Genomic DNA, 57,671 nt, shown 5'->3' with positions numbered 1-57,671 from the left:
TGAAAGAGGTGGATCTGTAATGAGTGACCAAGAGCGGGGGCAAGCATCGAAACCCGGATCAAAAGCAAAGCTGGTTGCTTTCTCCCTGATGCTGGCGGTTCCTGCCGTGTTATCCGGTTGTGGTAGCAACAATGATGAATGTGACCCGGAGTATGATACCGGATGTGAATATGATTCCAGCAGTGGGCACTATTACTACGGTGGGTCGTCGTATCGAAGCAATAAGGACAGTAACAGCTCCTATAGCAAATCCAAGTCCAAATCAAGCGGCTTCGGTAGCTTCTTCCGTAGCTCGGGAGGATAACCGGATGAGGCAAGTGGTTCAACTGCCGTTAAGTCACGAGGAGGTATTTCAGGGTGAAACGGAACAACAGATTCCATATCATCGAATGTACGGGAAGCAATATTGTGTGCCAGCATTAACGGTCTACTCTCCCTCGGAGGTGCTGGAACTGCATACCGCAGCCGAGGCGGTAGACGGAATTTACTGTAAAGTGATGCGATTTATCCAGCAATACATGCCGGATTCTTTTTTGGAGCATCAGCTGGGTATCCATCCGGGGCTTATTCCGGCAGCACGTATGGAGATGGTAACTGGAGGCATTACCCGTCAGGACTGGATTATCGGAGAAGCTGGGCCCAAGTGTATTGAAAATAATACGGACACTCCTACGGGTATACCGGAGGCTGCTGCATTGGAAAATATCCTGGTCGGTCTTGCTGAGGATGCCGCGTTGACTGAACCATCTGCCGAGATGGATACACGTATTCGGGAGTGTTTCAGGATATGGCTGGAATTCTATGCAGAGCAGGGATTAAAGGGTCCGGTGACGTTTACTTCTTTTGGTGAACATGTCGAAGATCGAACAAATACGGAATACTTGATGAAACGTTGTCAGGAAGCCGGATACGAAGTCTTCTATGCTCCACTTGAGGAACTGGAGATTGTTCCTGGGGAGGCGCTTTACCATCAGGGGCGGGAGATTAACTTGCTGTACCGTCTCTATCCACTGGAGTATCTGATCGATGATCGGGATGAGACGACAGGGGTGGACATTGGTGCTGCACTGCTTGAACTTGTACGTGAAGGGCGACTGGGCCTGATGAATCCCGTTCAGCATGTACTGATGCAGAGCAAAGGTTTCATGGCGGCAATCTGGTCGCTCTACGAGCGGAACGAGCAAACCCCGGAATATTGCGGGTTTACCCTCTTTGATGAAGCAGAAATGGACGTGATTTCCCGATATCTGCTGCCCACCTATTTTTCATCTGAGCCCTTCGAGCTGAACGCCATATCATATGTAGCCAAAAGCTATTGGGGGCGCGAAGGCAGAGGAACTCTTTTGCTGGATGAAGGAACGGACAATGCCTTTGGAAAGCAGGATATGGAGCATCCTCTTAACGAGGCGCTGGAATCCAATCTTGCATCTGGGGCAACAGACGAGGATGAAGAGATCACAGCTTATTACGAAAATCAGCCCAAAATCTATCAGCAGCTGGTTCCGATGGAACAGGTTGTGATCGAGACGGAAGCTGGAGCATACAGCGGCTATCTGCTTACAGGGGTGTTTGTTATCGGTGGGCGTTTGGCTGGGATACTACCACGGGTCGGGGAGAAAGTAACCGGAGATATGGCCTATTATTGCGCGGCTACGGTTCGTGAACGGATGAATGATGAGGAGGAGAAGGAATGGAAAACTTGGGATTAAACCTCGTGAATGTGGCGGTGGGTGTAGGCATTCTGCTGGTGGTATTGGTATGTGGATATTTCGCTTTTAGCAAATTGACCCGGTATAACGATAGTGAGGAAATCGCCAAAGGTAACGAGGCGGCAGGCATGTACATGGGCAGCAAATTGCTGGGACTGTGTATTATTGTGGGCATGGTATCTTTCTCGACGCATTCGTGGTTGGATATGCTGCTGTGGTCGGCGTTTGGAATTATTGTGCTGTGCCTGGTCTATATTATATTTGATTTCCTGATTCCAAAAATGCGGGTGTGTGACGAAATTGCACGAGGCAATATGGCGGTAGCCCAGCTGCTGCGTTCGATTATCATCGGCGTTTCCATCGTCATCGGTACGTTTTTGATGTAAAATAAGACATAGTGTTTTATAGAGTTTACTATCAAATGGAAGAAGGAGCGCGGCATCATGAGAAGAGTCATCATCGATACAGATACAGCAGGAGACGATACGATTGCGATCCTGACGGCATTGCATCACTTTCAGGTGGAAGGCATCACCATTACGGGTGGTAACGTACAATTCGACCAAGAGGTTGAAAATGCCCTGTACACGGTACAGGTTGCTGGACATGGCGGCAAGGTACCTGTGTATAAAGGTTGCGAGCGTCCGCTAATGGCCTACGGAAAGGCTCAGCACCGGACAGTGGAAGATGTGCATGGCGATGATGGTATGGGCGGCGCGCATTTCCCGAAGGCAGATCAGCGTCCCGAGAGCGGGCATGCGGTTGATTTTATCATTGAGAAGGTGCATGCACATCCAGGTGAAATTGAACTTCTGGCGATTGCCCCGCTGACCAATATTGCGATGGCGATCCAGAAAGACCCTACGATTATTCCGGAGATTGCTCACCTGTACATCATGGGCGGAACGAATAATGCACTGGGCAATATCACACCGGCGGCGGAGTATAACTTCTACGTAGACCCAGAAGCAGCGAAAATTGTACTGCATGCAGGTATTCCGATTACGATGGTTGGCTGGGAGATGTGCACGCAATATTCAGTGATGGACGATGACGATCATGCAGAGATTGCGGCTCTAGGTACATCGGGTGCCGATTTCTTCACTGTAATCAACAAAGTGGTTATGGAGTTCAACAAGTCGGTACATAAACTCAATGGCACCACTCATCCGGATACATTGTTGATGGCTGTAGCGGCAGATGAATCCATCATGACCAAGTCGGGTCAATATTATGTGGATGTGGAAGCGGCAGGAGAACTGACACGTGGATACAGTGTGGTTGATATCAACGGACGTTTTGGCAAAGAGCCGAATGTACGTGTCTGTGAAGCCATTGATCGGCCCAAATTCAAATCCATGCTGCTGGACGTTCTCTCAGCGATCCAATAAACGCAGGAATTTAACTACAGGAAAAAGAAGAAAATCCGTGCCTATCCCAGGTACGGATTTTTTATTGCCCATTTTAATCTAACTCTGCTGCAACAAAAAAGAGCGGATTCCTGTCGTGACCAGATCATGGTCTTCTTCATCAGGCAAACCTGATACTGTAATGGTGCCGACTTGTCCCTCATTTTCCAGAATAAGCGGGAAAGCGCCACCAGCCAGGACATAGTCCGATGAAGGCAGATTGAAGTCTTGCTCAAGTGTTTGATTTTCGCTTCTCAACCGCAGAGCCGTGTGCCAAGAGCTGGAGGAGAAATGATTCACCACGTTGTTCTTGCGTCGAATCCAGTCTTCGTTGTCGGGATGAGTGCCTTCCATCGCATGCAAAAAGAGACGATGTCCCTTCAGGGTTATGTCGATGGTCACGGCTTGGGAACGACGCTTCGCTTCTTCAACCAGATGCAGGCCAAGGTTAAGTGCCATTTCAGAATTAAATGTGCCAAATACCAAGTCCTTTTCTTCCTGTTGCATTTCCTTTAATTTCTCTGTCATGGTCAGGTTCAAATTACAGACATCCCCTTTACGTATATGATTGATGTCTACATTCGACATGGATTGGTGTAGTCCCTTCTGGATGCAGTCTGAACGATGTTAGTGGACGTTATTTGCGTGGTTAAAGACCGTTCATTTGGAGACCGTACATCGGCTGTGTTAAAGTGAAGGGAACCTAATATACATAACTCTTAAAGTTAAAATAAGTTATTGCTACGTAGGCAGGAGGAGAAGCACGATGCTGTTTTATTTTGTAGCACTGCTGGTGACTTTGGTGGACCAGGGAACCAAGATTGCAGTGAGGATGTATATGGAAGTTGGCGACGTCATGAGACTGGGTAACTCGGGCATGCAGTTACAGCATTACGAGAACAGTGGAATGGCTGGCAGCATGTTTCAGGGAAATGCGCGTCTGTTCGGTGTGATTGCTGTTCTGTTCATAGCAGGTATGTTGTATTACCGGAGTAAGGGTGAGATTCGCGGTTTCTGGATGCAAGCTGGCGCGGGTTTTATGGTCGGTGGGGCTTTAGGAAATGCGATCGATCGATTTATCTATGCCCGGGTAACGGATTTCCTCGTATTTCCGTCAGGACGCGGGATTTTGAATCTCGCTGATGTCGCAATTAACATCGGTGTGGTCATGATTATCATTGGCATGTTGATTCGTGCATATCAGAGTTATCGGGCCAAGCGTTTACGTAATGCTTTGCCGAAAGCAGAACGTTCGTAATAGGTTGGATAAAAGCGTTACAGTGGCTGAATATAAGCTTATTAAATGAGGGACATTGGATATCATCCAGTGTCCTTTTTGTTATGCCGCGTGCCCAGAGGCACGCATGATCTTGTTGGTGAAAGTCCAACCCAAGGAGGGGCCAAGCCACCTTGGTAGCTAGGATGCTTGCATATGGCGAAATCTGTGTGCAAAAGCGCATCGACAAAAGTACCTGTCAGAAACAGGGCGAGCAACAAGCCAGGCCGTAACATGAAGTGAATCCTGCCGCGTCGTCAAAAAGGCCCTGCAAGGGGGAAAAGAAGGTGCCGAGTCTCGGTCATATAGATGAAGGCCAAGGAAGCTGTGCAGAACTTGGAACAACAGTGAAGAACCTTCCGGCGTAAAGGGAGCGGCATGGCTTGAAAGATCATGCAGTGAACTGGGGAGACCCTCCCCCACACGGATTTTTTTTTTAGGAATTCGTAAAGAGATGCTCTATAAGTCCAAAAGACGAAGTGAAACGTCTGTGGGAAGGGAGTCCGAGGGGCTCATAGTACCGAAGAACCCAAGGACAACATAACCTTGGGGAGGGAAGGAGCCCTGCTTTGTTTATGCTTTTGGAGGAGGTACGAGTGAGTGAATGCCAATCGGCTAACAACACCAAAGGAAAAAGTTCAACAACTCCAAGAAAAGCTAGGTCATGTGGCCAAGGAGAACAGCAAGCGTAAATTCCATGCCTTGTACGACAAAGTCTACCGGGGAGATGTTTTGTGCGAAGCCTGGAGACGAGTGAAAGCGAACAAGGGAGCAGCAGGAGTAGATGCCATGACGCTGGCAGATGTGGAGGAACAAGGAGAAATGAACTTCCTTAAGGACTGCGAACGAGCGTTGAAAGAAGGCAACTACCATCCGCAGCCTGTACGGCGGCACTATATCCCCAAGAAAGATGGGAAGCAAAGGCCGCTGGGCATACCCACCGTGCGCGACCGAGTCATACAGATGGCAACGAAACTGGTGATTGAACCCATCTTTGAAGTGGATTTTGAGGACGTATCCTTCGGATTTCGCCCAAAACGAAGTGCGAAAGGAGCGCTGGAACGAATTCGGAAAGCCTGCAACCGCAAAGGGAATTGGGTAGTCGACGTCGATATCCAAGGTTACTTCGATAACATTAATCAAGAGAAGCTTATGAAATTGGTGCAGATGCGCATCAACGACAGGCGGATACTGAAATTAATACGGAAGTGGCTTCAGGCGGGAGTGATGGAAGAAGGAAACGTAAGGCGCTCCGATTTAGGAACGCCGCAAGGTGGTGTGATCTCACCGCTTCTGGCGAATATCTATCTGAACTATTTTGACCGACTATGGGAGAAACATGGAAGAGGTCTGGGAGAACTGACAAGGTATGCAGACGACTTTGTAGTCATCTGTAAAACCAAAAAGGACGCCGAGCATGCGTATGAACACATAGGCAAAATTATGGAACGTCTGGAGCTAACCCTGCACCCGACCAAAACTCGCATTGTAGGTCTATGGACAGGAAACGAGGGATTCGACTTCTTAGGAATGCACCACCGAAAAACGAAAGCAGAAACGTCGCAAGGGAAGGTATATTACACCACACAGCAATGGCTAACCAAAAAGGCGGAAGAACGAATTCGTGGAGTCATTAAAGAGCGATTATCCCCACCGAGTATGCGATCTAGATCGTTTGCGGAACATGTGAAATGGCTCAATCCGAAAATTCAAGGGTGGAGAAACTATTACTACACGAGTTACAGCCAAAAGAGACTAGCTAAGCTGGATTGGTATATGTTGCAACGGTTAACACGGTGGTACGCGAAGAAGAGACAACGCAGAAAATGGATGGGTTCAATAGCTGAGGTTAAGTACATCGCCAGTCAATATGAATTAAAAACGCTATTGTAATCTGCATGCCCATGAATGACAAACATCGGAAAGCCGTATGAGGGAAAACCTCACGTACGGTTTGATGAGGAGAGGCTGGGTTTTGCCCAGCCTTTTACTCTAGTGATTCAGGTCATGGGAAGAACTGCCGTGATTCATTTTTACCGAAACCGTTTTAGAAATAATAAAGACGTATATTATCCATTCAGATTGAAGTCGGTTTGGAAGGATTAACCAAATGGTTATTTCACCATTTGGATGGGTAAATCTTTACGTATATAAAGTGAAACTAAGATATACACGAACACGGAGAGTGCAGAACCAATCTGAAGAAGCGCAGCTAAAAGCTTTCTGAAAGAAAGCTGCTTCGAAAGCATACGCTAAAATCGGATTTTCCCTTTGAGGAAGGGAATCAAAAAAATCTGGGGATAACAACGATCGGAAGATGGTACTGCAATCGGAGTGACACTGTGTAAATCACATTAGTTCAATTTATTAAGCTGAGGGAGGTACAACATGAGAACAACGCTTACCAAGGCTCTCGGGACAATGTTGCTGTGTGGAATGATGGCTGTACTTTTATCTTCCTGTACCAGTGGAGATAGCGCGAATGGCAAAGTGCAGATTGAATTTTTCCAGAACAAGCCTGAAGCCAAAACAACCTTTGATGAATTGATCAAGACGTTCAACGCGGAGCATAACGATATTCAGGTGACCCAGGTGAATCCGCCAGATGCGGAGACGGTCTTAAAAACGCGTGTAGTCAAAAATGATATACCGGATATTATGGCCATGGGTGCAACCGACACCTATTCCATTCTGGCTCAGAGTGATATTTTCACCGATCTGACGGACAGCTCATTACTCCAGACGATTGATCCGAACTACATACAAATGCTGAAGGATCTCACAGGTATGGACGAAGTGACAGGTATTCCTTACGCGACTAATGCAAACGGCATCATGTACAACAAAACGTTGTTTAAGGAAATGGGATTGGATGTGCCCAAGACGTGGGATGAACTCATTGCGACCGCCCAGAAGATTAAAGATGCAGGTGAGATTCCATTTTATTTCACATACAAGGATGACTGGCAGACGAGTCTGCCCTTCAATGCACTGGCCTCCAATCTGGTCGGTATTGATTTCTATCAGGAGCGGCGCGATAACAAAGTGACGTTCAAAGAGAAGTACCGCGAGGTAGCCGAGAAGCAGCTGGAACTCATGAAGTACGGTCACGGCGATAACTTTGGTAAAGCTTATTCGGACGGTAACCGTGCTTTTGCTAACGGTGAAGCCTTTATGTACATCCAGGGAACCTGGGCCATCTCGGAGATTCGCAAAGCGAACCCAAATGTTGACATTGGTTTCTTCCCATTCCCAACAGGCAACGATGCAAGCGAGATCAAGCTGGTGAACGGGATCGACTCCCTGTTTACCATTGCGGCGGACACGCCTAATCGCGAGCAGGCAGAGACGTTTATTGCGTTCCTGTTAGAGCCTGAAAATATCGGAAGATACATTGACGAACAGACGCTGTTCTCTGCGGTAGAAGGCGTGAAGCAGGATGATCCTGCGGTACAGGAATTGATGCCTTATATCGAGCAGGGCAAGGTTATTGACTTTCCCGATCACTATATTCCGGCTGCGGTGCAGCTGAATTCCATCGTTCAGTCCTTTTTGCAGAACCAAAACATCGACAACTATCTAGATACACTCGACAAAGAATGGGACAAGGTTGCTAATCGGCGTTAAGCCTTGTCAGAAGGAGGATGGAGTATGAACAAGCGTATCGCACCTTATTACTGGATGACGGTTCCGGCGGTTGTATTGTTCTTTGTATTTATGACGCTGCCGGCCCTCCAGGGCATCTATTATTCATTTACGAATTATAACGGATTCGGGAAAGAGTATGATTTTGTTGGTTTCAAAAACTATTTCAACTTGTTCCAGGATGACAATGTAGGTAATGCCTACTGGTTTACGTTCAAATTTGCGATCGTGGTGACGATCCTGACCAATATTCTGAGCCTGCTCATTGCACTCGGGCTGAATGCCAAGATTAAGTTCCGTAACTTTTTCCGCGGCATCTACTTCCTGCCCAATATTCTGAGTGTGCTGATCGTAGGTTACATATTTAACTACCTGTTCTCCAACGTATTCCCGATCTGGGGACAAAATCTGGGCATCAATGCGCTATCCACCAACATTCTCGGCAGCGAGAGTCTGGCTTGGATCGGTATCGTCATTGTTGCAGTATGGCAATCGGTGGCCCTGAATACAATTCTGTATTTGGCTGGTCTGCAAACGATACCAACGACATTATACGAGGCATCCAACCTCGACGGTGCAGGCAAATGGCGTGAATTCTGGAGTATTACCTTCCCGCTCATTGCTCCATTCTTCACCATTAATATGGTGCTGGCGATGAAAAACTCACTTATGGTCTTCGACCAAATCGTAGCCTTGACCAACGGTGGTCCCGGACGGGCGACGCAGTCCATCTCCCATCTGATCTACACCGGTGGATTTGAAGGCGGCGAATATGCATATCAATCTGCGAACTCGGTTATTTACTTCATCGTTATTGCGGTGATTTCAATTCTGCAAATCCGGTTCCTGCAAAGAAGGGAGATGGATCTGTAATGAGAAGCCGTACACGAATTAATTGGCTCGTTATGCTGCTTGTTGTGCTGGGTACCCTGTTTATCCTGTTCCCATTGTATATGACCGTTACAATAGCTTTGAAAAATCCGGAACAGATGGCCCAATCGGTCTTTGCCATTCCGACGACACTTCACTGGGAGAATTTTGCGAGAGCCATCGACATGACAAACTTCTTCCAATCGTTCCGTAACAGTGCGATCGTTACCGCATCCACCGTGCTTTTGACGTTGCTCAGTAACTCGATGGTAGCCTATGCGATTGCACGGAATATGGAGAAACGCAAGTTTTTCAAAGGACTGTATTATTACTTCGTCAGCGCGATGTTCATTCCATTCCCAATCATCATGCTGCCGATTGTTAAGCTGACCGCATCGCTGGAGATGACGAACTTGGTAGGTCTGATCCTGCTGCACACGGTATATGGCCTGGCATTTAACGTTTTTGTGTACGTTGGATACATCCGGTCCATTCCGGTAGCGCTGGAGGAAGCAGCGTTTGTGGATGGGGCGACAACCTGGGGCACGTTCTGGAAAATTATTTTCCCGCTCATGGCACCCATCAGTGCCACGGTTGGTATTCTGACTTGCCTGTCCACGTACAACGACTTCTTGCTGCCACTCATTATTATCAGTGATCCGGGACAGTACACGCTGCCGCTGGTACAGTATGTATTCCAAGGACAGTTCAATACCGAGTTTAACCTTGCGTTTGCATCCTACCTGCTCGCATTGCTGCCGATGATTATCATCTACCTGTTTGCACAGAAGTGGATCATCAACGGGGTTACCCAAGGGTCCGTGAAATAACTGAAGATGTGTCACAGAGAAGGATATGTGTGAAGGGATATGAACAAAGAGAGGTGGACTTTAAAAGTCCCCTCTCTTTTTTTTGATCCTTGTCATTTAACGTTTGGGAACTCCTGGGAGGATTGATTAACCTGTAAAACTATGCTATTTTTTAGTCGTTAGTTTAATCGGTAAACAAAGACTAAGAGAGAAGAAGAGTAAGGTTCATTTCTGCAAGCGCTTTAACTATATAAATGAACTAAACATTTACACGAGAACGGAGAGGGCAGAAATAACCTGAAAAAGCGGAGCTAATAGCTTTCTGAAAGAAAGCTGCATCGGAAGCATATGCTTCGCCTTTATCACCGGATTTTCCCCTTTAAAAAGGGAATCAAAAAATCTGGGGATAACAGCGATTGGAAGGTTATTCTGTCATCGTAGTGGCTAATGTAAATATTCTTTTGTTCATTTTATATAGAAAAACTGAATACGTAGATAAATCCGGCATCGTTTGTACCCAGTCTTCAAGAGCACGGGCGTAAGGTGGTGGGTTCTTTTACATGCCAAAAAGAGAGGAGAATGGGGAAGTTGCACGGGAAAAAAGGACATTTTAACTCACTTCGCAATCAGATCTTCATTGGTTTTGTTATGGTGATGCTTGTTGTTCTGCTGCTCGCAGGCATAACGGCTTATGATCGGGTAGCTGCCCTGCTGAAAAGCAATGCGGAGAAACATATTCACCAAACCGCCGTCCAAGCCAGTGGCAGATTGGATGCAATCATTGCACAAGTGAATTCGCTGACTGCCCAGGTGGCGGATGATGCATATGTGCAACGTCTGCTCAGCGATGAGAAACAAGGCAACCCGGCGACCTTTAATCAGCGCCAAGCTCTCTTGCAGATTGCAGGCAGTTATCAGTCTTTCATTAATGGCGCACAAAGTATGGAGATATACACTACGGGTTATAACCGCATCTTTCCGATGGATGACCGATCCCTCGATCTCAGAGTGGAGCGCAACTGGATCAACCTGGCGGATGAAGGAAAAGGCAGACTGGTATGGGCAGGCGCTGACCCTGAAGATCCGGGTGTGCTCCTGGCTATTCGGCGGATTAACCTGCTGGATCATTCTTTCGAACACGGAGGTTATGTGGTGGTGCGGATGCAGCGTAGTTTTTTTCAACTCAATGATTCGAATGGGACAGATGGTTCGCAGGACTCTATCATGCTCTTGGATGGTGCAGGCGAAGTGGTGAGTTCCGATCTGGAAATTAATCTCGATCCAAAGGCCATATTGGACAGCGGATCAGTCGTGCAGAACGGGGAGGAATCCTATATCGTCGTCAGGCAAAAATCGGAGTTAACGGGATGGACACTTGCTGTCCTGACCCCGTTGCGGGAGACAACGGAAGGTGTATCCATCCTGAGAACAGCGTTGCTCGTCTCGGGAATGATTGGTGTTGTTCTGTTCCTTATCATGTCCTTCTTCCTGTCCACCATGATTACACGTCCACTCATACGGCTGATGCGGGCCATGCGCAGTGCAGAGCCGGGAGCAATGAGACCTAATCTAATGGTTAGCTCTACGATGGAGATCAATGAACTTAACAACGTATATAACCAGATGGTCTACAGGCAGAATGAATTGACCCGTGTGGTTCATGAGAAGGAAGTCATGCAGTCCCGGGCTGAGCTGAAGGCGTTGCAGTCTCAGATTAATCCCCATTTTCTATTCAACACGCTGGAAGCGTTCTATTGGTCCCTTGAGGAAAAGGGAGACGAGGAGATGGCACGTATGGTGGTGGCGATGTCCCGATTATTTCGTTACATCATCTCCAGCTCGCAACAGGATGAATGGGTTACGATGGCCGACGAGCTGGAACACGCCGAGCGTTATCTTCAAATTATGCAGATGCGGTTGGGAGAGAGAATGCAATGGCAGATTCAGCTGAGCGATGCGGTACGTGAGGTCCACATCCCGAAACTGCTCATACAGCCCTTGGTTGAAAATGCGATTCTTCATGGGGTTGAAAGTAAACTGGGTCCGGGAACGATAAGCGTCCATGTGGATGCTTCGACCGAGAAAAATCTGGTTCGCATTGAGGTTCGGGATGATGGTCCCGGTATGGATGAATCACGGCTTCAATCTGTAATTCATGCCTTACATGGTGGCCCCGCTGTATCTAACAAGGGTACAGGCGTAGGTCTAATCAACGTACATTGGCGACTGAAGCTTTACTTTGGCAGCCAACTTGGCGAACGTTGCAAGCTTTCTATAACAAGTAAGGTTGGGGAAGGGACTGTCATTTGCTTTGAGATTCCCATGGGAACGGAGGGTGCATATGATTCATGACAAAACAATTCTTATCGTGGATGATGAGCCGCGTACAAGAGAGGGTATTCGCAAAACACTGGAGGGATGGTCGGCAGGACGAAATCACATTCAGACTGCAGAAAGTGGCGTCGAGGCTGTGGAATGGCTCAAGAAAAAGCCGGCAGATCTGTTAATAACGGATGTTCGCATGCCGGAATTCTCTGGCTTGTCTCTGATTGAAGCCATTCAACATTTTTCGAACAAGCCTGTTGTCCTGATTATGTCGGGGCATGCCGATTTTCAATACGCCCAGCAGGCCATTAAGCTGGGTGTTGTGGAGTATATGTTGAAACCGATTGATAAGGAACAATTGCTGCAGACCGTCGAAAAAGCCCTAAAGTTCAGCGAACAACAGCGACGTATTCAAACGATGCAAGAAATGGTTGACCCGAAGCTGCTGGATGTTAAGGAGCGCGGAGAACAGAGGCTCAATAGCCAGATCAGTGAAGCTTTGACCTATGTGGATGCTCATCTGGGTGAACATGTGACCATGCGTGAAATCGCTGATCTACTCCATCTCAACTCCAGTTACTTCAGCGTATTGTTCAAGGAACAGATCGGCATCAATTTTAGTGAATATCTTACCCGCAAACGGATTCAGCGCGCGAAGGAGTTGCTTGTACAGACAACGATGCCAATCTCGGAAATTGCCGAACAGGTGGGTTATCAGACGGATAAGTATTTTATCACAGTATTTAAAAGTCTTGAGGGGCTAAGTCCAAGCAAATATCGGCATTCCCTATCTGAACGAAGTAACAAATAACCTCAAAAAAGTGGAGTTTTTCCAAATTGTTCTGGTCTTATAGGTGTGATAGGCGCGTGCTACAATTTGGTTAAAGCGGTTACATTAACCGATAAAACCAAGGGGGTTGGAATAATGAGTAAAAAGACGATGGCCATTCTTCTGTCATGGACGCTGGTTCTCGCCGTAATTTTATCCGGATGTAACAGTTCAAGTTCGGATGAAGAGGGTGAAACAGGCAGCAACGGCACAGATGGGAAAGTAACCCTCAAATTTATGCACCTCTGGCCAGCAGGCAGTTCCGCACAGCAAAACAAACTGGTCAACGATATCATCAAGCAGTATCAGACGGATTATCCGAATGTAACCATTAAGCAGGAAGTGCTGGAGAATGAACAATATAAGAACAAATTGAAAATCCTGTCGGCATCCAATGAACTTCCCGATGTTGGTGTAACTTGGGCTGCTGGATTTCTGGAGCCTTATGTAAAGGGGAACCTGTTCGCACCGGTCGATGATCTGCTGAGTGACTCGCTGGGCGAGAAATTCATAGCCGGAACAACAGAAGCTTATGCCATAGACGGCAAAACATATGCGCTACCAATCGAGTTGAATATCTCCCCCATTTATTATAACAAAGCCATTTTTGCGAAATATAACTTGCAGCCGCCAGCAACGTACGATGAATTCCTGAGTGTGCTGAAGACACTGACAGAGAACGGTGAGGTTCCGATCGCACTGGGCAATAAAGACCGCTGGACCGGCTCACTCTGGTATATGTATCTGGCGAATCGGTTAGGTGGAGATGCACTGGAAAAGGCCATCAATGGCTCTGGCAAGTTTGACGATCCTGCGCTGACTCAAGCTGCTGCCGAGGTACAAAAACTGGTGGATATGAATGCTTTCAACAAAGGCTTTAACGGGTTGTCTAACGATGAGGGCAAATCCGAATTCATGAACGAAAAAGCTGCTATGTATCTGATGGGTACCTGGGAACTGCCAAACTTCACGACTAACCCGGACATCCCGCAGGAATTCAAAGACAAGATCGGATTTTTCAAATTCCCAACAATGGAAGATGGCAAGAGCGATATTAATAGCTGGGTAGGTGGTCCAGGTGTAGGGTTGTTCGTGGCCCAGAACTCCAAAGTGAAGGAAGAAGCGCAGAAGTTTGTGCAATACTTTGTGGAAAAATGGGGTGAAAGTTCGGTAACTGAAGCAGGCGTCATCCCGGCTACCAAAGTGGATACGGCTGCAGTACAGTTGCCACAGCTCTATATTGACCTGCTGAACGAATTGAATCAGGCCAGCAGCCTTACACTCTTTGCAGACGTACAGATGAAACCGGCAGCCGCTCAGGCCCATCTTGACATGATTCAGGCATTGTTTGGCAAAGCGGTAACACCGGAGGACTTTGTGAAGAATCATCAGGCTGCAATTGATAAAGGCAATTGACGTACACACGTTTGAACGCTTGAAGGGAGGATAATGTGATGGACAAAGTCATGTCCAACCGTCTCGTTGCTGCGTTGTACGTGCTTCCTGCACTGCTTCTGCTGCTGGTCTTGGTGTACATCCCGATCGTGCTCACCGGGTATTATGGGTTGATGCAATGGGACGGGATCGGTGCAATGACCTTTATTGGATTGGATAATTACGCCAGACTTCTTCAAGACGGAACATTCTGGCAGAGTGCGAATCATACCTTTTTGCTTGCTTTGTTCTCTGCGCTGAGTCTGATCGGTTATCTGATGATCGCTTTGGTGCTGTCAGGCAAGATCAAGGGGGCCAATCTGTTCCGTAAAATATATTTGATCCCGATGCTGCTGTCTTCGGTCGCGATCGCCCAGTTATGGCTGAAGATCTATCATCCCAGCAATGGTGTGCTAAACACCTTTCTGGAAGCGATCGGCTTCAGCAATCCGCCAGCCTGGCTGGCGGAGCCATCCCTGGTGTTGTATGCACTGTTCGTGCCGATTCTATGGCAGTATGCAGGCTTCTATATTTTGATCTATTATGCGGCCCTCAAAAATATTCCGGAATCTCTGGTGGAAGCAGCCCGGATTGATGGAGCAAGCCCTTGGCAGATCGCTTTTCGAATCAAGCTGCCCCTTATTACAGAAGTCATCAAGGTGACTGTGGTACTGGCTGTGGTAGGCTCACTCAAGTATTTTGATCTCATCTACGTGATGACCGATGGCGGACCGAATGGTTCCAGCGAAGTGATGGCCTCCTATATGTATCGTCAGGCGTTCCGTAGCTTCGACTTTGGTTACGGCAGTGCTGTAGGGTTCTTCCTGCTCTTGATCTGTCTGCTTGTTACCTGGCTGCTTCGAAAAGCGACAGCATCCAAAGATACGATCCAGTATTCCTGACGTAAGTGAAATGAAAGGAGGTCCATCCCGGTGAAGACGGATACGGCCGTTAGATTGCCAACTTACCCGGGGACAAGCCGAGGTTCGGCATGGTTAAGGAGATTTGGCTATATTCTGCTGTATTTCCTCTTGTCCCTGGTAGCTTTGCTGCAAATTTTACCTTTGGTATGGCTACTGTTGTTCTCGCTTAAAAATAATCAGGAAGTATTCGACATGGCGCCTTTTTCCCTTCCTGCCACTCCGCGTTGGGAAAACTATGTCAAGGTATGGACAGAGGGAAATATCAGCTTGTACTTCTTCAACAGTGTATGGATTACGGTGGTCTCGGTGGTGATCACCGTGCTGTTCGCCAGTCTGGTGACCTTTGCCATTACACGTATGCGCTGGAAAGGTCGTTCGCTGGTGCTGGGGCTGTTCATGGTGGGTCTGATGATCCCTGTACACTCCACGTTGATCCCGCTGTTCAGCTTGTTCCTGAAGCTTCATCTCACAGATCATCCTTTGTCAGTCATCCTGTCTTATATTGCCTTTAATATGCCAATTACCATTATGATTCTACTTGGATTCTACTACGCTCTCCCCCGGGAAGTGGAAGAAGCCGCAGTGATGGATGGTTGCTCCGTGCATCGGATTTTCTTTCGGATTGTGCTGCCGATGACGTCTTCGGTCATTTCCACAACGGCGATCATTAACATGATCTATAACTGGAATGAATTCATCTTTGTTAATACGTTCATCAGTACAGATGCGTACAAAACCCTGACTGTTGGGGTACAGAACTTTATTGGTCAATACACAACGGATTGGGGAGCCATTGGTGCAACGCTGATGATTAGCATTATGCCAATCCTGATTGCTTTTCTCATCTTGAGTAATCGAATTGTGGAGGGCATTGCTGCGGGTTCTGTTAAAGGTTAAAAGGTTGAGGGTCCAAGGTCCTTCCATTACTTGCTTAAAAGCGAGTTGGGAGGGGCCTTTTTTGTCTTCTGAAACCTCTGATAAGCTTACGGAAATGGGGCTTTATGAAAGTAGTGAAAATACCTATTTATGGAATTACAAAAAACTTTCAACTATTTTCGCAAAACTACTGCATTTTCAAACCACCTGTGCTAACATACCCTAAGAATTAAAGCCCACATGGGAAAGGTGAGAAAATGACAGCAATATCCTCAACCAAAGAGTCCCTTCGTTCTGATGCCAAGGATCTGAATCTGATTCGACTGACATGGCCTATTTTCCTGGAACTCTTCTTATTTATGTTGATGGGGAGCGTGGATACGCTCATGCTCAGCTCGGTGTCCGATAATGCGGTCTCCGGCGTTGGAGCAGCCAATCAGATTATTTCTATCGCTATCCTTGTATTGGAAGTCATTGGACATGGTGCTGCGATTGTAGTCGCACAATATATCGGATCCAAAAAGTTAAGTGAAGCAGCACAAGTTACGGGTAATGCGATCACACTGAATCTTATCGTAGGTCTGGTCCTGAGCGGAATCTTCCTTCTGTTCGGAGGACATTTGTTATCACTCCTGAACATTCAAGGCGAAATTTATGATTTTGCCCGTTCGTATATAAATATCGTCGGTGGCGGTATCTTCCTTCAGGCGCTCATTAATGCGCTGGCTGCGACGATTCGTACACATGGTTACACCAAAGAAACGATGTATGTTGCTGTATTCATGAACGTGATTCACGTTGTTGGTAACTATGCATTGATTTTTGGACACTTCGGCCTGCCGAAGCTTGGGGTGGAAGGGGCAGCGATCTCCACGGTGGGAAGCCGTTTTATCTGCCTTCTGATCTTCTTCTGGTTGTTGTATCGTGTGAGCGAGGTACGGGTGGATTTTGAATACTACATTAAGTTGTCTAAGAAATTCATTGGTAAAATTCTGCGGATTGGTATTCCGTCTGCGATGGAATCCATGGTATATCATTCCTGCCAGCTCGTGTTCACGCTGTATGTGACCTATCTGGGCGCAGAAGCTATGGCAACCAAGCAGTATGCGGGTAATATCTCCAGCTATATCTACTTGTTCAGCATGGCGATTGGTATGGGGACATCGATCACTGTAGGTCGGCTTGTGGGTGCGCGGCGCAAAGACGATGCGTACAAACGTGTTTTTGACAGTGTAAAATGGGCCCTTCTGGCCACGGTTATCATTGATGTAATCATCATTTTTTTCCGTGTGCCGCTGATGAGCATATTTACGGATAATCCGGAAATTATCAAGCTGGGGGCTCAAGTGATTCTACTCAGTCTGTTGCTCGAAACCGGTCGTACCTGCAATATTGTGATCATTGGTTCCCTGCGTGCGGCAGGGGATGCAAAGTTCCCGGTATACATGGGTCTGATCTCCATGGTCTGCATGAGTCTGCCGCTGGGATACCTGCTCATATTCAAGCTTCATCTGGGGCTCGCTGGTGTATGGCTTGCCATTGCAGCGGATGAGTGGACCCGCGCGGTCATTATGTACTTCCGCTGGAAGAGCAGAGCTTGGGAGAAACATGAATTGGTGGAGCATGATGACGAAGAGGTTGGTGCACAGCCGGTACCAGCTGTCTGACGAAGAATGTTGTGCAAATAGATAAAGCAAAGATATAAATGAACCTGCTGTAGATCAATGAAGTGGCTCTAGAGTAGCCACAGGACGGCGGTTTCCCAGAAGAGTCAATTACGGAAAGGATTCCATCCGTGATTGGCTCTTTTTTGCGTTATTGATAGAGGACAACAGAAATAAAGATAGCAAAAATGATCAAAACGGCGATGACATCCTTCACGTATAGTAAGGATATGGAAGGGGGCTTTACCTCAGTTGAGCCGTTACCGTGCAATGATTCAGCAAAGTTTGTTCTATATTGAGACTCATCTGCATGAGCAGATTGGGCTGGAAGAAGTGGCATCCGAGGCGTTGTTGTCGCCATATCACTACCATCGAATTTTCCGTAATGAGGTGGGCATGACCGTGGTGGATTATATCCGAAACCGTCGGATGAGTCTGGCGTCCACCACCCTCCGATCGACGGATGCGGGCATTTTGGACATCGCTCTGGCTTGTGGTTTTGAGAGTCAAGAAGCCTTCACCCGTGCATTCCGCAAATTATATGGCATGCCACCAGGACGTTTTCGCAAATTGTTCGATCTGAAATTATTCGAAGGAAGAACCAGAGGAGGAGAATTACAGATGAACCAGACGTCAACAATTACAGGTTGGATGTTAACCGGGAGTCACCCGCAGAATTATGAGATGGGCATTGATCCGGCCGAAGTGCATCAGGGAAAAGCATCAGGATATTTGAAGGCCGTTACGCCAATGGAGCCCAACGAGTTTGCAACAATGATGCAACAGTTCAGAGCGGACAAGTATGTGGGTAAGCGAATGAAATTATCGGGATTCGTGAAGACCGAGCGTGTGGATGCGTTCTGCGGATTATGGATGCGTGTGGATAATAACGTGCATGATGTACTTCAATTTGATAACATGCATGATCGGCCAATTACGGGTACGCAGCCATGGAATCAGTATAGTATTGTGCTTGATGTACCGGAGGGTAGTGCGGTCATTTCATTCGGGGTTATTTTGAACGGCAAAGGAAAAGTGTGGGTCGACAGCTTCCGCTTCGAGGAGGTTGATCTGAACACACCACTGACACATATGGAGACAGAGTACGAGATGTCGGACGAGCCGCTGAATCTGTCATTTGAGGAGTAAAGTTGTAAACCATTATTTCATAAGAAAGCGTTCAACACGCCCGTGAATCGAGTGTGTCGAACGCTTTTTTTTATGAAGATAAACAAGTTGAAACGGATCTTCTAATTTCTTAGTAGAATATAATATTACAGGTCGTTGAAGCTTCGACTTACAAGACCCGAAACACCATTTCCTTGATAACTTAAATTTTTGTAATAATATCCGGAGTGGCTGTGTTGAAATTTAACCATGCCTGTTTCATTAGTTATTCTGATACCAGGTTCCATTAAGAAACTACCTTTGGCAACAGTTTTGCCGAGTGGGAAATCGAAAGTCCATTTCCCATAACCTGTAGAAAGAGAACCTGTGTCAGTTACATCAACAGAATCCCTAGAAAAATTCCAAGATATTGATGGAAAGCCGCCTGTGAGAGATACGCTAAAATTAGAGCCTGTTTTTGTTGTAGTTGGTCCGTATGAAAGCAATCTTTGGTCTGGTACATAAGGTTCTATAGTATGTCTTGATGCAATTTGACGCGTTTGATAGCTGTTCACTGGTCTTGTTTGGGTAGAAGCCTTCATATCCCAGACAGATACATTCTTTGAATTTATCGTAGCAGTACCTTGTTTGGTATAAGTAACCGTACTATCAATGAAGCCTGCTACTACAAAATTTCCATTTGTTAGCTTTTCTTGATCGCTATAAATAATCCAATGGAATGTATCAATGTAATTTGTTCCAGAGGGCACGGCTGCAACAATAGCATTGTTAGAATATGAATTTATGGACGTATAATCTTGTTTGAAATTTTCGTTAGCATTATAATTTTTCTGTGCTACTTCGGTGGCATATTCTTTAATATCGCTAATAGGAGCATCTTTAATATTTGAGAAATAGAAGTCCGTTTGGGTTTGGCCATTTGAATTGGAGGTGCCTATGGCTACTAAGTGAGACTTATGATTATTTTCATCTTCTAAGACTTCTATTTCTCCAGTTATAAATGGGAGTAACTCTTTTTCTGATAATTGATTACCTTCTTTATGAACGAAGTTATACTGTATAGAAGAGCCTTCATTATTTAGTGTATTATCTTTAAATGAACTGTTACTGTTGTTTAAATTGATTTCTTTAAACCAAGTTGGTGTTTGCGCAGAAGCATTAGGACTCCATGAAGGCGAAGAATGACTTTGTTCATCAATTACTGGATCTGCACTAGCTGTTGTAGTCGTTGCGCCATTAAAAACTAATGTGACCAACAGAGTAGGTATCAATAAGATTTTTTTCATGAAAACCCTCCCAATCTACTATTGTTAAATTACTTGATAATACTTACACTTTGTGGTAATAATTTGAAACAATCCTTTTTATTTTAAAAAAATGTGAGTGGAGATGAAATCTATGAAAACAAGATTGTTAGAGATATTACTTGCTGTTGTTTTGGGCTTTTTTACAGGTGTTTTATTAAGTGGAGGTGGAGTGGATATAAGTGAAAGTGGTATTCATATTTTACTTGGCTGTATTTTATGGGTTCTTATATTGAACTATCTACATTCTTCCAAAAATAAAAGTGAATGATTTAATCTTTTTTTTATTGTCTAAGCAGAAGTCTATATTTTTTATCGCCCATCCAATAACAGTCGGCTTTTTATTCTCTTTTTAGCTGCATGGATACCAAAGCAAGGACTGTGGAAAGTAAACAGATCAATATCAATTTTCGCTATGCACTACCATTAATATTTTAAACTACTCCTGTCCGGATAATGAGCGGTATCACAATGTTTTTCATTTACGAGAAGATCATACAGGTATTGGTTTGACGGATGATATCGAAATACATGTGATGGAACTAACCAAATTGGATGAGTATTCTGTTCCGATGGAAAAAGGCGGACTCGTGAATTGGTTATTATTCCTTAAAGGAATAGATACATCAAACTGGGAGGTGCTGGCCATGAATGAACCGATGTTGAAAAGGGCGATGGATACGCTGGAATTTCTGAGTCAGGATGCGTCCACCAGAATGGCCTACGATGCTCGGATGAAAGCATTGAGTGACGAAAAATCAATGATTGAAGGCGCACGAGCTGAAGGAGCAGCCAAGGGTAAGTTGGAAGGCAAGAGAGAAATGGCTCGTGAGTTACTCACACTTGGCGTAGATCTCTCTGCTATAGTTAAAGCATCTGGACTCTCTGAAGATGAAATTAAGAAGTTATTGCCTAAACAGTAACATGAAACGGGAATCTATAGATTAAGGGCTGATCCAATCACGGGTTGGCTCTTTTTGTCGTCATTGGGGTATAAAGAAAGTAGAGCCAAGTCCAAGCTGAGAGGATGAAAGCTTCTCATACAAATTGCAAACTCATCCATAGCTAAATCGCAAAGACCTTGCTAACATAAATAAAAAAGAACTGAATATTTACACGAAAACGAAGAGTGCAGAACCAGTCTGAAGAAACGAAGTTCAAAGCTTTCTGTCAGAAAGCTACTTCGGAAGCATATGCTACGCCCTTTATCACCGGATTTCCCCTTTGGAAGAAGGGGATTAAAGAAATCTGGGGATAACAGCGATCAGAAGACGGTACTGCACTTGAAGTTATCTCGTGTAACGTAGAGGATGAATCCCATGAATAAAAAAGTGCTCGTGGTAGATGACGAATCAAGCATCGTCAGTGCCATTGCTTACGCGCTGCGGCGCGAAGGATATGAAGTAGATACTGCGAGTGACGGCGAAGAGGCCTTGGTTAAGGTCGCATCGTTTCACCCACAGGTCCTGATTCTGGACGTGATGATGCCAAGGCTTGATGGATACGGCGTATGCCGCAGGTTGGAGGACCGCGAGGATATCGGCATTATTTTGCTGACTGTCAAAAATGATATCGTGGACAAAATCGTTGGCCTGGAAATGGGCGCCGATGATTACATGACCAAACCATTCGAGATCCGTGAACTGCTCGCAAGGGTGAAAGCGCTCATGCGCCGTGTCGAGAAAAGCAGTCCACCACCTGACGATTCGAAGAATCAGGCCATCGTGAATGGCACACTGCGTATTCATGTTGCTCACCGCACAGTGACCGTGAATGAGGAGAAGCTGGATCTGACACCAAAAGAGTTCGACCTGCTGACCATTCTCATGTCCAATCCCGAGCGGGTGTACACACGAGACGATCTACTAGATCGAGTGTGGGGCATGGAGTATGCGGGTGGTACACGAACCGTAGACATTCACATCCAGCGTTTGCGTAAAAAAATTGGAGATACGGATCAGCAAAAATTACAGACTGTATACGGGATTGGCTACAAAGCATCTGCACCTGAAACAGGCGGGGCCATATGAGAGTCAGCATCAAGCTGAAGTTCAGTGTTTTTCTGGCTGCATTGCTTATCCTTACCGTGGTGGTGCTTAGTTCACTGGTCCTGCGCGGTATTGAACGCAATCAGCAGTCACAGATTGAAGGTATTTTATCACAGCAGACACGGCTGGTGAATCTGAATGTGCGACAGTCCTACTACACGGAGTCTGTTCATCTTGAACAGGAAGTCTTTTTACAACAAAACGGCCGCAGGCTTGCACAGGAACTGGCCAACTCTACCGGATTGCCAATTGCTCTCTATGATATGAAAGGCCAGCAAGTTGGCTCATCGATCAGTTCCGGGGAGAGTGCGATTGTTCAGGATACGCTCAACTATGCACTGCAAAATAAAATTGCCTATCATGAACAAGGGGATACCTTGCTCTACGCCGCACCACTGGACGGTCCGGATGGACAGATGGGGGCTGTATGGATGCAATATCCGGTCCAAAGCTACCATGAATTCTATACTCGCATCCTTCAATTGTTCATATGGGCAGGAATTACCGTTGTTGCGCTGAGCTTCATATTAGGTTATCTGTTCTACAATCGGTTTGCCGTTGCGATTACTCGACTGAAGAGGTCCGCAGATTCCATTCGCGAAGGGAATTACATTACGGAGTCTCCTTTAAAGCGCAAGGATGAGTTGGGGGAGCTGGGGCAGGGCATCTATTATATGAGTACATCCATTCAGCAAAATATCACAGCCATGCATGCAGAGCAGCAGAAGCTGCAACTGGCGATTGAGAAGCTTCAGGCGCTGGAACAGCAGCAGAAACAATATATCGGTAACATCAGCCACGAATTCAAGACACCGCTGACGTCGATCAAAGCTTATGTGGAGCTGCTCGACATGTATAAGGATGATCCACAACTGCTTGATGATGCCACGAGTAACATTGGCAAAGAAACGGAGCGGCTGTACGAGATGGTCGAGAAAGTCTTACATTTATCTGCTCTGGAGAAGTATGACTTCGAGAACCAGGCCGAAGATGTAGAGGTCAGCGCTCTGCTGGAGGATGCCTGTGGCCGGATGCGGGGGAAAGCCGAGAAATTTGGGCTGAACATGGAACTGGATCTTGAACCGGCGGTGATCCGCAGCGATCGGGAGAGTCTTATGCATATTTTCATCAACATGCTGGATAATGCCATCAAATATAACGTTCCGGATGGTGTGATCCGGGTGAAGAATGAACTCCGGATGCAGGAGCGTCAAGCGGTTATTCGGATCTATAACTCGGGTACGCCAATTCCGGCAGAGGCGCGGGAGAAGATTTTTGAACCCTTTTACACGGTGAACAAAGACAGAGCCAGAAAAACCGGCGGAACCGGACTGGGGCTATCTCTCGTGAAGCAGTTTGTTGAAAAACAGGGCGGTACAATCACCCTGCTGTCGAGTGATCCAGAAGATGGGGAAGGTGTGACGTTCCAGCTCATGTTCCCTTTGGCTGATTCAAGTTTACAAGTTCGAAACAAGTCTGAATAACTTTGGAAGTATGCGATGTGTATGCTTGGTCTATAGCAAGAGAAACCAGGGGGGACCATCATGAATTGGAAACAAGCAGCTATGGGCACGTTCGGAGCCATTGCCCTGTTAACGACAGCGGCATGTGGGGGAACAACGGAGCCGGGGGGCAACGCACAAGGCGGGAAAACGGGCACGGATATTACGGTAAAAGATAATACCAACACGTCCGTGTACCAGAGCTTCAAGCTGGAGAAGATTGATAAATTGCCGAATATGCGCGGAATTGCATGGCTTAGTGATGACTGGATTGTATCCGACAAGGAGAACAAGTCCCTGAAACCCGTCACGGTTGAAGGTCAGGAAAGATACCCGCACAACTTATATATGTATGATCTGACGAAAGGCACCGACACGCCGCTCAAGGAAAGTGAAGCCAGTCTGGGTGCACCGCTGGTGTCACCGGATGGTCAGTATCTGTTTTACCGGGAACCGGAGGAAAATACGGGTAAAGGCTACTTCTTGAACCTGCATAACGGGGAGACAACCCCTGCGGGTAAGGAGGATGGATTTATCCAAGAGGGCGCGTGGCTGGATAATGAACATGTCGTTTTCCCCAATATGAAGGGTGATCTGATCTCGGCAAGTGTGGATGGCACAACGAAAGTGCTGGTGGAAACAGGTAATTTCAATGTACGGAGTATCAAGGTGTCAGGCGATATGCTCTATTATATTACGGGCGAAGATGGCCAGTTGAATGCATACGATGCGAAGACGGGTGACGTGAAACAGGTGCTGAAAAGTGTGGAGTGGGTCATCCCTTCTAATGATGGAACAAGGCTTGCGATTGTGAAAAGAACAGCGGATACCAAACGGGCGCTGGTGCTCACCGATCTGGAAGGCAATGAGAAGGCCACTCTCGCCAGAGGTACACAGGTTTTCGGCACAAGCTGGTCGGGTGATGATTCCAAGATTGCATACACCATCAATTCTGAGAATGATAATGAGAAAGGGCTATTTGTCTCCAACACGGAGTCGGCAGAACAGTTCCAGATCTCGGCCGATATGGACAACGCTTCTGACCCACTCGCCTGGAGCCCGAAAGGAAATAAAATCCTGTTATCGCAGGCGGTATTGGAGAATGAATCGTATCACTTTGTAACCTCGGTCATTACGATCTCGGAATAGGGGAATGATGCAGAAAGATATGTTCCATATCTTTCATGCCTTTCTATACATTTATATTGACTAAGCTGTTCCGCTTCCGATAAACTAGAATGCAGGAATAAAAGTCGAATGTCAGGCAGCAGTTCGAGACGATGTTTCGGGCGGCTGTTTATTTTCTTTTTAACAGTAAGGGTGCAACGTAGTCGTCTTGCCGGATGATCCGGCTAATAACAACATGGAATAGGAACAGGTGATATACATGTGTAACAGCGCGTACCGCGTGCTTTTATATTATAAGTTCGTGAAGATTGAAGACCCAGAGACGTTTACACAAGAGCATCTGCAATACTGTAAGGACCTGGGTGTGAAAGGCCGTATTCTGATCGCATCCGAAGGCATTAACGGTACGGTATCCGGAACGCCAGAACAGACGGAACAGTACATGAAAGATATGCTGGCTAATCCGCTGTTCAGCGACATGGTGTTCAAGATTGATGATGTCGAGGAGCATGCGTTCAAAAAAATCTTTGTTCGTCACAAAGCAGAGCTGGTAACCTTCCGTGTGGAAGATGAACTTGACCCAAATGTGACTAGCGGCAAACGCCTTTCGCCGAAAGAGTTCCATGAACATCTACAACGTGATGACGTTATCGTTATCGATGGTCGCAATGATTATGAATACGAAATTGGTCATTTCCGCGGGGCCATCCGTCCAGATGTGGAGTCGTTCCGTGAGTTTCCGGAGTGGATTCGGGAGAACCTGGGTGACATGAAGGACAAAACGATTATTACCTACTGTACTGGCGGCATTCGCTGCGAGAAGCTGACCGGGTTCATGATCAATGAAGGATTCCAGGATGTGGCTCAATTGGACGGCGGTATTGTCACGTACGGTAAAGATCCGGAAGTACAAGGCCATCTGTTCGATGGCAAGTGTTACGTGTTTGACGAGCGCATCTCTGTACCGATTAACCGGACAGAAGAGGATATTGTCATTGCTAGCTGTTATCACTGTGGAACGACACATGACCGATATATTAATTGTCCAACCTGCAACCTGCAGCATGTAAGCTGTGAGGATTGCGAAGAGACGCATAACCGCTTTTGCTCGGATGCCTGCCGGGAGGCAGCACCGGTACACGCATAAGCAGGAGAGCAGGTGCTGATCGTGAAGCGCGAAGAGGAACGAACGACGCGTGAACGGATTTTGTTCATGCTGAAGCAGCAAGGTACATTGACCGCCAGGGAAATGACAGCTGATCTGGGTCTGACTGGCATGGCCATTCGCCGTCATCTGACGGCACTGGAGCAGGACGGCTGGATCGAGGTTCGGGAGGCCCGGGCTACGGCCGGACGTCCGTCCTCGGTGTACCAATTGACGGTACGCGGGGACAGCTTTTTTCCAAAATCCTATTCGTCCCTTACACTGGAACTTCTTGAAGAATTGTCTGACTCTGCCGGTAGCGGTGTGGTGGATGCATTGTTCGAGAGTCGCAGGGACAAACTGCTTCGTAGCGGATTGCCACAGATGGAAGGCCAGGATCTGGCCGGACGGGTGGAGGAACTCGCGCGAATCCAGAATGCCAACGGATATATGGCGGATGCGTCCAGAGAAGACGATGGAACTTACGTCATTACGGAAATGAACTGCCCGATTGTACAAGTCGCGAGTGTCTACAAGCAGGCTTGCCGCTGTGAACTCGATCTGTTTCGCTCGCTACTTCAAGCTGAGGTGGAGCGTACCGAATGTTACGCCGATGGCGGCAAAAGGTGCAAGTATGAGATTCGCGAAGCGTCGGGGAATTAATTGGTTTATACACAAGAGATTGTTTCGATTCGTCGAAATAGTCTCTTTTTTTGGTAATGAATTACGTATAAACGCTATTTACGTATGGCGATGCGTGTTATAATGGAACGAACATCCAGTGCATGTTCGCATCCTTATATTTGCTTATACTTCAGCAGATATATCCTGTCCATTTTGCGCGTAGGAGTGAATAATAATGACAGAGTTGCTTGATCCCAAGAACGATTATGTGTTTAAACGAATCTTTGGAAGTGAAGAGAATAAGGATGTTCTTTTGGCTTTTCTGAATCATACCTTCAAAAATGCAGGTGAATCTTTACTGACCGAGATTGTGTTAATCAACCCTTATCTGGACAAGGATACACCGAGAGATAAACAGTCCATACTGGACATACGGGCCAAAACAGATCAAGGTGAGCTAATTAATGTTGAAATGCAGTTGTTTAATCAGTATGATTTAGAGAAGAGGACTTTGTTCTATTGGGGTAAACAATATTCCGGACAATTACTTGAAGGACAGAGATATAGTCAACTCAAAAAATGCGTAGCGATCAACATTGTTAATTTCAAAATGCTCGCTAATGATCAGTACCACAACGTATTTCATTTAAGAGAAGACCATACTGATATTCCGTTGACGGATGTTATAGAGATTCATTTTATGGAAATACCAAAGCTGAATGATGAAAATATTCAAATAAAGGATGGATTGGTGCGTTGGCTGTTATTTCTGAAAGGAATGACTAAATCAAGCTGGGAGGCGTTAATGATGCACGAACCCGAACCGGCTTTGAAAAAAGCCATGAGTGTATTGGAGTTTCTGAGCCAGGATGAGCAAGCACGTCAACGATATATCGACCGTCAGAAATTTCTATGGGACGAAGCTTCCATGATTGAGGGCGCACGAGAAGAGGGTCTCAAGAAAGGCATGGAGGAAGGAATTCAAAAAGGAATCGAAGAAGGGATCAAAGAAGGTGAAGCTGAGAGCAAGCGAAAAATCGCAATGAATATGCTCACTTTAGGTCTTGATCAGGCTACGATTATTAAGGCTACCGGGCTAACTCCATCTGAACTAGAGGAACTGCAAAAAGAAAAGGAATAAGCACTCTGGAGCTATCCTTTGATTGATATAAGGCGACCATACCCAAAGTACATTGGGAGGGAGGCCTCTTTTTTTGAAAATTTTAAATTTGAAAAATCTCATGATGAAGCACAATACTTGTCTGGAGCGGAGAAAGCTGCCGTGATTGCCCAGTTGGATCAATTACCCAACGCCATACTGCCCCCGCATCTGCCACATGAAGCGACGGTTGTTCTTGATGTTACCAGAGCGTCCAGCATTCGCATCTTTATGAAGGAGTATGAGAAGTTGTCCGGTATTGGCTTTGCAGATATCGAACCCTGGATTAAGCTTGTTGCGGTCGCAAATTGATCGCGGATGCCATATCAGAAGCGGAGAAAACAATACTTGTGGACGAGATTAGAAGAAGACTTCATACTCCACTTTCATGAGTAGGACCTTATTTTGCTGTACCCATGGCGACCATCTACAGAACAATGTAGGTGGTTTTTATGTTTTATGTAATGTTTTCTATCACAACCATACGATGAAAGTAAATTGGAAGCGGTTCAACCATTGACGGATATCGGGACGCCCCTTAATATTAGGGGAACAATAAAACACCAACACGGGTCATGGACTTCAGTCGCATGAGAAAAGTCTATATTTGTCTGCTTTTGTCGATCAAAGCAACAATGCGTTGAAGCGTTTGTTTTGTCCCGCCCTATCGTGTCAATGGAATCTCGATAAGGGTAACCACATTTTATAAGATGGAGAGGGGTTCTCACACATGAAAAAGAAATTTTGGATGTCACTGATGATGGTTGCTTCAATGATCGTTGCAGCAGGTTGCGGAAATAACAGCGGTACAGGCTCGGAATCCGAAGGATCAGGGACTACAACAGGTGGAGGCAGCGAGGAAAAATCATATCAGATTGCCATCTCGCAGATTGTTGAACATCCATCTCTGGATGCTACACGTGAAGGATTCATCGCGGCCCTGAAGGAAGCGGGCATTGAAGAGAACAAGAACCTCAAAATCGATTACAATAACGCGCAAGGTGATTCGACGAACAACCTGTCCATTGCACAGAAAATCTCAGGTGATTCCAAAAATGATCTCGTACTCGGCATCGCAACACCATCTGCGCTGGCTCTGGCTCAACAAGTGAAGGACAAGCCATTGCTGTTCGCAGCGGTAACGGACCCGTTGGGTGCCAAACTGGTGACCGATATGGACAAGCCGGGCGGCAATGTTACAGGTGCATCGGATACGAATCCGGAGGCTATTGTACAATTGGCTGACTTTATCGCTAAAAATCTACCGGATGTGAAAACGGTGGGCTTGGTCATTAACGAAGGTGAACCAAATGCGGTGGTTATGGCAGATAACGCTGAAAAAGCGCTGGCAACACATAATATCAAGCTGGTGAAAGCACCAGTTACGAATACATCTGAAGTAAAACAGGCTACGGATTCTCTTGTTGGCAAAGTAGACGCCTTCTACATCACGCTTGATAACTCTGTCGTGAGTGCGGTGGATACGATCATCCAAACGGCAAACAGTAATAAAATTCCGTTCTTCTCCAGTGATCGGGATACTGTTGAAAAAGGAGCTTTTGCAACCGTTGGCTTCAAATATTATGACCATGGATATCAGGTTGGTGAGATGGCCGCGGACATTCTGAAAAATGGTACAAAACCTGGTGATATGAAAGTCACCGTTCCGGACAAACTGGATCTGATCCTGAACCTGAAAGCGGCTGAAGCCCAAGGTATCACGGTTACGGATGAGATGAAAGCGGAAGTTAAAGACCAGGAAAACAACATTATTCAATAGAATCAATTCATCAAATTTAATGAGTTATGATATGGATTCAATAATCTGACCGGAGTGTAATCCGGCAGTATGGATGCGAGGCGAACATGCAACGGGTTCGCCTCATTCTTTTCGATAGACAGGGAGGAAGTAGTGTGAGTATAAGCTGGAATTCAATTGAAGGGGCGATCGAGCTGGGGCTTCTATACGCACTGATGGCACTTGGTGTTTATATTACGTTCCGCATACTCGATTTTCCTGACCTTACCGTAGACGGAAGTTTTACAACAGGAGGCGCAATCGCGGCGGTTATGATCTCCAATGACTTCTCTCCTTGGCTAGCCTGTTTGGCGGCAATGGCTGGCGGCATGGTGGCTGGGGCTTGTACAGGTCTGCTTCATACCAAAGGCAAAATCAACGGATTATTATCCGGGATTTTGATGATGATCGCGCTCTACTCCATTAATATGCGTATTCTTGGCGCACCGAATAAATCCATTATGGGTATGGATAATCCATTCTCAGGTGAGCATGTCATGGTGTTAATTATCATCGTCGTGCTGGTGTTTAAAATTATGCTCGATCTGTTCATGAAAACAGATGTTGGACTGGCACTCCGCGCGACAGGTGATAACAAACGCATGATTCGCAGCTTTGGTGCAAATACGGATGTGACTACGATTGTAGGGGTCAGCTTATCCAATGGATTGGTTGCCCTGTCCGGTGCATTCATTGCACAGCAATCAGGTTTTGCAGACATCACGATGGGCATCGGTATGATCGTTATCGGACTGGCTTCCGTCATTATCGGTGAGGCCATTCTTGGAGCAAGAACGGTATTCTGGGCTACACTTGCAGCAATCGTTGGTTCAATCATTTATCGGATTGTGGTCGCGCTTGCCCTTCAAGTCGAATGGTTTGATACATCTGATCTGAAGTTGATCACAGCGGTGATCGTTATTATTGCTCTTGTATTCCCGACGATGCAACGCTCCATGAAGCAGCGTAGTCTGGCTCGCAAACGAACGGAAGAGTTGATGCGATCCGGGGGTCAACAGGCGAAGGGAGGTATGTGATCATGCTGGAGATTACGCAAGTAACCAAGCTGTTCAACCCAGGTACAACGGATGAGAAGACCGCGCTGGTTGGTGTGAATCTGACGATGAATCCGGGAGACTTTGTGACGGTGATTGGCAGTAACGGAGCGGGTAAATCCACGCTGATGAACATCATTTCGGGTGTGATGAAGCCGGATATGGGCGATGTGCTGATCAATGACCGCTCCATTAAAAACCTGCCTGAGCATAAACGTAGTAGCTGGATTGGCCGGGTGTTTCAGGACCCGATGGCAGGAACAGCACCACATATGTCCATTGAAGAAAACATGGCGATGGCATACAAACGTGGCAAAGGACGCGGACTGGGCTTCGGAGTTACCCGTGCCAGACGGGAGATTTTCAACACGCAACTGGAGAAGCTGGGAATTGGACTGGAAAAGCGGCCGAATGCAAAAGTGGGTCTCTTGTCTGGTGGGGAGCGCCAGGCACTTAGCCTGTTAATGGCTACGTTTACCCAGCCGCAGATTTTGCTATTGGATGAGCATACGGCAGCCCTTGACCCATCACGTGCCGAACTGATCACGGAACTGACGGAGACACTTGTGCGAGAGATGAGACTGACTACATTGATGGTGACGCACAATATGGAGCAGGCCATTCGTCTGGGTAACCGTCTGATCATGATGGACAAAGGCCGAATTATTCTGGATGTCAGCGAAGAGCGCAAGCGTACGTTGACTGTCCCTGAGTTGCTTGGTGAATTCGAACGGATTAGCGGCAAAAAAATGGCAGATGATCGTGTCGTGCTGGGTTAAGACAAGGGAACACTTGTTGGAAGAACAGCTATACGTACCGTAATCCACAATCTAAGCCATCTATAAGTTAGACGACAAAAACCTTTTGCGTTCTCGCAAAGGGTTTTTGTGGTATGTTGAACACGTTGAAAAAATGGAATGAATCTATACGATTTCGGATCAGCGAATTATACATAGTAGGAGGAACCAGGCATGTCTTTGCAATTGGATGAAGGGACATATACGGTAACACGGCGAACGGAATCCATTCGTCTACTCGCCAAGGAATTTGCACTGCTGCATTTTCTGTATGAAAACAAGGAAAAAGCCTTCACCCGTAGTCAACTGCTGGATCGGGTATGGCCTTTGGAATATCCGGTTGAACGCACCGTGGACGATCATATCTATCGCCTGCGTAAGAAGCTGAAACGCTGGGACGAGATCCGTCTGGATACAGTACGGGGCTACGGATATCGACTTGCTGTGCATGAGAATAAGTCCGCTCTACCCGCTAGCCCCTCTGCTCAGGACCCAGAAATGCAGGAGGTCATTCACGGATTACTTCGTAAATATCACGTGTTTGGGCAGGGAAACGCCATACAGACCCTGGTTCAACAACAGGAAGCACTTGGCATTCAGATTGCCCCTTATTATCAGTTGTATATCCGTTTTATACAGGGAGATGTGGAATGGCTGATTACAACGAAAGAAATTCCCTTTGAGGAGCGACTATATTGGCTACTGATTTTCGTGCACCCCCTGATCGAGCCAGCGGATAGTATTCAGTTGTATGAACAGGCGCTGAATTCAGATGCATTGTCTGCCGATCAGCTTCGCGAACTCCGCATTCTGAACATCGTTGAAGTCTATGTAGAGGTGGGCCAATTTCAACGTGCCAAAGAGCAGCTGGAAGAAACATATCGTGTAATAGAGACAGACGAGCTAGTTAATTTCAAACTGCCTGTAGCACTTGCAGCGTTGTATGTGGAACTGTGGGGTGGCAGCGGTGAAGCTGTTGAGGCCCAGATGGCAGTTCTGCGGTCAGGATTGAAGGATGCCCCGTATCTGCGGGAGATTGGACGTTTTCAGGTGATGGAAGGATTATGGTTACTTCGGCAGGGACGGATTCGTGAGGCAGAGTTAAGAATGGATGACGGTCTGGATGTATTGAAAATGTCGCTGAACGCACCGCTATATCTGAATGCTGCATATCAGATTCTCCTATTCCTGGGTCATCATCGAATCGAAGGCAGAATTCGCAGTAAGTATCGTCAAGTGTATGCGGAGATCGGCAAAAGTTACGGTGTACCCGCATATGGACAACAAATTGTAGATGAAATACGTAACTTTTTATCTCCTACCTCCCCATCCTCTGATCTTCCTCTGATATAACGCCCTTATGATTACAGCCAAGGAACATACAGACCGCTAACGGCTGTAATCAAGGGAGGAAGTACATGTATGACCGTCATTTCAAATGAACCCACATCCAATGAATCCATCGAATCACCCGCCTCATCTGCGCAATCTTCCAAAAGCTTATGGACCAACCTCCGGTTTGTCTGCATGTTTATCGCATACTCACTGGCTACGTTTGGCGATTGGTTCGATGCACTCGCCATCCAAGTGATGGTGGCCTACCGCTGGGGTGCTGATCCACTGATCATTGCACTTATTCCTGTATGTATGGCTGTCCCAGGTATACTGCTTGGCTCCTTTGCAGGTGCCCTGGCTGATCGACTGCACAAAGTAAAGATCATGATCTTGTGTGATGTGATCACCGTGGGATTAACCGTTGCTATTTTATTCGCACCAAGCCCGGCATGGTTGCTGCCACTTCTTGCTCTGCGGGCCATGATGGGGGTGTTCCATGTTCCAGCCCAGCAGGCGTTAACCCGCCAGGTTGTGGCAGAGGAGCATCTGTTTCAGGCATCATCCCTAAACGGTTTTGTGAGCCAGTGTTCGAAAGTGGCGGGACCACTTCTGGGTGCAGTCATTTTGTCCTTATTTTCACCACAAATCTGTATTGTCATTAATGCCTGTACCCGCCTGTTGTCGGGTGCGGTATTATGGCCCTTACGGCGTTTGATGGAGAAGTCGGAGTCCGTTGAATCAGACGGAAGTGCTGCAAGTGAAAAGGATGGATCGGAATCTTTGTTCTCCCAGTGGAAGCAAGGCTGGCGTTTTATACAGAGCAGTCGCACCGTGATGAGTACGATTTTGTTCGGCTGTTTTGGACTCATGGCCATTCTGATGATTGATTATCAGTTTACGACCCTGTTTCGGGAGATCAAGCCAGGTAATGAATCACTGCTCGGATGGTTGGGGTCTTCGGCAGGAGCAGGGGCAGTCGCCATCATTCTGTTGTTAAATCGCTTGCCTAGAATTGGGTATGGGTGGGGACTGGGTGGAGGATATCTGTTCGTGGGTGCCGGAATTGCTGCGCTGGGGTGGATCGGCCCACAAACACCCGAAATTTGGGTTATTATCTGGGGCCTCTGCATTGGGCTGGGTAATGGACTCTTTATGGTAACTCTGAATTATTTGCTGCAAAAGGAGACCCCTCCTGCCTATGTAGGGCGCGTCTTTGGCATTCAAAATTCACTATCCAGTGTTGTACTGGTTGTAGCTCCACTTGTAGGTGGAGCGCTCATTCGAGTTGCGGGGCCGAGCCCTACCTTTCAATATATCGGTCTCGCTACGCTGGTAATTGGTCTTGCCGGCATACTACTACAGCGCATCTTGTGGGAAGGGAAGCAGCCTCTCGTGTCTGAAGCAAAATAGACTATTCCGCAGGAATCGGTCTGAAAGCCTCGTCTGGACAACATTTTTTATCATCATTGCATCTACAATATAAAGAACAGCCGCTTTCGGCACTCATCCGAAGGCGGCTGTTTGCACGTGGCCTTTGTTATACATCGTTGAACAAATCACACTTCCCACCAAGCAAAATAAGCAGTGGAGGCCATCAGTCCACCAACCGAGAGTGATCCGCTGACAGAGAGGTTAATGGCTTGACCCGGAGGAACCACGTAACGGCCAAATTCATTGGACAGAAACGGCCCTGCTTGAAGGGGCATAGCCATCAATGGGGTCGCTCCTGAAGGTGTAGCAGCAGAGAACCGTACCGTGGCTACGCTGGTATTGCTGCTGGAAAGATTGCTGTTTACCGATGTGAGTGCGGTGGGCGATGTCAGTGTTCCATTAGCGCTCAGACTCATGGAACCGCTGAAGGAAGATAACAGATTGAGTGAGACCGTAATTCCACCAGAGAGCCGTGATACGTATAGGGTTTTCCCGCTCCCTGCGGGATTGGCCAATTGTACGGTGGCGATAACCGTTCCTCCCAGCAACCCCAGTGTTGTGGAGTTGGTGGAACCTGCATTGTACAGATTGCCTGTACTGCCAGCATTATTCTCTGGAGGTGCAACAATGCCGGGAGAAATATACGTGTTGGTATTGGACGTATAGACGGGTTGGCTTAACGGGTTGAATACATTATTATTTGGCACAGTGTGCACCTCCTTTTATCTGGATCAAACTCAGAATTCCCACCAGAACAGATTAATGGCTGCAGTCTGATTCCCCGTGCCTACGCTAATGGATAATGTTTGTCCCGGTGGAACAATAATGGAGCCATTCAGACCCAGTGAATACATTCCTGCAGTGAGCGGAATACTTGCAATGCTCGTGAAGGTTCCCCCCAGGGTACCTGTATTTTGTCTTGTGGTAACTACACTGGCGTTGGTATTTCCAAGTAACGTATTGACGGGCACGGGTGTGCTACCAGCAGTCACGGTTCCTCCTGAATAGATAACAAGAGTAGCTGCCGCTGTTGTGCCTCCTGTGAGGCTGGATATACGTATTGTTCGGCCGCTACCGGCCGCATTCAGGATCTGTAGAAGAAGACTCTGGTTGGAAGGAATTAAGGTATTGTTGGTCGTCAGGGCAAAAAAACTGCCTGCAGCAGCTGCACCGCTGTCTGGTGACGCTTCAATGCCTGGGGCTGAGAAGGTATTGGTCAATTGAGTAAACAGGGGACGATTGGATTGGTTGAATACATTATAGTTGGTCATCTCATCCACCTCCCATAGACCAGATTAACTTATAGAGGTTGTTCAAAAAGTCCGCTTTTGATTACGAAGGGTGCCTCTTGATTCGCATTTCATTGTACTTGCAGTGTATGTGAAAAGAAGCAAATGGATTGGGGACTGAGCCGTATATCTGGAAATAACGGCGGTTGCCGTGCCCGTATATCCAATCCGGGCATACGATGCGTAAGCACATTTTTTAAGGGGAAATCGAGATGAGTCGAACAGCGAAGCAAAGCAAGAAGAGAACGAAGCAACCAACTAAATATGTCAGTCGCCGCCGCTCCCGTCATTCCTGCCGCGCTAAATTGCTGAAACCCCCTTGTTCCCGGATTACTCGTCCCCGGTTCAAGCAGGGTGCTTCCTCACGTACGAAACTCCCTGGTGCTATTCATTGTTTTACAGAGCATACGTATGTCGGAGCCGAAACCAGTAGCAGCATGGATTCACTCCCGGCACAAGACACCTCATCACTCAGCATGTATACCTATGGCGTTGTGAATCGGGGCAAACATCCGGCTCTTGTACAGATCCAGATCAGCCCAAATGCCGTTGATTATGCTGTGGACAGCCAGGAGGTGGTCGCGGGAGGCCAGACCAAAGCGCTGGTACCATTGCGATTTTTGCACTATACCCGGCTTGCAATTCGATCCGTTGAACCGGATCAGCCGACCCGGCTCGATGTTTACTTTCAGGCGCAGCGTATGCCATAAGGGAGTATGATCTCACAGATTTGACCAGGGAGGAGGACGAGGCACATGCCTAACTTTACAACGTTTAATACGAATCCGGATAATCTGAGAACGTTGATTTTTGGTCAGGATAGTACAGGCACAGCCCAGCCTGTCAGAACGGATACGAGCGGGAACGTGGTTGGTATTATTTTGGACGGAACGATCAGTAACATCTCAGGTCTGACCACGGTTACAATTAACGCCGGAACCATTACCAACATTCTGAACGGAACGATCACGAGTGTACTTGGAGCGACGATCACGGCAGGTACGATCAACAGTGTGCTTGGAGCCACAGTAACAGCAGGAACATTGACGAACTTGCTGAATGGTACGATCACAAGTGTACTGGGAGCAACGATTACGGCGGGAACGATTACAAGTGTGCTCGGCGCAACCGTAACAGCAGGAACACTAACGAACTTGCTGAATGGTACAATCACAAGTGTATTGGGAGCGACGATTACGGCGGGAACGATCACGAGTGTGCTCGGAGCCACGGTGACAGCGGGGACATTAACGAACTTGCTGAATGGTACGATCACGAGTGTGCTCGGAGCCACGGTGACAGCGGGGACATTAACGAACTTGCTGAATGGTACGATCACGAGTGTGCTCGGAGCCACGGTGACCGCCGGAACATTGACAAACTTGCTGAATGGTACGATTACAAGTGTATTGGGAGCGACGATTACCGCCGGAACGATCACAAGTGTGCTTGGAGCCACGATTACAGCAGGTACCATCACAGGTATACTCGGAGCGACAATTACAGCAGGAACACTGACGAACCTGTTGAACGGAACCATTACCAGTGTGCTCGGGGCCACGGTGACCGCAGGAACGTTGACGAACTTGCTGAATGGTACGATCACAAGTGTATTGGGAGCAACGATTACCGCCGGAACACTGACAAACTTATTGAACGGAACCATTACAAGCGTACTTGGCGCAACGGTAACTTCAGGGACGTTGACAAACCTGCTAAATGGTACAATCACCAGCGTGCTCGGTGCTACAATTACCGCGGGAACACTTAGCAGTGTGACGTCCATTTCACAGAAGAGTTTTCAGGAGTCCCAACTCATAAGCACCCCGACCGCAAACACCTTCACAGCGCTCCCGGCGGTTACGACCAGTGTATTTGGCACGTATTCTTTCTTTGTATATAACCGCGGGCCGGGTGTAAACCGGGTAGATGCTCTTGTTGAGATCAGCGCCAACGGAACGAACTGGTACACGGATGTGACGACGGTAACGGGCATTTTGTCCGGGTCAGTCGATGTATTGGTACCGCAGCGTTTTCTCAAATACACGCGTCTTTCCTACCGCTCCAGCCTAATCGGTGCACCAAGCACGATTGATGTGTTCTTCAATGGACAAGGCACATAACCCATTTATTTGTCATATAGGTACATGGAGTTCCTTTGGTGGACTTCATGTACTTTTTTGTATTGGAGGTGGTTGCATTTGAAGAACCGTTTACTTGGAATTCATATGATTGTGCAAAATGAAGAACATCACCTGCCCCGCTGTCTCGACAGCTTGAAGCATATCAGCACGGAATGTTTTATCACTGATACTGGGTCGTCCGACCGTACACCCGAGATCGCCAGAACGTATGGAGCAACGGTGTTGCACGCCTGTTGGGAAGATGACTTTGCCCATGCACGAAATATCAGCCTGCCTCTGGCGAGCACGGAATGGGTCCTGTGTTTGGATGCGGATGAGTACGTTACGCAGGGATTGGAAGAACTGCTGAATTATTTACCTAAAGTCCATAAAAGCATTTCAAGATTACGTATTACCATAGAAAATCGATACGGCGAAGGGGTAGAAGAGAGCGTTATCTCTCGGCCGGTGAGGCTGTTCCGTGCTCATCAGGGGTATCGATATGTGGGACGCGTCCATGAGCAGTTGGTTCGTTGTTTCCCAAGCAAGCTTGTCCTAGATCAGGCTACTGATATGAATAAGAGCGAGACCTGCACAGGTGAACAAAGCCAATTGATCGAAACTGAACCGCTTGCTCCATTATGTCTGATTCATGATGGATATCTGGCCTCTACAATTGCGAAAGAACATAAACCAAGACGTAATTTGAAACTGATTGAGCGGGAACTCGCAGATGAGCCTGCACAGCCTTTTCACCTGTACAATCTGGGAGTAACGTATTGCCAGCTTGGTGAGGTCGAAAAGGCAATTGAAGCGTTCAGTGAATCATTACACCTGACAGAGTTGCTCGCACCATATCGACCTACACTGGTTAGAGATTATGCAAAGACCCTTGTGGGATCGGAACATTACGACGAGGCGCATGCAATTCTGGCTGTGGAAAGACAGCGTTATCCATCTTATGCTGATCTGCACCTGTTGTATGGAGAGACGTTGGAGCTGCAAGGTTTGGAGGAGCGTGCATATCAATCGTATGCTCGAGCAACGGACTGTCGGGAGGGAATAGACCGTGTTGGACACAGTGATGGCGGTAGCACGTTAGACGCGTCATATGTAACGGAAGCGGGTTCTAACAGTTACAGAGCCTATACTGCGATGGCAAGACTTGCACAGAAACGGGGATTCTATAAAGAGTCTGCACATCTGTACGGGCTGGCTCTGGACAGCATGTTCACATATGCTCCGGCATGGGCCGGGTTGGCAGACGTGCTGCAACAATCCGGTGAAACGGATGAGAACATAGCAGAAACATTACTTTCCAGAAGCAGAGGAATCGGAGAGTCAGATCACGGTGATTTGATTCGTGGTGAAACGCCCCATTCATATGCAGTGACAAATGAGGATCATCTGGTGCAAATGATTCATGTTCTAACAGGCTGTGGAGCATATGAACAGGCATTGAAAATGCTGGATGCAGATTCGTGTACTGCTCGTATCCATGTAGCGGATCAAATACATTGGATGTTGTGTGCGAATAGGGTTTCCGAAGCACTGCAACTGGCAGAAGAACACTGGAGCGTGGGGGGTGTGCATGAAGTTAATCTGCTGGCCGAGCACAGAATGGATTGGGCACTAGCTTGTTGGGCCAACGGATTAAGATTATCCGAGGCGTTCCTCGCAACTACGCTTCCACAAGAAAAGAACGTTTGGAAGGTCATGGATCGACTGCTGGATCAGCTATCGAAAGAGCCGCGAAGCATGGAACCTGCGTCACAAGAACAGAAGCTTATTCAATGGGGTCCGCAGGCAGAAATGGTAGCAGAGAAGGTTGTGCAGCAAGCCGTAAAGACAGGACAGCTCACACTTGCTGAGCAACTGCATGAGTTGCGGGCCATGATGATGTGTGATCATTGGGGAACGACTTTAACTCGAAGGCGAAAGTTTGCAAGTCTGCTGTATCGTCACGGGTATACCATGGTAGCCGCGAACATCCTGATCCAGTGCATGACCGAGAGTGAGCTGGATGCCGAAGGGTTATTCTGGCTGGGTGAAACGCTGTATGCAAAAGGCCACAACGATCAAGCGCTGTCTCTGTTCGAGCAGGCTCTGGAGCGGGAGCCTGATATGTGGCAGGCCCGAGTTGGAGCAGCTGTATGTTACATGCGATTGGCAATGGAGGCGATTCGGCAGGAATTGGTTCGTTCTCCGTCTTCAGATGTACTCGTTGCACAACATAATGCACTGGAACAAAGGCTGCGAACGACCGAGGGTATGCCGTGGCGTACGCTTTTCCATGCAAAGGAAAGGAGGAATCAGCTTGCGAGCGGAACGAATTTCCCTATGCATGATCGTGAAGGATGAGGAAGAGTTGCTGCCTCATTGTCTTGCCAGTGTCCAGGGAGCGGTGGACGAAATTATTGTAGTGGACACCGGTTCATCGGATCGCAGCGCGGAGATTGCGCAGCAATATGGAGCGGTGGTTGTGCGAGTTGAGTGGTGCGAAGATTTTGCCGCAGCACGGAATGCTGGCCTGGAGCGCGCTTCCGGCGACTGGATTCTCTTTCTTGATGCGGACGAGGCGCTCGATAGGGTTGCGCGGGAGCAGATCAGGAGCTGGACGTCGGTCAGCGGATGTGACGGATTGTTTTTAAACATTCATAACTATACAGGTACGGGTCAGCAGGGGGTTACCGTGAATCCGGTTTTGCGTCTCTTCCGTAATGCCCCGGAGCATCGGTTCGAAGGTCGGATTCATGAGCAGATTGCCGCGGCGATTTGCCGTAGGAACCCAGAGGCTGCTTTTCATGTGACGGACATGGTCATCCATCATTATGGGTATCAGACGGCGATTGTGGAGCGCAAAGATAAGGTGAACCGTAATGTTCGCCTGCTGCAACAGGCAGTGGAGGAAGAACCAGATCAGCCGTTCCATCACTATAATCTGGGTGTCGAGTATCTGCGTGTGGGGGAAGCGGAGCGGGCGTTGGAGACGTTTGGTGTGGCTCGGATGGGGATTGATCCTGCGGTGACCAGTTACGCGCATTTGCTGTTCAAATATGAAATTCGTTGTCTCCAGCATCTGAATCGCTGGCAGGAGGCATTGGATCGAATCGATGCTGCGCTTGAACTATTTCCAGAGTACACGGATCTGATGCATCATCGTGGAGTCTGTGCAGACGCATTGGGGGATGCTGATCGGGCAGAATTATCGCTGCGTGAAGCGGTTCGCATGGGGCCACCTCCACCCATATATCATACGGAAGAAGGCATCGGCACCTATCAGACGTGGTATACACTAGGGCGATTGCTGGAAGGAAGGGCCGACCTGGAGGGTGCGGTGGATGCTTACGTGGAAGCGGTGCGTGCCAAATCCAGTCTGTTACCTCCGCTCTATCGGATATTCCGAATTATGCGAGTCTCCGGGCAGGAACATCAGATTCCAGAGTTGGTGAGGGAGCGTTTTGCACTCAGTTCGGAAGAGGCTGCACACAAAGTATTGGGTATTCTGGAGCAATCTCGTTGTTATGATGTGGCTCTGCAATTGTTATCGGGTATATCCTCACAACCCTCCGCAGAGATGAGGGAGCGTTTATCTGTGGCGGAGGCGATGCTCCAAATCCAACAGGGAAGATGGAACAAGGCGCGTCTGAAATTGGAACCTGTGCAGCGGAAAAAAGGGCTGCTCGCGATCTCGTCTGCACGATGGCTCGAACGTTTGGAGTGGATCGAGGGGAAGAAAGCCAACGGAGATGATCCATTGACCTTGTGGTTAAAGCGTAGTTCGCAGGTGGGTGAAGGAACGAATGAGGAATCTGCTGTGCAGACAGGGAGAACGGTTGGTCTGAGAGCGACAAAGAAGAAGGACATGGACTCCAGCATAGACGGAACGGTTGCAGGAACAGAGTATGATGGCTGGCAGGCGCTTGGACTGATGATGGAAGGATGTGTACAGTCAGGGAGATGGAAAGAGCTGCATAGCCTGATTCAGATGTGTCGACAGCAATTGGCTGGAGAAGGGTTATCGGTGGAACAGAGCGTTCGAGTGGGAGAGAAGGAGAAAGAGATGGAAGGGAAAAAGGAAAACGGGAAGGTGAGTGACATTGAGTCGTTCCCTGGGGCTTCGGATACCCTGACGGGAACCAGCTGGCTGGTGAAAGGATTGGTCAGTGCTGCGGACCATCATCTGGAGGTGTTCGCTCAGCATGCAGATGGACAGCGGCACCGTTGTTGGCCTATCGTTCAGCATATTCGGCTGGAGTTGCCGGGAGCGGACGGGTTTGAGATCTGAGAGGGATCAGGTAGCGGGAGTTCAACTTAATTCAGCGGGCTAATTGGTGTGGCTGAACTCCTTTGGTGAGGGGTGGTGATGAATATGGGCATAGGGATTAGCTTGTGTATGATCGTGAAGGATGAAGCGGTGTCACTCCAGCGGTGCTTGAATGCAGTCAAGGATGTTGTGGATGAGATCATCGTTGTGGACACAGGTTCGATAGATGATACAACTGAAATTGCGCGTCTCCATGGTGCCGTTGTAATTTGTACGGAATGGAACGGAGATTTCAGTGAAGCCCGTAATCTGTCACTGGCCGCTGCTACGAAACCGTGGATTCTGGTGCTTGATGCGGATGAGGTATGGGTACAGACCCCTCAGATGAAGACAGAACTCATGCGGTTGTTAGCGGCAAGTAGGGATGACGTGTGGGGATATTGGATACAGGTCACAAGTCTGCTGGGTGTGTCCGGTGAAGAGCATGTGACGGATGCGGTGTGTCGTTTGTTCCGAAATGATCCCCGAATTGCCTTTCAGGGCAGAATTCATGAAGAGATTGCTTCTTCCATCATGGCACTGGCTCCGCAAGGTGTGCTTCATTCTGGACTTGAAGTCATTCATTACGGATATCTGGAGCAGGTGATTACCGACAAAAATAAAGGCGCACGGAATATGCAGTTGATTCGTTTCGCGTTGAATCAGGAGGGCGATCAACCGGAGTTGTTATATGCTCTGGCCGCAGAATGGTTTCAGCAAGCGAAGTATGATGAAGCACTCCGTTTGTTACAGCCATTATTGGCACAGCTTAAGCCGGAGTGTGGATATCACTCGGATCTGGTGCTGAAAACGGCTTACGCCTGGCGAGAGATTGGCAGCCCGGAACGGGCGCTTGCTGTAGTGGAAGCATGGGCGCCCGTGTATGAGGATTTTCCGGATTTGTTGGAGTTTGGTGCTGTACTTGAACTGGATCAAGGGAGAGAGGACGTGGCCTTGAATTGGTTAAAACAAGCTAAATCAGCTGCTTCCACGGCCAGCAGGTATACATCAGTCTCTGGTGCTGGGACCTATCGTAGCCTGACGCTGGAAGGCATGGCATATGAGCGGGCTGGCCGTTGGGCAGAGGCAGAAACCGCGTACACGGCGGCGCTGAGCATGCAACCCGGCAGCATGGCTGCATGGCAGCGGCTGTTGTTGCTGGCCGCAGCCACAGGGCGGCCGCATCCCATCGCCAGCGTCGCAGCCCGGGTAAGCTTGCCGTCTGCGGCATGGCAAGCGTTGATCCCGGCCGCGCTTGCCGCGCATCGGCCGGAGTGGCTGCTGCGCCATACGGCGGCGCTTGCTGGCCCGCTGCGGGCACAGCCGCTGGCCGCCGGGCTTGCGCTGGCCCAGCTGGGTGAGGACGCCGCAGCTCGGGCGGCTTTGCAGCCCTGGGCGGCGCATGCGCAGCACGGGCCAGAGGCGACCCTGGCGCTGTGGGCGCTGGGCCACAAGCAGCCCGGCGGGCGCAACGCCCGAGCGGCGGCTCGCCAGCAGGCAGAGATGCCCGCCGCGGCCCACGTCGCCGAGGCGCTGCTGCAGCGCGGGGCGATGGCCGGGAGCAGCGCCTTGGCGTGCAGCAGCGGTGCAGCGTCCGGCAGCCCGTCCCGCGGCGCAACGCCAGCAGGCCCAGCCGCGCCCGCGCCTAGCTGCGTGCTCGCCGCTGCGCAAGCGCTCGCCAGCGTAGGCGCCTGGGCCGCATGGCTGCGCCTGCTGCAAGCCCTGCCGCCTCGCGGTGCGCTGGCGTTGCTTGCAGCGCTTCCGCCTGCGGCACGCTGCGGGCTGCTACGCGCACCCGCGAGCGTCCGCGAAGGGCTGCTTGCGCTATGCGGCACGCCTAACGGCGCGCAGCAGCCCCACGCGGACGAAGTGCCCGCCTCGGAGCGCACCGCTCACGCAGTCCTCGCGGGCACGCTCGCGCTGCTCGCCGGGCGGCAGAACCTGGCGCGTGAATGGGCCAAATCGGCCCAACTCACTGCGCGGCAACCTGCCGCCACAGGTCGCCCGGCGAAGACAATCCCGCCGGGCCTGCAAAACCTGTTGCGCCTGACAGCACCCGGCGCAGCCTATGCCAAAGAGTACACCAACCAGTGCAACATGTTACTGGTACACCTATAATTTCCTTTAATCTTTAATCTTTAATCTTTAATCTTTAATCTCTTATTCCTAGTCCTAGTCCCGAACCTCCAACCCCTGTACATCCCCACATATTCCCGCACTAGCCCATCCGATTGAAATTGCAAAAGCAACGGAGCTACCGGTAATCGGAGCATTTCCCGAACCGTGTATTGTTCCGTTGCTGATGGGTCGAGCTCTCAAGCGCTCAAATTCCACTCGGCACTTAACTCAACGTAACCCAATTCGTCTCAACCTTTGCATATCACCGCTCGAAAACAGCGGATCGGCGTGCCATACATATCAGACCAGATGGCATCGTCCGGCTCGTTGACGTTCAGCTTATCTTCAATGGTTAATCCGGTGACAGCCATGATTGTCTCCAGCAGATCAGGCCGCATCTCGGGCACATCGAAGGTAGCGATTAACTGTCCGTTTGGTTTCAGCACCCGAGCGAATTCACGAAAAGCTCGCAGCATCGTGCCTGTATCCAGGTGCTCCAGTACAGAGATACAGAACACCCGATCAAACTTACCCGACTCGTACGGAAGCTGGGCCAGATTAGCCTGTGCACGGTGCAATCGGACGAGAGTTGATTCCGGCAGATCCTGAGCGGCTTGCTCCCCAAAATCAGAAACAATATCCAGTCTTATCGCCTCTTCAGACAAAATGCGTTCATCCCAGTCACAGGCGTGAACCTCGCGGCAGTGTTCTGCAAGCCAGAATTTGAATGGATGGGAGATGCCGCAGGCTGCATCAAGGACCACATCATCTGGACGTGCAAACCGCCGGGCCCATTCATATTCGTAGGGACGGCTCCACCATGCCGGATGCAGCGGGAAGACCAGTGTGTCCGTTTTAGGGTCACTTTGCCGAATGTATCTTGATTCCATGAATTCCGTTGCCTTGGGCGTATCCATCATCCCCGAATTCCCTCCTTCAATCCTGTCTCTGCCAAAAAAGATTCCAACACCGTGCTCCACCGGCTCCGCCACCTGGCAAGATCATAGGACAGTGCAGTCTCGCGCGCATAGATTCCCAGTCGTTCTCGCTCGGCCCGATCCTGTACAAGGCGTACCAGTGCAGCGGTTAGTTCCTGCTCACCAGGAGGTACCAGCAGTCCATTAAAACCATCCTGAATCAGATCATTCAATCCGCCAACATTGGAGGCAATTACCGGAAGTCCACAGCTCATCGCTTCCAGACAGGCATAGGAGGTGCCTTCCGAGAACACAGTTGGAATCACAGCGATATCTGCCTGATGGTAGGCCTCCCGAATATCCCGGAAATCATACGTGCGCTGGTTAATTCGCTCCGCATGTGGATGAGTACGATGCCAGTAACGAAAGACTCTCCCGACTGTACTGCCTTCAACCAGTTCCCCGGCAAATTCAACCTCCAGATCTGGAAAGGCTCCAAGTAGTTTATCCGCCGCCAACATCATTGGAATAATACCCCGCTCCATGCTGATGCGGCGTGGATAGATAATGCGAATTGGTCGGGGAGAGGTCATACGGGCATCCACAGTTTTCTTTTCAACCTGTCCCTGAATCGGACCATTAATCTGATACTCAACATCTGCTTCTACTAGAATTTCCGTAGCCCAATCCTTTGAATTCCGGTGATTATGAGCAAACCTATACGTTTCGCCATCTGCCTCGACTTCTTCCCGTTTCGATAACTGTAAATGGAGATCTACCGTTTCTTTCCCCTCTGGTTCTGGATCGCTATCTGTATCCCCACCTCCATCTCCGTTAGCCTTACCACTGTTCGCTCCATCACGACTCATTCCACCCTTGCCTTTTACAGCTTGCACCCCTGATATAACTGCACCAACATTTTCTTCATGACTCGCCAGATCATTCTTCCATGCGACAAGCCATTCGTCTTCCTGTTTCTGCTCGAAGGTTCGTGTTGGTGGGGCTGGTGTGAAATAAGACGTATCCACCGCATTGGGAATCAGGACAACCTGCCTTGGATCGGTATAGGTGCACGCAGCCCGGCAAAAGGTTTGGAAATGGGAATCCACGGATACAATGCGCACGAGTCCATCCAGAGCCAGTTGAATATGTTCCGCGACTTGTTGTTTGGTCTCCAGTGGCAGTCCGGGACGATCCCAGTTAATGCCGTGACAGATGCCAAGACTGCCGGGTTTGTAGGTAATGGGTTGCCACAGACAGCTGGCATAGATCACGGGGCCGCGCGCTGCGGCTGCCATCCGGTCAAAGGCTTCCGGTACATTATCCATGTCGTACGAATAACCAAATACGTCAATCTGCTCCGTCCGAGTCTGGAATTCTTCAAAATAGGACAGCTGATGAACTTCGGGAATATGCCCGAGTCCCCGGATGACACTGCACAGATCCAGAATGTAACGTTCCAGTCCACCACCAAATACACGACCGAATTCCCGGTTGTACCCGTCGGTGAAACTATGCGTCAGAATACTCACCACGCCCATCTCACGGTCCCTCCTTCCAGGGGATCAACCGAGGTTCCGGATCGAGAATAGACTCGTAATGTGCAAGATTGCCCCACTCACCGCCAGGATCAATGCGCTTGTAACGCAAATATTTACGAACCCGGTCCTCCAGACTGCCTGCCCATCCGAGATGCTGAACCTTCAATTCCGTGCTGACCCCAGGCAATACCGTGCAGGACAAGGGAAGGCGGGGAACATGATGATTCTGTTGTGGATAAAAATAAGGATATCCAGGCATATACCGTACAAGTGAAGCGGTATGCCGTTTGTGCAGAGACCAGAGATCATCTTCCCGGTAGTGGGTCCGGCCACCCCACATATCGTAGAATCGGAATGCAAACCAGTCCGCATACTCCTGATTAATCAGAGTGCGTATGGCTTTCTTGGCCTCTGAGCTGTACAGCTCATCCGCATCAACTGAGAGCAACCAGTCGGGACATGTTCCCGCAGCCGCTTGCCACAAGGTGTTGCGAAGTCGCCATTCCTCGGCGAACAGTGGTTTCTCCAATACCTCCAGACGGACCACCTTTGGATAGGCTTTGCATATGTCCGGTGTTCCGTCTGTGCTGGCATCGTCCACAATGACGATTTCATCCACGAACTCACTCAGATCATGCAATACTTCTTCAAGGTATCGGCCACGTTCATTGCGAACCTGGAGCATGGCGGTCAGCTTGTTGCCTTTGCTTTTGCGAACCCGACGAATGGAGAAAGGCTCTTTGAATACACTTGTTTCCTCTTGTGTTACAGCAGCATTCTGTTCTGCCTGACCTTGTGAATCATTCCAGTGATGCACTTGGCTTCGGATGTCCTGCGTTGGTTGTGCATGATCCGGGGTGTGATCGCCATTTTCCAATGCGTCTGTATGTGTTCGATCGACTGTTTCGGTTGGCGTGTAAGTGGTTTCGGTTCGGATATTCCTGTGCACCATTGGCCCATTCAACTGTTGTCTACGCTTCTTCGGGTCCAGCATCATGGCACCTCCCCAAGCAATTGCTGTACAGCATGATCCAACAGCTCCAGCTCGACAATCCGGGCCAGCGCATCTTCATCCTCCAGTGCTGTCTCAAGGAAATGTCGGACTGCCCCGTGTCGTTCCCCTCGCAGTGCCAGCGCACTGCCGGATAATTGCTGATAATCCCGGCGACTGGCATCATCCTGAATATCGACTGCATGCACCAGAGCCAGTGCTTCTTCCACACGTCCAGTCTCCTGGTAAATGCGGAATTTCCAATGTCTCGCCGTTTCTCCGCCAAGTTCGTCCAGGATACGCAGGGCGTTTCCGTAATCATCGTTCATACGGAGTAGTTCCGCTCGTACAAGTTGATCCTCTCCCGCCTCAAACCAGCGACAGAGCTGTTCATAATGATGCCGTTCTTGTTCATCGGCTGCACTAATTCCGTACACCCGCAGGGCGTCCTCCAACTGTCCGGACCGGGCATGAATGGCAGACAGGAAGCGATAGTGGGAGACCACACAATCACTGCGACCGTTCAAGACCGCGTGGGTAAAGGCCTCTTGCAGTGAATGGATAGCCCGAGGATCTTCAAGCAAGTACTCATAGGCTGCCAGCAAAAAGGATATCGTCTCATGTGCACCTGCTTTGGCACGCAACTGACGGTAGAAGTCGGCACGTACACTGCATTGAAGCAGGGTGACGCTATCTGGAGTGCCTGACAGGATCTGCCGCAGCGCATGCAAGAAGAGCAGTTCGTAGTCCCGGAGAGGGACTTCGAGATCATCCTTTTGCATCGTACCCGCAGGTGCAGGGTCTTCTCCGCCCAGCCAGATGGCACGTACGCCTTGGAATAACAGCTTCATATAACGTGTTTCGGAGGATGTGCCTACCAGATCGGCGATGCCGACCAGTTTGGAAATACTGCTCTCCCATAGCGGAGATTCTGCTTCGTTTCCAGCAGGCTCAGGGAGCAGGGCAATACATAGCTCAGGCTCCAGCGAAGCTGTAGCCATTAGCCAGTAGGGATGGGCGACTACGGCTACGGTGCGAGGTTCCAGCAATAGCTGCTCAGCCTCAGGGAGGGAGATGATGGTAATGACCGGAGGTACATCTTCTGTTTGCGTCAGGCTGCTGACATAGTAGACCTCTCCCTCGATCGACAGCAGTGCAGCAATATCGGGATAGGGAAAGGATGACCAGCCTCCTTTGCGAGGGAAGAGAACATACCGGACAGGGGGCAGTGTTGTACTGGCCTTATCCAGGCTGGCTTCGGTGTCTTCACCTGGTAGTGGTGCAGGTTTTTCCATGAATAGTTCACCTCACCTTGACTGTAATATGGAGCGTCATTCGCTCTGCATGTGTTTCATGCTTTCACTTCATATGTAAAGCCCTCACGGTACTTCGCATGATATGCCTGAGACTAACATATGGGCATTCCGTCCCAAACATGAGTATCTTCCATGAATAGATGAAGTTGGCAAGCTGTGATAAAAGGCTGAATTTTATCTTTTGTGTGACCAGGATCACTTTTTTTTGCTCTAGAGAGGAAGATTGTGATAATTCTCACATGTATAAAATAGGTAATCTGGCACAATACGTTCATCAACGTATTTGGCGGACAGACAGCGAAGGTGCAGCTTCAATGCCAAATACGCATACTGCGAAGTGAACAGAAAGAAGGGGTAACGGTATGGATCCGATTATGTTATCGCGTATCCAATATGCACTTACAACGATTTTCCATTTCTTTTTTGTCCCGCTATCCATCGGTCTAGTACTGTTGGTTGCGATTATGGAGACGTTGTACGTTGTTAAGGGTAAGGAAATCTACAAAACGATGGCGAAGTTCTGGGGCAAGCTGTTCCTGATTAACTTTGCCGTCGGGGTAGTCACAGGTATTTTGCAAGAGTTCCAGTTTGGTATGAACTGGTCCGAGTACTCCCGATTTGTCGGGGACGTATTCGGTGCGCCACTGGCTATTGAAGCGCTACTGGCGTTTTTTATGGAGTCTACATTTATTGGATTGTGGATATTTGGATGGGATCGTTTGTCCAAAAAAGTGCATCTAGCCTGCATCTGGCTGGTGTTTGTCGGCACATTCCTGTCCGCGCTGTGGATTCTGGCAGCCAATTCATTTATGCAACATCCTGTTGGGTTTGAGATTAACAACGGCCGAGCCGAGATGAATGATTTCTTTGCACTCATCACGAATGGTCAGTTGCTCGTCGAGTTCCCACATACAATCTTTGGGGCATTGATGACAGGAGCCTTCGTTGTAACCGGGATCAGTGCCTACAAATTGATGAAGAAGCAGGATGTGGAGATCTTCCGCAAATCGTTTAATATCGCGATCATTATCGCTCTTGTTTCTTCATTTGGTGTAGCTTTCTCCGGACACTTCCAGGCGCAATATCTGGTGGAGACACAGCCGATGAAGATGGCAGCCAGTGAGGGCACATGGACAACGACAGAAGATCCGGCACCATGGACGGTGGTCGCTTTTATTGACCCGGATAAACAGGAGAGTACGGGTGAGATCAAAATCCCTGGATTGCTCAGTTATCTGTCCTACAGCAAGTTCTCCGGTAGTGTCAAAGGTATGAAGGAGCTTCAAGCTGAGTATGAACAGACGTATGGACCGGGGGACTACATCCCGCCGGTACGGACAACATTCTGGAGTTTCCGCATTATGATCGCAGCGGGTGGTTTAATGATTGCATTGGCGCTATACGGTACGTTCCTAGCCATGCGTAAGAAGCTGGAGGTCGCTGGAAAGTGGTTTATGCATCTGATGGTGTTCGCCATCTCCCTGCCGTTTATCGCCAATACGTCAGGTTGGATTATGACCGAGGTAGGAAGACAGCCATGGACAGTATTTGGCTATATGACAACCGAAGCCGGGGTCTCGCCGAACGTATCCGCAGGAACGATCCTGTTCTCGACCATCGCTTTTACCGCTGCGTATACGGTTCTCGGAATCGTGATGGTATACCTGTTCGTACGTGAGATCAAGGCAGGACCGTTTGCGGTCGAGAAGCCAGAAGATCACGATGAATCGGCCGATCCGTTCGGCGTGGATGGAGGTTATTCCGTTGTCACTAAGTGAGTTGTGGTTTTTGCTGATTGCCGTATTGTTTGTTGGTTTCTTCTTTTTGGAAGGTTTTGATTTTGGGGTGGGGATGTCTACAGGCATTATCGCCAAAACAGACCGTGAACGTCGGACTCTGATCAACTCGATCGGTCCGTTCTGGGATGGTAATGAAGTATGGCTGATTACGGCGGGGGGAGCAATGTTTGCTGCCTTCCCGCACTGGTATGCCACGTTGTTCAGTGGTTTTTACCTGCCACTTGTGGTGGTGTTGCTTGCCTTGATTGGCCGCGGAGTTGCTTTCGAATTCCGCAGTAAAATGAAACAGCAACGCTGGCGCAAAACATGGGACATCATCATTGTTGTCTCCAGCGCGCTCTTGCCTTTCCTGTTCGGCGTGGTCTTTGCCACATTGATGAAAGGTCTGCCCATTGATGGGGAGATGCAGTTGCGTGCAGGATTCCTCGATATTGTTAATCCGTACACCGTGATTGGTGGCTTGAGTGTAACGCTGCTGTGTCTGGTTCATGGATTGCTGTTTGCATCACTACGGACAGTAGGTGATCTCAGAGAGCGTGCCTTGAAGACAGCGCAAAAGTTGATGCTGCCGCTGGTTGCACTGCTCGCCGTTTACGCGTTAATGACGTATTTCATGACGGATGTGTTCGCCGTACGCGGCTGGGCTCTTTGGATCATGGTTGTACTTGGCGCAGTTTCGCTTGCACTTGCGGCATACTTTGTTCGTCAGAAGCGTGAAGGCTGGGCTTTTGGTATGACTGGAACAGTGATTGCAATTGCCTTTGCCTCGGTCTTTATCGGACTTTTCCCAAGAGTGATGGTGAGTTCCTTTGGGGCGGCGTATGACCTGACTGTATACAATGCCGCATCGGGAGCGTATTCATTGAAAGTAATGACCATTGTAGCTTGCACATTGCTGCCGTTTGTTCTTGGCTATCAGATCTGGAGTTATTATATCTTCCGCAAGCGTCTGAACGAGCAGCACCACCTGGAGTACTAATATGGGACGGGGGCTGATGAAGCTGCCGGGCATCCGGCCGGTACTTGCGCTGGCCTCAGCGCTGGTGCTGCTACAGGCGATGACGATCATTATGCAAGCCAAATGGCTGGCACAGGCCATCACGGCATTGTTTGAAGGTTCATCCGTAACGGAGCAGTACCCTGTACTTCTGCTGTTCCTGGCTGCTTTTGCCGCCCGCTACGCCCTATCCTTCTGGTTACAACTCGTGACTTCACGATATGCGGAGAGGACAGGGACTGATCTGCGCAGACAGATGGTGGAGCAGTGGTTCAGGCTCGGGCCGCGTTATGCCAAGACAGAGGGCACAGGCCATCTGGTCACACTGGCACGTGAGGGAACAGCTCAATACAAGACGTATCTGGAACTATTTATTCCTCGCATGCTGGGCATAGGATTCACACCCATCGTCATTTTGCTGTATGTGTTCAAGCTGGATCTGATGTCCGGGGTTATTCTGATGCTGACACTCCCAATCCTGATCGTATTCATGATTCTGATTGGCCTCGCAGCTCAGCGTAAGATAGACGGACAATTCAGATCTTACAAAGCACTCGCTAACCATTTTGTTGATACCTTGCGTGGACTAGAAACGCTAAAAACATTGGGACAGAGCAAAACACATGAAGGGTCCATTTTGCGGGTCAGTCAGCGGTATCGGAAAGCAACGATGTCTACGCTGCGCATGGCTTTTCTTTCTTCGTTTGCACTCGATTTCTTTACGATGTTGTCCGTTGCTTCCGTAGCAGTTGGTCTGGGATTACGTCTGACAGAAGGGCATATGCTACTTGGCCCTGCGCTGACGGTACTGATCTTGGCACCCGAATATTTCCTGCCTGTACGTATGCTCGGCGCTGATTATCATGCCACATTGGACGGTAAGGAAGCTGGAGCGGCTATCAACCAAGTGATTGAACGGGGGAAAGCTGCTGAACAGAAACAAAAAGAAGCCTATGCAAATGTTGTTGCGCATGCGGACATGGCAGAGGATGGGACGGGATATGCATCATTGTCTTTGGGTAAAAGGAAAGCCGCTACTTCGACCATACGTGTCGTGTTGAATGATAAAATGGCTGCGGGGCATCTTGCTCCTGATTCTGCTTCTGTTTCTACTACTCCTGAGCTTGTTTCTTCCTCTTCCTCAGTGTTCTCTTGGAATGAGAGTAGCAGACTAGCACTAACGGATGTACAGGTACGGCATGATGATGAAGGTCCTTATTCGCTAAAGGATGTCACATTTCAGATCACGGGTCTTGGCAAAATCGGTATTATTGGTGCCAGCGGAGCAGGAAAGTCCACGTTGATTGACGTATTGGCTGGATTTCAGCTTCCTACTTCAGGCCAAGTATTAGCCAACGGACAGCCTGTGACACAGGATATGCTTGAATCCTGGCGAAGACAGACGGCAGCTATCCCGCAGCATCCGTATATCTTCAGCGGAAGTCTGGCCGATAACGTTCGTTTCTACATGCCGGAGGCTTCGGATGCGGAAGTGGCCAAGGCCATTAGCGCAGCTGGATTAACCAAGCTACTGTCCTCATTATCCGTTGGGCTGCATGAGCCTATTGGGGCTGGCGGCAGACAGCTTAGTGGTGGGCAGGAGCAACGCGTGGCGCTGGCAAGGGCCTTGCTTAGTAAACGAAACATCCTGCTGCTTGATGAACCGACAGCTCATCTGGATGTAGAGACAGAGTATGAACTGAAACAGACGATGCTGCCGCTATTTGAAGGAAAACTTGTATTTTTGGCTACCCATCGTCTGCATTGGATGCCGCATATGGATCGGATTATTGTCATGGATGGCGGCACAGTGGCAGAGACGGGAACACATCAGGAGTTACTGGCACGACAAGGCGTATATTATCAGATGATTCAGGCCCAAATGGAGGCGATATAAAATGAAGTCCGGATATGAGCATATGGAGACCGTCCGTAACGGAAAAGAAAAAAATAGCTGGATTGCTCCGTATGTGGCACAGTACCGCTGGAGATTCATCGCAGTCATTGCGCTAGGTACATGCGCTACACTGTGTGCGGTACTGCTGCTGTTTACCTCCGGATTTCTGATCTCCAAGTCTGCGCTGCGTCCTGAAAATATTTTGATGGTGTATGTACCCATTGTTGGTGTACGTGCATTTGGGATATTCCGCGCCGTGTTTCGATATATCGAGCGATTGGCAGGACATGATGCCGTACTGCGGGTGTTGGCCGATCAACGGGTGAAATTATATCGTATTCTGGAGCCACAGGCTCTGTTCCTGCGTTCTCGTATGCAGACCGGGGATGTACTTGGAGCACTCGCCGATGATGTGGAGCGGCTGCAGGATATCTATCTGCGTACTGTTTTTCCCGCCGTTACCGCACTTGTGATGTACGGTGGGGCTGTGATTGCCTTTGGCAGTGTTGATCTGGGATTTGCGGTGTGGATGGGCTTGTATATGTTATTTCTCGTTGCCGTGTTACCTGCGATCTCCCTGAAAGTGACGTGGAAATGGCGTGTACGGCTGAAAAAGGAAAACAGCAGGTTGTATACCCGTCTGACCGACGGTGTACTTGGACTGGGAGATTGGCTTGCAAGTGGACGAGCGGCCGAATTTGTTCAGCAGCAGGAAGAAGCGGAGGAACAGGTCGACGCGATTCGTCGCAAGTTGCGGCGCTGGACACGCTGGCGTGATCTGATGGCTCAGTCTGTCATTGGCCTGCTGGTGGTATCGGTTACGTTATGGGCCGGAAATGCCGCTTCTATCGGGCAATTGCCTGCCGTGATGATTGCTGCTTTTGTATTGGTATTATTTCCTCTCACGGAATCAATTCTGCCTGTAGGGGATGCGGTGGAGCATCTTCCCCAGTATCGAGAATCGCTGGATCGCTTGAAACAGCTCGAAGGGAAAGGGTATCTTCCGTTGCAGAATGGAGTTGGTGATGCGGATGGAACGGGCGAATCGATCTCTGTAGTAAAAAACGGCAACGTGATGGCTGGACAGACATCGGAGTCCTTGCCAGCTGCGAATGTTATCCCAGACAGACGAATTCGTCTTCGCATTCCACCCAAACTCAGAGCAGACATCGAGATTAATCGCGTAAGTTATCGTTATGCAGCGGATGATTCCTACGCCGTACAGGACGTATCCCTTCATCTGCCACAAGGCAAACGATTAGCTATTCTTGGACGAAGCGGCGGCGGCAAATCAACCTTGTTGAAGCTGATTCAGGGGGCATTACTTCCGTCTGCGGGGAAAGTTCTGATCAATAATATGCCTGTGCAGACCTTGGGTGAGAGTGTCACTGATGTCATCGCAGTACTGAATCAGAGCCCACACCTGTTCGACACCACGGTAGCCAATAATTTGCGGATTGGTCGTCCATATGCAACGGATGAGGAGATTCGTCAGGTGGCCGCCCAAGTAGGGTTATCCGGTCTAATCGAATCTTTGCCGCAGGGATATGATACGCCAATGCTGGAGACGGGCCTGCGTTTCTCCGGTGGGGAAAGGCAACGGATCGCTCTGGCCCGGGTACTGCTTCGGGAGACACCTGTTATTATATTGGATGAACCAACCGTAGGGCTTGATCCGGTGACGGAACGAGAGTTGATGCGCACCATCCTGGACAACTTGCAAGGCAAAACGATGATCTGGGTCACCCATCACCTGATTGGTGCGGAACAGATGGATGAACTTATTTTTATGGAAAATGGAAAGATTGCCATGCAAGGTTCTCACGAACAATTGCTGGCTGGGGAAGAGCGATACCGCCGTCTAATCGAACTTGATCGGCCGGGGTGGTCTGACTTGCAGACAGTAGAGGGCAAGCTGCCTACTGCCGCTTCCAGATAGCAGGAACTTTCTCGGCAAATGGAAGCGAATAGCGTGTCTCAGGTTCATTAAAACAAAATAACACAAACAAGGGATGTCCCCTGTCATATTCATGACTTATGGGATATCCCCTTTTTGCTTCTTGGTGTGGAGTTTTATGAAAAATCGCTATGTCTATGATGTGAATTGATCTGCAGCAGCCAGTGCCAAAGACTTAACGCTCAGATTTCCTGTGCCAGCAGCATGGCTGTGCCACAGGATTGACGCACAACCAGTTCCGGCTCAACTTTAATGCAACGATTATCCATTTGTTTGTTCATCAGATCAAACAGAATCATGGCAGCAAGGCGTCCAATTTTGTCCGTATCCTGCTTGACGGTTGTTAGCGGTGGATCGGTATAACGACAGGCTTCGATGTCGTCACAACCTGCCACAGCTATATCTTCTGGAATGCGTAACCCCACTTCCTTAAAGGCACGAATAGCTCCAAAGGCAAGTAGATCTGTGGCTGCAAACACGGCACGTGGCAGAGTCTTGCAGGCGAGCATTTTCTTGGCCGCTTCGTATCCATCCGCTGCGGCATAATCTTTGCTGTATACAACCCACTCGGACTTTTCATCAAGACTAAACTGATTTAGTGAACGTTTGAAAGCCATCTCTCTCTGTTGCATCACAAGAGAGGCGCGCTCCAGCCCGATAAAACCAACATCTCGATAACCGTTCATATAAAATTGTTCTACAACTTTGGTTGAGATCTTATCGTTATCGGACATGATGTAACAGGAGCTTTGTCCTGTTAGCTCGATATCTATTCCGATACAAGGAATCGGGCTGGCATCCAGGTCGAATATGCTGCTCTCGACCTCATCCCCCGCAATAATAATACAGCCATCCACTTGAAAATACTTGGATCTCGCCAAGTAGTCCTCACCCTGATCCAGAAACTTCTCATTCGAGAAGAAGAGTAGATCGTATCCAAGCAAGCCAATTTGTTTCTTAAACGCATTGATAACCTGTACGAAGAAAGGGTGGCTGAAATCCACGTTCAGCTTCCCTGCAAACACAACGCCAACGAGGCTGGATTTTTTGGTTGCCAGTGTTTTGGCTGAAGAAGATGGACGATAGCCTGTCTCTTCCATAATTTTAAGCACACGCTGGCGCGTTTCCTCGCTAATATCTGGATAGTTATTGATAATCTTGGACACCGTGGCTACAGATACGCCGGCTAAACTCGCTATCGTTTTGATATTCATAAACATCCCTCGGATTCCTAAACTGGTTTCGTAAACTGGGGCTGTATCGGTTTTTTCTCTTTCTTGCAAGTATTCTATGCTACATAGACCGGAGAGTCAACAGCAGAGAGAGGGTTTCACACTTGAAATGATATGCATCCATAGGTTTGAATTGATCAAGGATGTTTGTTGCGAAAATAAAGACTAATTTTAGCTCGTAATCTTAATTGTTTTACAGATTTTGAGTCCATTTAAAGGAATACCAGGCTATCTGGGGCTGTATATGAAATTATGTCATGTGCTGTGTTTCGTAACTTTCGTAACTATCGTAAAGGTTACCTTGATTTCAACGTATACAGCAATAAATAAAGCTTTTATCAAGCGGTTTGGAGCATGGGAATCAAAAAAACAAAATGACTATTTACAAAATAAAGATCTGAAGTCATAATAAGGGTGAAATTAACGAAACTGATTTCGTGGATTTAATTCAAAAATATGGGGGACAACGAAAATGAAGAAAATGACTTTAGCCATTGTACTTGTAACCGCTTTATTATGTGTGCTCGCCGCTTGTAGTAGCAGCTCTTCGGAATCAGAAGGAAATCAGGCTACAGACAGCAGCAAAAAAGTTACCTTGAAGATCATTCACTGGCAGCAAGAGAATATTAACAACTACATCAAAGAGTTTAATACGAAATTTGAAGCGAAATATCCGGACGTAAAGGTGGAGTATACTACCGTTCCGGCAGACGCGACTTACGATCAGTTGATGCAAACACGGATGAACGCCGGAAGTAATGGGGATGTGGATATCATTCCACTCAAATCAAGCTTTGTAGGCGCTCCGCAGGAATGGTCCAGTGGTGCTGCTGATCCGATGTGGAAGCAATGGATCGATGCCGGGTTAATCAGTGATCTGTCTGATCAATCTTTTATCAAAAACTACAATGAATCGGATGTACAGAACGCAATGACGTATAACGATAAGGTGTACGGTGTAAACAT

Annotated in this window: 49 protein-coding genes and 1 pseudogene (2 of these 50 only partly in view); 41 read left to right on the top strand and 9 right to left on the bottom strand. The window is 48.5% G+C overall.

The features are described from left to right. The 5 genes in view from MHI52_RS29615 to MHI52_RS29595 are tightly spaced (at most 57 nt apart) and all read left to right on the top strand, a layout consistent with a single transcriptional unit that may run on beyond the window. Nucleotides 1-20: the end of a hypothetical protein gene (locus tag MHI52_RS29615; protein WP_127551550.1), read on the top strand. The gene continues 448 nt to the left of window position 1, outside the view; 20 of the gene's 468 nt are visible here — the last part of the coding sequence; its start codon lies off the left edge, out of view; its stop codon occupies nucleotides 18-20. After that, nucleotides 20-304, top strand: a complete 285-nt coding sequence (locus tag MHI52_RS29610; protein WP_036671603.1) for a hypothetical protein — start codon at nucleotides 20-22, stop codon at nucleotides 302-304. Before MHI52_RS29615 ends, MHI52_RS29610 begins: the two co-directional genes overlap by 1 nt. A 4-nt stretch (nucleotides 305-308) precedes the next feature. Beyond that, a complete protein-coding gene (locus tag MHI52_RS29605; protein ID WP_405158132.1) occupies nucleotides 309-1,709 on the top strand; it encodes a glutathionylspermidine synthase family protein in 1,401 nt (466 codons plus the stop codon). After that, nucleotides 1,691-2,095, top strand: coding sequence for a DUF350 domain-containing protein (locus MHI52_RS29600; RefSeq protein ID WP_017691702.1), 405 nt, complete (start codon nucleotides 1,691-1,693; stop codon nucleotides 2,093-2,095). The genes MHI52_RS29605 and MHI52_RS29600 overlap by 19 nt, the downstream gene beginning before the upstream one ends. Nucleotides 2,096-2,152: 57 nt before the next feature. Further along, nucleotides 2,153-3,100: a nucleoside hydrolase gene (locus tag MHI52_RS29595; RefSeq protein WP_405158131.1), complete on the top strand. Its 948-nt coding sequence runs from the start codon at nucleotides 2,153-2,155 to the stop codon at nucleotides 3,098-3,100. Nucleotides 3,101-3,178: 78 nt separating this feature from the next. On the opposite strand, the gene MHI52_RS29590 is transcribed toward MHI52_RS29595, so the two are convergent. Next, the gene (locus MHI52_RS29590) at nucleotides 3,179-3,646 is read right to left on the bottom strand and encodes a heme-degrading domain-containing protein (protein WP_127551564.1); all 468 of its coding nucleotides are present in this window, start codon (nucleotides 3,644-3,646) and stop codon (nucleotides 3,179-3,181) included. Nucleotides 3,647-3,884: 238 nt separating this feature from the next. On the opposite strand from MHI52_RS29590, the gene lspA reads away from it, so the two are divergent. The 12 genes from lspA to MHI52_RS29530 all read left to right on the top strand — a co-directional run bounded on the left by lspA (nucleotide 3,885) and on the right by MHI52_RS29530 (nucleotide 18,918). Beyond that, nucleotides 3,885-4,376 (top strand): signal peptidase II, encoded by a 492-nt coding sequence (lspA, locus tag MHI52_RS29585; protein ID WP_036606631.1) that lies wholly within the window; start codon nucleotides 3,885-3,887, stop codon nucleotides 4,374-4,376. Between the two features lie 618 nt (nucleotides 4,377-4,994). Continuing rightward, nucleotides 4,995-6,287 (top strand): group II intron reverse transcriptase/maturase, encoded by a 1,293-nt coding sequence (ltrA, locus tag MHI52_RS29580; RefSeq protein ID WP_036669585.1) that lies wholly within the window; start codon nucleotides 4,995-4,997, stop codon nucleotides 6,285-6,287. 543 nt (nucleotides 6,288-6,830) lie between these two features. Next, complete coding sequence (locus tag MHI52_RS29575; protein ID WP_405159433.1) at nucleotides 6,831-8,021, top strand: ABC transporter substrate-binding protein; 1,191 nt, start codon at nucleotides 6,831-6,833, stop codon at nucleotides 8,019-8,021. A 24-nt stretch (nucleotides 8,022-8,045) separates the two neighbouring features. After that, entirely contained in the window at nucleotides 8,046-8,912 is an 867-nt protein-coding gene (locus MHI52_RS29570) for a carbohydrate ABC transporter permease (protein WP_036606633.1), read from the top strand. After that, complete coding sequence (locus tag MHI52_RS29565; RefSeq protein ID WP_036606635.1) at nucleotides 8,912-9,739, top strand: carbohydrate ABC transporter permease; 828 nt, start codon at nucleotides 8,912-8,914, stop codon at nucleotides 9,737-9,739. The genes MHI52_RS29570 and MHI52_RS29565 overlap by 1 nt, the downstream gene beginning before the upstream one ends. Before the next feature lie 567 nt (nucleotides 9,740-10,306). Then, the gene (locus tag MHI52_RS29560; RefSeq protein WP_405158130.1) at nucleotides 10,307-12,070 is read left to right on the top strand and encodes a sensor histidine kinase; all 1,764 of its coding nucleotides are present in this window, start codon (nucleotides 10,307-10,309) and stop codon (nucleotides 12,068-12,070) included. Continuing rightward, entirely contained in the window at nucleotides 12,060-12,854 is a 795-nt protein-coding gene (locus MHI52_RS29555) for a response regulator (protein ID WP_074092689.1), read from the top strand. Before MHI52_RS29560 ends, MHI52_RS29555 begins: the two co-directional genes overlap by 11 nt. A gap of 114 nt (nucleotides 12,855-12,968) precedes the next feature. Then, nucleotides 12,969-14,288 carry an extracellular solute-binding protein gene (locus tag MHI52_RS29550; RefSeq protein ID WP_289390618.1) on the top strand — a complete coding sequence of 440 codons (1,320 nt, stop codon included), beginning with the start codon at nucleotides 12,969-12,971 and terminating at the stop codon, nucleotides 14,286-14,288. Nucleotides 14,289-14,326: 38 nt separating this feature from the next. Continuing rightward, complete coding sequence (locus MHI52_RS29545) at nucleotides 14,327-15,208, top strand: carbohydrate ABC transporter permease (RefSeq protein ID WP_036606643.1); 882 nt, start codon at nucleotides 14,327-14,329, stop codon at nucleotides 15,206-15,208. 54 nt (nucleotides 15,209-15,262) lie between these two features. Beyond that, entirely contained in the window at nucleotides 15,263-16,126 is an 864-nt protein-coding gene (locus tag MHI52_RS29540; protein ID WP_405159432.1) for a carbohydrate ABC transporter permease, read from the top strand. Nucleotides 16,127-16,362: 236 nt separating this feature from the next. Further along, complete coding sequence (locus MHI52_RS29535) at nucleotides 16,363-17,772, top strand: MATE family efflux transporter (RefSeq protein WP_405158129.1); 1,410 nt, start codon at nucleotides 16,363-16,365, stop codon at nucleotides 17,770-17,772. Nucleotides 17,773-18,039: 267 nt separating this feature from the next. After that, complete coding sequence (locus tag MHI52_RS29530) at nucleotides 18,040-18,918, top strand: helix-turn-helix transcriptional regulator (protein WP_036606720.1); 879 nt, start codon at nucleotides 18,040-18,042, stop codon at nucleotides 18,916-18,918. A 125-nt stretch (nucleotides 18,919-19,043) separates the two neighbouring features. Here MHI52_RS29530 and MHI52_RS29525 read toward each other — a convergent pair whose 3' ends face one another. Then, nucleotides 19,044-20,183, bottom strand: a complete 1,140-nt coding sequence (locus MHI52_RS29525) for a hypothetical protein (RefSeq protein WP_405158128.1) — start codon at nucleotides 20,181-20,183, stop codon at nucleotides 19,044-19,046. Nucleotides 20,184-20,295: 112 nt separating this feature from the next. On the opposite strand from MHI52_RS29525, the gene MHI52_RS29520 reads away from it, so the two are divergent. From MHI52_RS29520 to MHI52_RS29455, 14 genes and pseudogenes are all read left to right on the top strand, one after another. Beyond that, complete coding sequence (locus tag MHI52_RS29520; protein WP_282319954.1) at nucleotides 20,296-20,472, top strand: hypothetical protein; 177 nt, start codon at nucleotides 20,296-20,298, stop codon at nucleotides 20,470-20,472. 145 nt (nucleotides 20,473-20,617) lie between these two features. Then, nucleotides 20,618-21,124 (top strand): annotated as a pseudogene (locus MHI52_RS29515) (Rpn family recombination-promoting nuclease/putative transposase); the annotation flags it as partial. 396 nt (nucleotides 21,125-21,520) lie between these two features. Further along, nucleotides 21,521-22,231 carry a response regulator transcription factor gene (locus MHI52_RS29510; RefSeq protein WP_047840845.1) on the top strand — a complete coding sequence of 237 codons (711 nt, stop codon included), beginning with the start codon at nucleotides 21,521-21,523 and terminating at the stop codon, nucleotides 22,229-22,231. Continuing rightward, a complete protein-coding gene (locus MHI52_RS29505; RefSeq protein WP_340983985.1) occupies nucleotides 22,228-23,733 on the top strand; it encodes a HAMP domain-containing sensor histidine kinase in 1,506 nt (501 codons plus the stop codon). The genes MHI52_RS29510 and MHI52_RS29505 overlap by 4 nt, the downstream gene beginning before the upstream one ends. 60 nt (nucleotides 23,734-23,793) lie before the next feature. After that, nucleotides 23,794-24,900 carry a hypothetical protein gene (locus MHI52_RS29500; RefSeq protein WP_076251820.1) on the top strand — a complete coding sequence of 369 codons (1,107 nt, stop codon included), beginning with the start codon at nucleotides 23,794-23,796 and terminating at the stop codon, nucleotides 24,898-24,900. Nucleotides 24,901-25,138: 238 nt separating this feature from the next. After that, a complete protein-coding gene (locus tag MHI52_RS29495; RefSeq protein ID WP_036606654.1) occupies nucleotides 25,139-26,026 on the top strand; it encodes a rhodanese-related sulfurtransferase in 888 nt (295 codons plus the stop codon). Nucleotides 26,027-26,038: 12 nt separating this feature from the next. Further along, nucleotides 26,039-26,686 carry a metalloregulator ArsR/SmtB family transcription factor gene (locus MHI52_RS29490; protein WP_253504030.1) on the top strand — a complete coding sequence of 216 codons (648 nt, stop codon included), beginning with the start codon at nucleotides 26,039-26,041 and terminating at the stop codon, nucleotides 26,684-26,686. Between the two features lie 196 nt (nucleotides 26,687-26,882). Beyond that, nucleotides 26,883-27,788: an Rpn family recombination-promoting nuclease/putative transposase gene (locus MHI52_RS29485; protein WP_253504028.1), complete on the top strand. Its 906-nt coding sequence runs from the start codon at nucleotides 26,883-26,885 to the stop codon at nucleotides 27,786-27,788. Nucleotides 27,789-27,905: 117 nt separating this feature from the next. Further along, on the top strand, nucleotides 27,906-28,118 hold the full coding sequence (locus tag MHI52_RS29480; protein WP_340907409.1) for a hypothetical protein: 213 nt from the start codon (nucleotides 27,906-27,908) through the stop codon (nucleotides 28,116-28,118). 418 nt (nucleotides 28,119-28,536) lie between these two features. Continuing rightward, the gene (locus MHI52_RS29475; protein ID WP_047840843.1) at nucleotides 28,537-29,586 is read left to right on the top strand and encodes an ABC transporter substrate-binding protein; all 1,050 of its coding nucleotides are present in this window, start codon (nucleotides 28,537-28,539) and stop codon (nucleotides 29,584-29,586) included. Between the two features lie 194 nt (nucleotides 29,587-29,780). Further along, on the top strand, nucleotides 29,781-30,641 hold the full coding sequence (locus MHI52_RS29470) for an ABC transporter permease (protein WP_047841071.1): 861 nt from the start codon (nucleotides 29,781-29,783) through the stop codon (nucleotides 30,639-30,641). Nucleotides 30,642-30,643: 2 nt separating this feature from the next. After that, complete coding sequence (locus MHI52_RS29465; protein ID WP_036606660.1) at nucleotides 30,644-31,438, top strand: ABC transporter ATP-binding protein; 795 nt, start codon at nucleotides 30,644-30,646, stop codon at nucleotides 31,436-31,438. Between the two features lie 192 nt (nucleotides 31,439-31,630). Next, nucleotides 31,631-32,809 (top strand): winged helix-turn-helix domain-containing protein, encoded by a 1,179-nt coding sequence (locus tag MHI52_RS29460; protein WP_405158127.1) that lies wholly within the window; start codon nucleotides 31,631-31,633, stop codon nucleotides 32,807-32,809. 69 nt (nucleotides 32,810-32,878) lie between these two features. Then, a complete protein-coding gene (locus tag MHI52_RS29455) occupies nucleotides 32,879-34,201 on the top strand; it encodes an MFS transporter (protein ID WP_405158126.1) in 1,323 nt (440 codons plus the stop codon). A gap of 146 nt (nucleotides 34,202-34,347) precedes the next feature. Here the strand turns inward: MHI52_RS29455 and MHI52_RS29450 are convergent, their stop codons facing one another. Next, nucleotides 34,348-34,929 (bottom strand): hypothetical protein, encoded by a 582-nt coding sequence (locus MHI52_RS29450; protein ID WP_076320338.1) that lies wholly within the window; start codon nucleotides 34,927-34,929, stop codon nucleotides 34,348-34,350. A gap of 30 nt (nucleotides 34,930-34,959) precedes the next feature. Next, nucleotides 34,960-35,493: a hypothetical protein gene (locus MHI52_RS29445; protein ID WP_036671587.1), complete on the bottom strand. Its 534-nt coding sequence runs from the start codon at nucleotides 35,491-35,493 to the stop codon at nucleotides 34,960-34,962. Between the two features lie 230 nt (nucleotides 35,494-35,723). Here MHI52_RS29445 and MHI52_RS29440 point away from each other — a divergent pair, with 230 nt between their 5' ends. The 5 genes from MHI52_RS29440 to MHI52_RS29420 all read left to right on the top strand — a co-directional run bounded on the left by MHI52_RS29440 (nucleotide 35,724) and on the right by MHI52_RS29420 (nucleotide 44,058). Beyond that, nucleotides 35,724-36,221 carry a DUF6385 domain-containing protein gene (locus tag MHI52_RS29440; RefSeq protein WP_091012617.1) on the top strand — a complete coding sequence of 166 codons (498 nt, stop codon included), beginning with the start codon at nucleotides 35,724-35,726 and terminating at the stop codon, nucleotides 36,219-36,221. 45 nt (nucleotides 36,222-36,266) lie between these two features. Beyond that, the gene (locus MHI52_RS29435; RefSeq protein ID WP_405158125.1) at nucleotides 36,267-37,634 is read left to right on the top strand and encodes a DUF6385 domain-containing protein; all 1,368 of its coding nucleotides are present in this window, start codon (nucleotides 36,267-36,269) and stop codon (nucleotides 37,632-37,634) included. A 78-nt stretch (nucleotides 37,635-37,712) separates the two neighbouring features. After that, nucleotides 37,713-39,995: a glycosyltransferase gene (locus MHI52_RS29430; RefSeq protein WP_405158124.1), complete on the top strand. Its 2,283-nt coding sequence runs from the start codon at nucleotides 37,713-37,715 to the stop codon at nucleotides 39,993-39,995. Further along, a complete protein-coding gene (locus tag MHI52_RS29425; RefSeq protein ID WP_405158123.1) occupies nucleotides 39,952-41,922 on the top strand; it encodes a glycosyltransferase in 1,971 nt (656 codons plus the stop codon). The genes MHI52_RS29430 and MHI52_RS29425 overlap by 44 nt, the downstream gene beginning before the upstream one ends. A 108-nt stretch (nucleotides 41,923-42,030) precedes the next feature. Beyond that, a complete protein-coding gene (locus MHI52_RS29420) occupies nucleotides 42,031-44,058 on the top strand; it encodes a glycosyltransferase (protein ID WP_405158122.1) in 2,028 nt (675 codons plus the stop codon). Nucleotides 44,059-44,306: 248 nt separating this feature from the next. Here MHI52_RS29420 and MHI52_RS29415 read toward each other — a convergent pair whose 3' ends face one another. From MHI52_RS29415 to MHI52_RS29400, 4 genes are read right to left on the bottom strand one after another with little or no spacing between them, the layout of a single operon-like run. Further along, nucleotides 44,307-44,978 (bottom strand): bifunctional 2-polyprenyl-6-hydroxyphenol methylase/3-demethylubiquinol 3-O-methyltransferase UbiG, encoded by a 672-nt coding sequence (locus tag MHI52_RS29415; protein ID WP_211084660.1) that lies wholly within the window; start codon nucleotides 44,976-44,978, stop codon nucleotides 44,307-44,309. After that, complete coding sequence (locus tag MHI52_RS29410) at nucleotides 44,975-46,516, bottom strand: glycosyltransferase (RefSeq protein WP_340031408.1); 1,542 nt, start codon at nucleotides 46,514-46,516, stop codon at nucleotides 44,975-44,977. The genes MHI52_RS29415 and MHI52_RS29410 overlap by 4 nt, the downstream gene beginning before the upstream one ends. Before the next feature lies 1 nt (nucleotide 46,517). Continuing rightward, complete coding sequence (locus tag MHI52_RS29405) at nucleotides 46,518-47,513, bottom strand: glycosyltransferase (RefSeq protein WP_405158121.1); 996 nt, start codon at nucleotides 47,511-47,513, stop codon at nucleotides 46,518-46,520. Then, entirely contained in the window at nucleotides 47,510-48,802 is a 1,293-nt protein-coding gene (locus MHI52_RS29400; RefSeq protein WP_340031405.1) for a hypothetical protein, read from the bottom strand. Before MHI52_RS29400 ends, MHI52_RS29405 begins: the two co-directional genes overlap by 4 nt. A gap of 383 nt (nucleotides 48,803-49,185) precedes the next feature. Here MHI52_RS29400 and MHI52_RS29395 point away from each other — a divergent pair, with 383 nt between their 5' ends. Genes MHI52_RS29395 through cydC form a run of 4 tightly spaced genes read left to right on the top strand, consistent with a single transcriptional unit; the run spans nucleotide 49,186 to nucleotide 55,455 of the window. Beyond that, nucleotides 49,186-50,601 (top strand): cytochrome ubiquinol oxidase subunit I, encoded by a 1,416-nt coding sequence (locus MHI52_RS29395; protein WP_076251795.1) that lies wholly within the window; start codon nucleotides 49,186-49,188, stop codon nucleotides 50,599-50,601. Beyond that, the gene (gene cydB / locus MHI52_RS29390; protein ID WP_255319948.1) at nucleotides 50,546-51,601 is read left to right on the top strand and encodes a cytochrome d ubiquinol oxidase subunit II; all 1,056 of its coding nucleotides are present in this window, start codon (nucleotides 50,546-50,548) and stop codon (nucleotides 51,599-51,601) included. Before MHI52_RS29395 ends, cydB begins: the two co-directional genes overlap by 56 nt. A 1-nt stretch (nucleotide 51,602) precedes the next feature. Next, nucleotides 51,603-53,516 (top strand): thiol reductant ABC exporter subunit CydD, encoded by a 1,914-nt coding sequence (gene cydD, locus MHI52_RS29385; protein ID WP_405158120.1) that lies wholly within the window; start codon nucleotides 51,603-51,605, stop codon nucleotides 53,514-53,516. Nucleotide 53,517: 1 nt separating this feature from the next. After that, nucleotides 53,518-55,455: a thiol reductant ABC exporter subunit CydC gene (gene cydC / locus MHI52_RS29380; protein WP_405158119.1), complete on the top strand. Its 1,938-nt coding sequence runs from the start codon at nucleotides 53,518-53,520 to the stop codon at nucleotides 55,453-55,455. Between the two features lie 200 nt (nucleotides 55,456-55,655). Here cydC and MHI52_RS29375 read toward each other — a convergent pair whose 3' ends face one another. Further along, nucleotides 55,656-56,687 carry a LacI family DNA-binding transcriptional regulator gene (locus tag MHI52_RS29375; protein ID WP_076320341.1) on the bottom strand — a complete coding sequence of 344 codons (1,032 nt, stop codon included), beginning with the start codon at nucleotides 56,685-56,687 and terminating at the stop codon, nucleotides 55,656-55,658. A gap of 490 nt (nucleotides 56,688-57,177) precedes the next feature. Here MHI52_RS29375 and MHI52_RS29370 point away from each other — a divergent pair, with 490 nt between their 5' ends. Continuing rightward, nucleotides 57,178-57,671, top strand: the 5' portion of a protein-coding gene (locus tag MHI52_RS29370; protein WP_405158118.1) for an ABC transporter substrate-binding protein. The gene runs 850 nt beyond the window's last position; only the first 494 of its 1,344 coding nucleotides appear in the window; it begins with the start codon at nucleotides 57,178-57,180; its stop codon lies off the right edge, out of view.

The sequence above is a fragment of the Paenibacillus sp. FSL H8-0283 genome (genome assembly GCF_045040675.1).
Lineage (GTDB): Bacteria > Bacillota > Bacilli > Paenibacillales > Paenibacillaceae > Paenibacillus > Paenibacillus amylolyticus.
Note: the sequence above shows the minus strand (reverse complement) of the source record. Positions and strands in the feature narration are given on the sequence as shown.

Bases quoted from the DNA above. Each gene is read 5' to 3' on its own strand.
- MHI52_RS29595 (WP_405158131.1), top strand. From the start codon at position 2,153: ATGAGAAGAGTCATCATCGATACAGATACAGCAGGAGACGATACGATT.
- cydD (WP_405158120.1), top strand. From the start codon at position 51,603: ATGGGACGGGGGCTGATGAAGCTGCCGGGCATCCGGCCGGTACTTGCG.
- MHI52_RS29610 (WP_036671603.1), top strand. From the start codon at position 20: ATGAGTGACCAAGAGCGGGGGCAAGCATCGAAACCCGGATCAAAAGCA.
- MHI52_RS29410 (WP_340031408.1), bottom strand. From the start codon at position 46,516: ATGGGCGTGGTGAGTATTCTGACGCATAGTTTCACCGACGGGTACAAC.
- MHI52_RS29505 (WP_340983985.1), top strand. From the start codon at position 22,228: ATGAGAGTCAGCATCAAGCTGAAGTTCAGTGTTTTTCTGGCTGCATTG.
- MHI52_RS29485 (WP_253504028.1), top strand. From the start codon at position 26,883: ATGACAGAGTTGCTTGATCCCAAGAACGATTATGTGTTTAAACGAATC.
- MHI52_RS29470 (WP_047841071.1), top strand. From the start codon at position 29,781: ATGGCACTTGGTGTTTATATTACGTTCCGCATACTCGATTTTCCTGAC.
- MHI52_RS29395 (WP_076251795.1), top strand. From the start codon at position 49,186: ATGGATCCGATTATGTTATCGCGTATCCAATATGCACTTACAACGATT.
- MHI52_RS29525 (WP_405158128.1), bottom strand. From the start codon at position 20,183: ATGAAAAAAATCTTATTGATACCTACTCTGTTGGTCACATTAGTTTTT.
- MHI52_RS29445 (WP_036671587.1), bottom strand. From the start codon at position 35,493: ATGACCAACTATAATGTATTCAACCAATCCAATCGTCCCCTGTTTACT.
- MHI52_RS29435 (WP_405158125.1), top strand. From the start codon at position 36,267: ATGCCTAACTTTACAACGTTTAATACGAATCCGGATAATCTGAGAACG.
- MHI52_RS29590 (WP_127551564.1), bottom strand. From the start codon at position 3,646: ATGACAGAGAAATTAAAGGAAATGCAACAGGAAGAAAAGGACTTGGTA.
- MHI52_RS29570 (WP_036606633.1), top strand. From the start codon at position 8,046: ATGAACAAGCGTATCGCACCTTATTACTGGATGACGGTTCCGGCGGTT.
- MHI52_RS29575 (WP_405159433.1), top strand. From the start codon at position 6,831: ATGATGGCTGTACTTTTATCTTCCTGTACCAGTGGAGATAGCGCGAAT.
- lspA (WP_036606631.1), top strand. From the start codon at position 3,885: ATGCTGTTTTATTTTGTAGCACTGCTGGTGACTTTGGTGGACCAGGGA.
- MHI52_RS29405 (WP_405158121.1), bottom strand. From the start codon at position 47,513: ATGATGCTGGACCCGAAGAAGCGTAGACAACAGTTGAATGGGCCAATG.
- MHI52_RS29495 (WP_036606654.1), top strand. From the start codon at position 25,139: ATGTGTAACAGCGCGTACCGCGTGCTTTTATATTATAAGTTCGTGAAG.
- MHI52_RS29565 (WP_036606635.1), top strand. From the start codon at position 8,912: ATGAGAAGCCGTACACGAATTAATTGGCTCGTTATGCTGCTTGTTGTG.
- MHI52_RS29550 (WP_289390618.1), top strand. From the start codon at position 12,969: ATGAGTAAAAAGACGATGGCCATTCTTCTGTCATGGACGCTGGTTCTC.
- cydB (WP_255319948.1), top strand. From the start codon at position 50,546: ATGAATCGGCCGATCCGTTCGGCGTGGATGGAGGTTATTCCGTTGTCA.
- MHI52_RS29555 (WP_074092689.1), top strand. From the start codon at position 12,060: ATGATTCATGACAAAACAATTCTTATCGTGGATGATGAGCCGCGTACA.
- MHI52_RS29400 (WP_340031405.1), bottom strand. From the start codon at position 48,802: ATGGAAAAACCTGCACCACTACCAGGTGAAGACACCGAAGCCAGCCTG.
- MHI52_RS29420 (WP_405158122.1), top strand. From the start codon at position 42,031: ATGATCGTGAAGGATGAAGCGGTGTCACTCCAGCGGTGCTTGAATGCA.
- MHI52_RS29530 (WP_036606720.1), top strand. From the start codon at position 18,040: ATGATTCAGCAAAGTTTGTTCTATATTGAGACTCATCTGCATGAGCAG.
- MHI52_RS29520 (WP_282319954.1), top strand. From the start codon at position 20,296: ATGAAAACAAGATTGTTAGAGATATTACTTGCTGTTGTTTTGGGCTTT.
- MHI52_RS29375 (WP_076320341.1), bottom strand. From the start codon at position 56,687: ATGAATATCAAAACGATAGCGAGTTTAGCCGGCGTATCTGTAGCCACG.
- cydC (WP_405158119.1), top strand. From the start codon at position 53,518: ATGAAGTCCGGATATGAGCATATGGAGACCGTCCGTAACGGAAAAGAA.
- MHI52_RS29600 (WP_017691702.1), top strand. From the start codon at position 1,691: ATGGAAAACTTGGGATTAAACCTCGTGAATGTGGCGGTGGGTGTAGGC.
- MHI52_RS29455 (WP_405158126.1), top strand. From the start codon at position 32,879: ATGACCGTCATTTCAAATGAACCCACATCCAATGAATCCATCGAATCA.
- MHI52_RS29545 (WP_036606643.1), top strand. From the start codon at position 14,327: ATGGACAAAGTCATGTCCAACCGTCTCGTTGCTGCGTTGTACGTGCTT.
- MHI52_RS29500 (WP_076251820.1), top strand. From the start codon at position 23,794: ATGAATTGGAAACAAGCAGCTATGGGCACGTTCGGAGCCATTGCCCTG.
- MHI52_RS29460 (WP_405158127.1), top strand. From the start codon at position 31,631: ATGTCTTTGCAATTGGATGAAGGGACATATACGGTAACACGGCGAACG.
- MHI52_RS29475 (WP_047840843.1), top strand. From the start codon at position 28,537: ATGAAAAAGAAATTTTGGATGTCACTGATGATGGTTGCTTCAATGATC.
- MHI52_RS29605 (WP_405158132.1), top strand. From the start codon at position 309: ATGAGGCAAGTGGTTCAACTGCCGTTAAGTCACGAGGAGGTATTTCAG.
- MHI52_RS29415 (WP_211084660.1), bottom strand. From the start codon at position 44,978: ATGATGGATACGCCCAAGGCAACGGAATTCATGGAATCAAGATACATT.
- MHI52_RS29510 (WP_047840845.1), top strand. From the start codon at position 21,521: ATGAATAAAAAAGTGCTCGTGGTAGATGACGAATCAAGCATCGTCAGT.
- MHI52_RS29440 (WP_091012617.1), top strand. From the start codon at position 35,724: ATGAGTCGAACAGCGAAGCAAAGCAAGAAGAGAACGAAGCAACCAACT.
- MHI52_RS29535 (WP_405158129.1), top strand. From the start codon at position 16,363: ATGACAGCAATATCCTCAACCAAAGAGTCCCTTCGTTCTGATGCCAAG.
- MHI52_RS29465 (WP_036606660.1), top strand. From the start codon at position 30,644: ATGCTGGAGATTACGCAAGTAACCAAGCTGTTCAACCCAGGTACAACG.